The following is a 56636-nucleotide window of genomic DNA, read 5'->3' on the forward strand; positions in this document are numbered from 1 at the left end:
CACGGCTGAACTGCGTCCTGGCGACTTGGTGTTCTTCAACACCATGCGCCACACGTTCTCGCACGTCGGCATCTATATTGGCGACAACAAGTTCGTGCACGCACCGTCCACGGGCAGCAAGATTCGCGTGGACGACATGACCGCCTCGTACTGGGTGACGCGCTACAACGGCGCCCGCCGCATCGAGGGCAATTCCGGTACCGCAATCAAGGACGGCGCCGATAACTTTGTCGAACAGCTCAAGCGCGTTGACCCGAACGCCGCTGGCAAACCGCTGGCAATGTACGGTGGTTGAGTCGCTGCGATTGGCTATCACGCTGTCAAGTCCTGCCATAGGTTGACACAGTGCTCAGTCAGCGAGCGCCCGATGCACCGCATCGGGCGTTTTGTATTTCAAGGCCAGATGAGGCCGTTCGTGGTTGTAGATATGCACGGCCTGCGCCACCATGCGTGCGGCCTGCTCTAGGTCGGCGGGGCGCTTGAGCAGCAACTCCCCTTTGAGGATGCCGTTGACCCGTTCGGCCAGGGCATTCTGGTAGCAGTCGTAGCCGTCGGTCATGGAGCACGTGATGCCGTGCCGCTGATGGATGCGCTGGTACTCGGCTGAACAGTATTGGATGCCCCGATCCGAGTGATGAACCAGAGGCTGTCGCGTATGGCGCGTCTTCAGCGCCATCTTCAACGCCTGGGCGACCGACTCGGCATGCAGGCTGTCATGCACGCGGTAGCCCACGATCTTGCGCGAGTAGGCGTCAGTCACCAGACTCAGGTACGCACAGCGCTGGGCGGTCGGCAGATAGGTAATGTCGGCCACCCAGACCTGCTCCGGCCCGGTGGGGATGACCTGGTTCGGGCCGTCCTTGAGCAGATTGGGATGGCGCCGGAAGCGATGATGACTGTGTGTGGTCTTGTGATACGCCCGCTGCGGCACGACCAGCAGCCGGGCTGCACGCAGGATATCGAACAGGCGATCCCGGCCAACCTGGATGCCTGCCTCGGCCAGGGGCGTGCGCAGCACGTGCTGGAGCTTGCGCGTACCCAAGCGCGGCTGGCGCAGCCGTAAGTGGTTGACCAACGCACAGACCTTGGCCTCACGCGCGCTTTGCCGTGTCTCGCTTTGCTGGCGTTTGTAGTACGCCTGGCGGCTGATGCCAATGTAGCGGCAGGCCCTGCCCACACTCAGCCCTTGGACGAGCTTTTGCGTGAGGACCTGCCCGAAGGCTTTTTTACGACGCGCGCCCCATGCTCTTTCTGGATCACGTCGATCACCGCCTCGAACAGGCGTGCCTTCTCTTGGGCCTCCCGCAACTGCACTTCCAATTCCTTGATGCGCTGCTCTGGCGTGAGCGACTTGCGCTGGCTGCTTTGATTTTCCATCGTGGTTTTGGCCTCCGCTGAGGCGCTCCAGTCCTGTCGTCCGTGCTTGCGCAACCATACCAGCACCGTCGAGCGACCCTGAATGCCATAGCGTCGCTGTGCCTCTTTGTAGGTCAGCTCGCCTTTTTCCACCTGCTCAACCACTGCCAACTTAAAAGCCAGCGTGTAGTCCCTCTGCGTTCGCTTCTTCTGCCCTTCCATCTTGACGCTCACTCCCTGTCGGGGAAAAAGTGTCAACCTTATTCAGGACGGGTCACGCAATAGAAAAAAGACCGCCGCGGCGGTCTTTTTTGTTGCCTGCAGACGGCGTGTCAGTGCGGTGGCAAGGGGGTGCCGACGACGGTCTGCGTCAGATGCAGCTTCTCGCGCAGCAACGGCATGGCGGCCTGGGCAGCCTGCTCGCCCGCGAGAATCGCCTCGTTGCGCGCGGTAAAGTCGCTGCCCTTCACAAACGGCAGCGACGGCGTGATGACCACATCGGCCTGGGCCAGCTCCGTCTTGCTGATGCTCTGACCCATGATGGCTGTCGTCTGCAGCAGCATGCTCGCCTGCCCCGACACAGCCTGGTTGGCAGGGTCTGCCGAGATGTTCACTGCAATCACGAACGTCGCGCCCATCTGCTTGGCGTAGGTAACCGGCACTGGCGCCACCAAGCCGCCGTCCACATATTGGCGGCCGCTGATCGTTACCGGCTGGAACACGCCTGGGATACTGCAGGACGCACGCACCGCCTGACCGGTATTGCCGCGCCGGAACAGGATCGGCTTGCCGCTCGCCAGGTCCGTCGCAACGATGCCGAGTGGAATGCGCATCTGCTCGATCGTCTTCTGCTTGACCAGCCGGTTGATGTATTTCTCCAGCGCCTCGCCCTTGAGCCAGCCGCCGAAGCGCGTTCCGAAGGGCAGCGCCCAGTCGGCGATCATGGCCTCGTCCATCTTGAGGGCCATGCGGTTCATCTCCAGCCCCGACATACCCGATGCGTAGATCGCCGCCACCACGCTGCCCGCGCTCGTGCCGGTGATGAAGTCAATCTGAATGCCCTGGGCTTCCAGCATCTTGATGACGCCGATGTGCGCAAAACCGCGCGCGGCACCGCCGCCCAGCGCCAACCCGATCCGCAGAGGCTGTGAGGCGGGCAGGGCCGTCGGCGGTAGTACAGCCGTGGCGGGGGTGACGGGTGTTTCAGTTTTGCCGGGCGAAAAGCCCGTCACGGTGCAGGCGGAGAGTATCGAGGCGCCGGCGGCACCCAGGAAGAGGCGGCGTTGCATGAGGAGGTTGGGGCGGTTTGATATGCCGCGTAGTTGTGTTCAGTCGTAACGGAGCGCACTGCGGCCGGCCGCCATTGTGCCAAAGTTCGGCGACGGGTCGGCCAGACAGGCGCAGCTCGGTTGCTATAATTTCGGTTTTGATAGAGGCCGCTCAGGATCCGTACTCAGGGTACGACCACGCGGCCTTCTTTGTTCGGCCATTCCTATGACACAGCGCGTCCGCACTCGTTTCGCTCCCAGCCCCACGGGCTTCATCCACCTCGGCAACATCCGCTCGGCACTCTATCCGTGGGCCTTCGCGCGCAAGATGAAGGGAGATTTCATTCTGCGCATCGAAGACACCGACGTGGAGCGCTCCAGCCAGGAAGCCGTCGACGTGATCCTGGAAGCGATGGATTGGCTCGACATGGACATCGACGAAGGTCCGTTCTACCAGATGCAGCGGATGGACCGGTACCGCGCCGTGGTCGCGCAGATGGTGCAGCAGGAACTCGCCTACCCGTGCTACATGAGCACCGAAGAGCTTGACGCCCTGCGCGAAGCGCAACGCGAGCGTGGCGAGAAGCCCCGTTACGACGGCACCTGGCGCCCGATGCCTGGCAAGGTTTTGCCCCCGCCCCCAGCCGGCGTGCAACCTGTGATCCGTTTCAAGAACCCCATCGGCGGAAGCGTCGTGTGGGACGACGCAGTGAAGGGCCGTATCGAAATCTCCAACGATGAACTCGACGACCTCGTGATCGCGCGCCCCGACGGTACGCCTACGTACAATTTCTGCGTGGTCGTCGACGACATGGATATGCAGATCACCCACGTGATCCGCGGCGATGACCACGTCAACAACACCCCCCGCCAGATCAACATCCTGCGCGCGCTTGGTGGTACGCCGCCGGTCTACGCTCACTTGCCGACCGTGCTCAACGAGCAGGGCGAGAAGATGAGCAAGCGCCACGGTGCCATGGCCGTCACCGGCTACCGTGATGCGGGCTATTTGCCCGAAGCCATCGTCAACTACCTCGCCCGCCTGGGCTGGGCGCACGGTGATGCTGAGATCTTCTCGCGCGAACAATTCATCGAATGGTTCGACCTCGAGCACCTCGGCAAGTCGCCGGCCCAATACAACCCCGAAAAGCTCGCCTGGCTGAACAACCACTACATCAAGCAGGCCGATAACGTGCGCCTGGCCGATCTGGTGAAGCCGTTCATTGAAGAGCTGGGTGGCAAGGTCGATGGCGGCCCTGTGCTGGCTGACGTGATTGCGCTCGTGAAGGATCGCGCCAACACGCTCCGTGAAGTCGCGCAGACCGCGCTGCTGTTCTATCGCACGGATATCGCGGTCGAGCCGGAATTGGCTGCGCAGCATCTCACTGACGACGTACGCCCTGGCATTGCCGTGCTGGCAGAGAAGCTTGGCGCGCTGCCGGAGTGGAAGCGCGAGGCCATTGGCGCTGCCTTCAAGGAAGTGTTGGCGGCACAGGGCTGGAAGATGCCGAAGCTGGCAATGCCGGTACGCCTGCTGGTGGCGGGCCAACTGCAAACGCCGTCGATTGATGCTGTGCTGGAACTGTTCGGTCGCGACGTCGTTCTGCGGCGCCTGGGCGCGTGATGAATCCGGCTCAAAAATTTTTGCTTAAGGGTATTGCCAAGCGCTAAACACTTCCCCTATACTTTTGTTTTCGCTGCAACACGAAGCGAAATGCAGTAAGAAGCAAGCTGTAAAAGGCAGTACCTTGGGGCTATAGCTCAGCTGGGAGAGCGCTTGCATGGCATGCAAGAGGTCAGCGGTTCGATCCCGCTTAGCTCCACCAAAATGCCGGAAGATTCGATTCAAAAATAAATTTTGAAAAGAGGCTTCCAAAACGCAAAAAAGTTCGTTATAGTAGCGGACTTCGCAGCGTAAGACAGAAAGCGTTGCAAAACAGTTTCTGTCCCCTTCGTCTAGAGGCCTAGGACATCACCCTTTCACGGTGAGTACAGGGGTTCGAATCCCCTAGGGGACGCCAAAACAAGAGCTTAACCAGAAGCTCATAGCAAGATCAGTCTCTAGCTGATGTTGCGACCGACACGGAGCGGTAGTTCAGTCGGTTAGAATACCGGCCTGTCACGCCGGGGGTCGCGGGTTCGAGTCCCGTCCGCTCCGCCAAATCAAAACCCGCTGCTTGCAGCGGGTTTTTTCTTTTGCGCTTTCTATTCAGTTCTAGTCATTCCAGATTGACGCCGCTTTTAAAGCGGCGGCGAATGGCTTTCTTTAATCGGCGGTACGGCTAACTCGATTGAAATAGCTGACCAGCAACGCGCCGGCCACCATCAAACTGAGCGCGTTGGCCGCCCAGAAGCCGGCTGCGCCACGCAGAGGCGTCGCAAACTCCCCCAGTAGTCCAAATCCGAGCACGTAGCCGCCGCCCAGACCCACGCCCCACAGCGATAAGGCGTAGATGACGGTCGGGATGAGCGCGATCTTGTATGCGCGCAGGATGAATGCAGTCATGACCTGCAGCGCATCGAACATCTGATAGAAGGCGATGAAAGGCAGCAGCGGCACCGCAATCGCCAGGACAGTAGCATCGTGCGTGTAGAGGCTGACCAGCTCGCGACGCAAGAACAGCACGGCCGCGCAGACGATGATCGCGCACATCACCGCCAATTTGATGCCGTTCAGCGAGATGCGTCGGGCCGCAACGCGATCGCGCGCGCCGATCGACTGCGCAGCCAGCGTCGACGTCGCGATCGACAAGGACAGCGGCACCATGTAGGCCACTGCCCCAAGGTTGGCGGCAATCTGATGCCCTGCCAAGACCACCGTACCGAGACGCGCGATGAAGATCGCCATCAACGTGAACGATGTGATCTCGATCAGGTAGGTGAAGCCCATCGGCACACCCAGGCGTACGAGTGCCCACAGCCGGGCGCGATTGGGTGGTGAGTATTGCGTGAAAATCGCAAGCGGCTTGTATGCGGGATTGCGCATCAGGATGGCGGCCGCAGCCACAAACCATAGCCAGCTGATGATCATCGAGGCGAGTGCACAGCCCGGGCCACCCATCGCGGGGACGCCCATGCCGCCGTACAGAAACAGTGCGTTGAGCGGAAATTTGATGGCGAGGCCGGCGAGCTGCAGTACCGTCACCATCACTGGGCGCGACAGCGCGTTGTTCAACGCAGAGTAGATCCGGAAGCCGAGCGCTGCAGGTAATGCGAGTGCTTCATACCGCAAATAGGCGGTGGCTTTTTCCGCGAGTTCGGGCGTGGCGTCTGCCAGTTGCAGTAGTGGGGCGGGGAACCACAGGATCAGCATGCCGATCGCCGCGAGCACCAGCCCGAGCCAGACAGCCTGGCGCACTTCTTCGCCGATCTCGCTGTGCCTTTGCGCGCCATACAGTTGGCCGGCGATGGGCGAGAGCGCTTGCAGCACACCCATCAGGCTGATGTACACCGTCACGTAGATCGACCCGCCGAGTCCGATGGCCGCGAGGTCTGCTGCAGTCGCGCGGCCAGCCATCGCCGTATCGAGTACGCCGAAAGCGATGACCGCCAACTGGCCGATCAGCACCGGCCAAGCCAGTGCGGTAATGCGGCGGACGTCGGCTACAAACATGTGGGTACGACCGAGAGCGTTATTGGCGCAGCTTGCGCCGGCGTGTGGTGGCCGGCGCGGGCGGCGGATGTGTGGCGGTGGCGGCCTCGGTCAGGCGGTACATGCGGAAGTGCTCGTCGCGGTCGGCGGGGCGTCGGCCTTCCCAGATCGGGCGCCACTCGTAGTTGGAGACGCTCGTCGGTGCACCGTAGTCGTACGGGTCGTGACGCAGCAGGATGTCGCAGTTGTCCTCGGCGCTGCCGAAGCGGATGTGGCCGAAGTACGCAAACGAGGCAAGCTGCGCATCGCCCATGCGGATTGGCTGCACGCACGTGTAGGTGCGCGGCAGCGCAAGGGCGGCCGACTGCGCAACATCACGGTACGTCTTGGCGTAGTTGATGGTGGGCAGCCACAGCGTCATCATCAGCACCCACATGAGCGTGGTGCCGGCGGCCGAGATCACCACGGCGCGCCAGATGGCCTTGGGTGCGCGCGATGTGCGCCAGACCACGATGAGCACCCACGCCGCGGTCACGAGCAGCGCGCAGACCAACGCGGTCCAGCTGAACTCAGGCCGGTAGCCCGGCACGATGCGGTACACGTTGCGCGCAAGCTGAGGCGGAAAACCCGTCATCTTGGCGATCCACAGCAGCCATAGCGTGCCACCCAAGATGGTGAAAGCCAGCAGAGCAAACCAGTCGATTGCGCTGATCACGCCACGCTTGAGCGTTGGCAGTGCGAACGTGGCCATCACGGCCATCGGCGGAATCAGCAGCAGGAAGCCGTCGTCGCCCGGGTGAGGCTGCATGAGCAGCAACACAAATTGCGGCAGGAGGACGGCCAATGGCAACGTGATATGCGGAGCGGTACGCATGCCGCCCCAGCTTTTCCACGCCCATGCGGCCAGCGGCCAAACCGGCCAAGCAAACAGCGGCAGGTTGCGTGCGACAAAGCCAAGCGAATGCGCCGTAGGACCGGCGTATTGATGGCGATCGAAGCGCGCCCATTCACGGACGTAGGTCACGGCGTCAGTCGGATTGTTTGCCAGCAAGTACGCTATTGCCGGCCACGAGCAGCCGAGTACGATCGACACGGGCAGTGCTACTGTCAGCAGAGGTCGCAGCGGCAGTACGCGCGTGGCATGCGCGGCGATCAATACGGCCACCGTGATGGCCAATGGCAGGATTGGGCCGCCCGCCAGCGACAGGCAGCCGATGCCGATGCCGTAGACGAGACTGCCGTGCACCGGCTTGTCGAGCGCTCGGATCAAGCCATACACCGCGACCGCCACGAAGCACAGCGCCCCGACCAGCGGTGTCGTTTCGTGACCGCGTTGCGCGAGGCCAACGCAGGCGAGGAAGATCAGCAGTGCACCATCTGCCAGCGTACGGCCATAGTCGCGCGTGTTTGGCTGGCCGCCGAAGACGAACTCAAACGGTTGGACTTCTGGGCGCCGACCCAGCAGATAAGCCCCGTACCAGATGCAAGCACTGGTAACGAAGAAGAAGAGAGCGGTGGCCAGGCGAGACGCGTCCGCCGGGCCGAGCCATTGTCCGAAGAGGTGAATGAACGCGCCGCCGATCCAGAACACCAGCGGCCCAGATTGCACGACGGGGCGCCCGACGATGTTCGGCATCAGCCAGTCCTGCGCACTGCCGGTGGCCAGCGTCCACATCGCGCCGAAGCCTGCGGCGTCTTCGTTCTTCCACGGGTCGCGCGAGAACAGGCCCGACAGGCCGTAGATCACGCAGATGGCAAGCAGCAGCCAGCGCGGCAACTCTCGGGTGGCGGCGGCAGTCAGGCGGATGCGCGAGACGCGGGTGGTGTTCATCGGGTGTCAGACCGGGCGAGCCCAGTCGGGGTTGCACTGGAACGTGCGAATCGTAAAGAGCGGCCGAATCAACGGCCTAAGCATGTGCCGAGAAACAAAAAAGGCAGCCGGAGCTGCCTTTTTCTGACCAGTGAGACGGGTCATCTGGTGAGCCGTCTCCGGCGCCGGTATTACTTGGCAGCCTTGCCGATCTTGCTGCCGAACTTGTTGCGGAACTTTTCCACGCGGCCGGCCGTGTCCAGAACCTTTTGCTGGCCCGTGTAGAACGGGTGCGATTCGGACGAGACTTCGATCTTGGCCAGCGGGTATTCCTTGCCGTCCAGCGTGATCATTTCCTTGGTCTGGATGGTCGAGCGGGTGATGAACTTGAAGTCGCTGGACATGTCCTGGAACACGACTTCGCGGTAATTCGGGTGAATGCCTTCTTTCATGATGGGCCCTGGGGTAGAGGTAGCCAATTCGCGGCGCGCTTCCGGTGCTCACAGGGTAGGAGCCACCGTGCGACCAGCCTTCGAATCACTTGCCGGGTGGAGAAACAAGGATTATGCCAGAGAAACAAAGGCTTGAGCAACGCGCCTGCCGCAAAATCCGTCGTGTCGGGGCATCGAAAAGTGACTCGAAAAGCCTATTTCGATCAAGGTTTGCCGAGGCGCTCGATCGTAAGCACGCCGTGGCCGTCCAGATTCATGGTCTTGGTGTCGCCGACACGCAACGAGGTGTCGACATTGCCCGTCCAGGTGTCGACGCGGGCGGGGGCTTCGGCGTCGGGCGACGGCTGGAACCGATGCAGCGTTACACCGATGGACAGCGTCTGGAATTCGCCCGAAACGACCATCGGGCGCAGGGCGACATCCACGCCGGTCTTGGCCCAGCGGTGACGTAGGAATTGGCACGTGGTGGTGTCGCAGCCCTGCGGGATCGTGTCGTCGGGCAGGCCGGCGGCAAAGCGCGTCTCCCATTCTTTGCGCGGCATCGAACCGCCCACGTCGTACGTATGCGTACGTTCGAGCAAGGCGACGTGCTGCCCCGTCGTGGATGTCTCCGTCGCAAGCGTGACGCGTTTGGTTTCGGATTGCCCATCGAATTGTGCGGCGATGCTGAGGACCACGGGCGCGGTAGGTTGTGCCAACGCTGTGCCGGCAGCCAGGCAGCAACCGAGCAGCGTTGTGCGAAGCGCTTGGCGAATCTTCATGGCAGGGATCCCTCCTGGCGTTGCTCGGAGCCCAGCACGCGCCGTGCCGGATCCTGCAGGTAAAACGCCTGCAGGAGCGCATACAACGATGGCAGCGCCTCAAGCAAGGCCACCGGTTCGACGAAAAACACTTCCGAAGCCACCGCAAAGAACTCGGCCGGATGCTGGGCGCCATAAGGGTCGAGCACCGACAGGATCGGGTCGTCGCCCCAACGGCGCTCCGGAATCTGCTCACAACGATTGACGAACACGTCGTACTCGGCATAGAGGTCATCGGCCCATTGCTCGCGATCAACGTTGGCATGCAGGCGTGATGAAAACGCCGGGATGCCGTCCGACTCGCCGTTGAGCATGTCGAGCTTATGCGCGAACTCATGCACCACCACGTTATACGGCTGCGCACCGGGCGCGGCCAGTGCGCCCCCGAGTTCGATGTCCTGCCACGAGAGGATGACCGGACCGTGCTCCCATGCCTCACCGGCGGCTTCTTCGCGCACGTTGTGCACGACGCCGTCTTCATCCATGACTTCCTTGCGGATGACGAACTCGCCAGGGTAGATGACGACGCCGTGCCATCCGCTGTACCACGTGATGCCCAGCTCCAGGATCGGCACGCTGGCTTGCGCGGCAATGCTGACCACCATGTCGTCGGTGAGCGGCAAATCGTGCGCGGTGGTGAATTCCTTTTCGGCGATGAAGAGCGTGGCCGTTTCACGCAGGCGTGCGAGGTCTGCGTCGGACCAGTCGAGCAGAAAGGGCAGGCTCTCGAGCGCGCGTGACCACAGCGCGTCGGAGATGGCGTAACGGGTCAGGCGCCGCGTGCGTGCGCGGCCGGAGAACCACCGGAGGACGGACGAAAGCATGCTTCCAGTATATCGGCCGTCGCCTGCTGGTCAGCGACGCGCGCTTGCGCCTTTGTCGGTGGGTCAGGCGACGGAGAGGAGCCGCGCGCCGCGCTGATTGGCGACGTACACGGCCTCGGTACGGCTGCGTACTTTCAGGCGCCGATACAGCGTGCTGATATGCGCCTTGGCTGTCGCCTCGGAGATGTTCAGCATGCGGCTGATCGTCTTGACCGGATGCCCGCGCGAGAGCAGCACCAGAATCTCGTACTGCCGGGGCGTAATGCCGAGCAGCTTCGGATCGGTCTGAGGGTCGCCAGCGAGCGCAGGGTTGGGCGCACCGTCCAGGCGCGATTCCGGCAGCAGTGCGCTGGCCGGAATGTATTGGCCACCCACCAGCACAAGTTCCAGCGAAGCCGCGATGACTTCGCCCGGCGAATGCTTGAGCGTGTACCCGGACAAGCCCATCTGCATGAGCGTACGGATGATGTCGGGCGATTCGGATTCAGCCAGCACAACCACGTGGCGCGCGTGCGGCCGGTGCATGATCTCGCCGATGGCCGACAACTCATCGAGATGTGGCAGCGGCAGGCCGATGACAAGAAGACCCGCGTCGGCATTGGTTTCGATGGCGTCAAACATCCCTTCGTCTGGCTCGACGACAGTGACGCCGGTGACGCCTTTGAGCGTCCGTAGCAGGTGCGCAATGCCTGTACGCACCAACGGATGGGCTTCGATCAAAACAGTGTTCATCGTTGTTCTCGACCTGTTACCGATCTTGCGAACATCCTTGTCGCCCAGGCGAGATACAGGCCGGAGCAGACCCCCGTTCCGAATCATTTTAGTGGCGGAAGTCAAAAATGACAGCCGCCAACGGCCATGCCTCGGGACTCTCGTTGCTGCGTCCTGGCTACTGTAGCCCAGCGTTTGCCAGGGCGCGCAATTAGACCACTGGAGCGCCTGCGCCCGATCACCGCGATTTTTGATGGCGACAGCTGTTTCAGTCGCGACACAAAATCGCCTGCCATGCCGGGGTTTGGCGGTTCTCCGTGTTGAAAATATCCCGTTAAAACAAGGCGTTAGCCGCCATGGCATGGATGTCGCTCCATCCCCGACGGGGAGGAGTTGGCCATGCCGACAATCGCGCTGCGCTGTGCTCGACGTTTGCCGTTCGGGTGGACGATCGAGAGGACGGGGTTGTGGCTAACCGCGCGGCCATGGTCGTCATGATGCCGGCGCTCGCAGTACGCGGCGATCTCATCGTGCAGCGTGCAATCACGCTGTCGGTCGCCCTTCGAAGCGTTCTCGCCGATACGTTGCCGGCGCGACTCGCATTCGGTCTTGTTCCCACCCACGCATTCGATCCATCCACCGGTTCTGTCGGGTCCGCGCTCACGGACGGCGAACTGAGTACGTCGCATGCGTGGCTTAACAATCCAACGGCGACGGGGCTTGCGCAATCCCCCCGAAAGTGGGGTGCATCGCGGTGTGTGTCAGCTACCGCGCCGGATGATCGGCGCCGCGGCAGTCACTTGGCGCGGGTCGGCCCTGTTGGCGCGGCTCCGCGCGCACCAAATGTGGCGCTTTTGCAACTACGCTGCAGAAGCAGGTACGGCGGTTGTTCAACGGTTTCGTGCTCCGTCCCCCGGCGGGCACTTTTTTCTCATTAGCCATCCTCAACCGGGTTCCCGATGCGAGCCAACCTGACCGCATTTGCCGTGCGGGCGCCGCCGATTCCGTCGCATGCCAGTCGCTGGATTCGGTGCATTGAACCAAGTATTGGATGAATCGGGTGAGGAAAGCGAGAGGCAGGCCGCGGCGCAATTCCTTCGGCTTGCCCAAAAAAAAAGCGCATTCAGGGACGTAGCACCCCCGCTATGCCCCGGCCGAGCGAAATGAAAGCGATGAGCCCTGGCCTAGGCCGGGTGCAGTGGATGCTCTGCTCGAATGCCGTGCTTTTGCATCAGCCGATACAGCGTGACGCGAGACACCGCCAGTTCGCGTGCCGTCATGCCCATATGGAAGCCGTTACGGGCGATGGCCGTGCGGATGGCATCCGACTCCGCACCTTCGCGCGCTTCCTCCAGTGTCTGGCCCGAGACGGATGCATAGCCTTCGAGGTGCAGGTCGGCCGCGGAGATCTTGCGGTTGTCGGTCATCACCAGCGCGCGGCGCACGCGGTTGATGAGTTCGCGCACGTTGCCCGGCCACGGGTAATGCATCATCGCGTGCAGCGCGCAGGGCGTGAACCCGCGAATCCGGTGCGACGCCTCGCTGGCATGCTGGGCCAGGATGTGTTCGGCCAGCAGAACGATGTCGCTGCCGCGCTCTCGAAGGGGCGGCACCGACAGGGTGAGCACGCACAGTCGATGGAACAGATCGGTCCGGAATCCGCCGTGGTGTTGGGCCGCTTCCAGATCCACATGCGTTGCCGAGATGATGCGGATGTCCAGCGGAATCGCCTGGTGCCCGCCAAGCCGCGTAATCGTGCCTTGCTGCAGGAAGCGCAGCAGGCTGACCTGGCTCTCGAGCGGCAGGTCGCCGATTTCATCGAGGAACAGCGTGCCCCCGTTTGCATGCTCGACCCAGCCGATATGACGCTGATGCGCGCCGGTAAAAGCGCCTTTTTCGTAGCCGAACAATTCAGACTGGATCAGGTGCGGCGGAATCGCCCCGCAATTGATGGCGATGAACGGACCGCCTGCGCGAGATGACGCCTCATGAATGGCCTGTGCAGTCAGCTCCTTGCCGGTGCCCGACTCCCCCGCGATGAAGGCCGGCGCGCTATTTTGGGCGACCTTGCGGATAGCGCGAAACAGTGCGTGCATGGCGGGGCACTCACCGAGCATGCGCGCATGATTCGCCTTGGGCGTCGGCGCGGCTTCCTGTGCAAGCGACGCCATGCCCCAGGCGTGACGCAGAGAATACGCGGTCTCGTCCGTGCGCAGCGGCATCTGCACGTAATCTACGCAGTAATCGCGCACGAGCTGGCGTACGCGTTCGTGATGCAGCATGGCCGGCGGCAACGCCGCCACCCAGCCCACATGCGGCACCTGCATGCACCGCTCGAGCAAGTCCAACTCCGCAGCCGAGAACGCGCTGCCGAAATCGACCAGCCCCGCCTTGGGGACGCCGTCACGAATGGCACAGCCCAGCTCACGCATCGACGTTACCCGTCGCACGTGCCAGTCGGCACCCAAAATCGTTTCGTCGATCCCCCCCATCCCCGCACGTGACGCCACTACGACGGTTCGGCACGCAGCAGTACATTCCAGCGACTCTTCTCGCATGGCTTCCCCCGTTCGATTTTTGGTGTGGGTCCTTCTTTGCCGAGGCGGCTCGGCCCGGGCAGGCTTGCAGTATGGTTGCCGGGTTTCTCTTTTGCGATGACGTTTAAGGACGATGGTGGCAAACGCTTGCGCGCCCAGACTGTAATGCAAATGAACTAGCGAATTTCACGACTTTGACAAGAGAACCCCGAGGAAAAACATGTAGTTGACGCAGCAATAAAAAAGCGCACCACGATGGGTGCGCTTTTCGCTATGCAGGCAGGAGACTTAGCCGCCGCGTCGCATCATGTCGAAGAACTCAGCATTGTTTTTCGTCGTCTTGAGTTTGTCGAGCAGGAATTCCATCGCCTCGACCTCATCCATGTCATGGATGAACTTACGCAGAATCCACACCTTCTGCAGGATGTCCGGCTTGATCAGCAGTTCTTCCCGGCGCGTGCCCGACTTGTTCAGGTTGATGGCGGGGTAGACGCGCTTTTCGGCCAGCCGGCGTTCCAGGTGCACTTCCATGTTGCCGGTGCCCTTGAATTCTTCATAGATCACGTCATCCATGCGGCTGCCGGTTTCGATCAGCGCCGTACCGATGATGGTGAGCGAACCGCCTTCTTCCAGGTTACGTGCCGCACCGAAGAAACGCTTCGGGCGCTGCAGCGCATTGGCGTCGACACCGCCGGTCAGCACCTTGCCCGAGGTTGGCACCACAGTGTTGTAGGCGCGGGCCAGACGCGTGATCGAGTCCAGCACGATCACCACGTCCTTCTTCAGTTCGACCAGGCGCTTGGCCTTTTCGATGACCATTTCGGCCACTTGCACGTGACGCACGGCGGGCTCATCGAACGTCGATGCCACCACCTCGCCGCGCACGGTGCGCTGCATTTCGGTCACTTCTTCCGGACGCTCGTCGATCAGCAGCACGAACAGCTCGGCTTCCGGATGGTTGGTCGCGATGGCGTGCGCAATATGCTGCAGCATCACGGTCTTGCCCGACTTCGGGCTTGCCACCAGCAGCGCGCGCTGGCCGCGGCCGATCGGGGCAATCATGTCGATGATGCGGCCGGTGATGTTCTCTTCGGCCTTGATGTCGCGTTCGAGCGTGAGCGGCTTGTTCGGATGCAGCGGCGTCAGGTTCTCGAACATGATGCGGTTCTTCACCGCTTCAGGAGGCTGCGTATTGACCTTGTCCACCTTCACCAGCGCGAAGTAGCGCTCGCCATCCTTGGGCGTGCGGACTTCACCTTCGATGGTGTCACCGGTGTGCAGATTGAACCGGCGGATCTGCGACGGGCTGATGTAGATGTCGTCGGTGCTGGCCAGATACGAAGTCTCGGGCGAGCGCAGAAAACCGAAGCCATCGGGCAGCACTTCAAGGGTGCCGTCCCCGAAAATCGTTTCTCCCTGTTTCGCCTTCTTTTTCAGGATGGCAAACATCAATTCCTGTTTGCGCATGCGCTGCGCGTTATCGATCTCCAGCTGCCCCGCCATTTCCAGCAATTGGGACACGTGCAAGGATTTCAGTTCTGTCAGATGCATAGACGAAAGATGAGGGAAGGGCCCGAACGGGCGGCGAAACGAGAAACGGGGGAGGGGGGAAGGGTCGAGCGAACGCTCGGGGAAACAGATTGGCTGCAATCTTAGCACAACGCTGGCGGGCTTCCAGGCGGAAGTGCGCCAGCGTGTGTGTGGGGCAACGCGAAAGGTCGCCTATAGCCGAAAAACGGCTTACAGGTGGCTGTCCAGGAATGCAGTCAGTTGCGACTTGGACAGCGCGCCCACCTTTTGCGCGGCCACAGCGCCGTTCTTGAACAGAATCAGCGTCGGGATGCCGCGAATACCGAACTTGGCCGGCACGCCCTGGTTCTCATCGACGTTGATCTTGGCGATTTGCACCTTCTCGCCGTAGTCCTTGGAAACTTCGTCCAGGATCGGGGCGATCATTTTGCAAGGACCGCACCATTCGGCCCAGAAATCGACCAGCACGGGTTTGTCGGACTTGAGCACGTCTGCCTCGAAGGACGCGTCGCTCACATACTTGATCTGTTCGCTCATGGCGGGAACCTCTGTTTTTTCGTAAAAGCTGGCGACGTGCGCCGAACCCATACATTACACGATTACACGGACCGGCGTGCATTGAGACCACTGTCGGCGCGGATGCTGCTGATATAGTACCGACGCCTCTATTTTCAACCGATTCGACTGTTGATTGTGGCTATCTCGCCGATAGCCGCAGGTCTTCGCTTCCCGGTATATCGCCATATTCCCTCGCATGCAGACGCTTGCCTTCGCGCCTGGCCCAGCATTCCTTTCGCGTGCCGCCGACGCTGCATGGCGCTTTCTGGATGCGCATGCGCAATCCCCCGGTACCGCGACGATCGTCGTGCCGACAGCCGCGCAGATTCCTGGGGTGCGCGGCGCTCTGCATGCCAGTGCGCAAGCAGCCGGCACGCCGCGTTTGCTGCCGCGCATTCTGACCCTGGGGCATTGGCTGCTCGATTTGCCACCGGAAGCAGGTTCGCCTGCCGGGCGCACGCCGCTGTCGCGATTACTGGCAGTGCAGCAGGCGCTCAAGACGCAGGCTTGGCTGCGTGAAGCGCTGGGCGCGCAGGACGATGCCGCCCTGTGGGGCGTAGCGCAGGTGCTCGTGACGGTGTCGGACGAGTTGTCGCAACGTTGGCTGACGCTCGATGCCGCACACAGTGGCGCAGATGGGCGGGCTGATGAGCTGGAGTCGGCGTTGGCGGAAGCGTTGGAACGCACTTACGCACAATTGTCCGAACGCTTTCTCGGCACCGAATCGCGCATTGTGCTGACGTTCTGGCGGTTGCTTTCAGGCGCAGCGGACCCGATTCCAATGCGGCTGCGTGCCATGCAGCGTCTGCTTGACGAATTGCGTGGCCCCATCGTGTGGATGAGCCCGACGGACCCCGAGGCGGTCGATTTGGATTTCCTGCAGCGCGCCGCCGAGCGGGTGCCCGTGTTGAGCATCGGCTACGACTGGAATGCGCCTGAAAGCGGCGCGTCTGCGGCGCCTTCCACACACGCGGATTTCCGCAATCTGCTGCTGCACGCCTGGCCCGAATGCGCCACGCCAGCCCAGGCGGCGGACGATGCTGCCGCCGCGCAATTGCCGGCGCCAATCCTGCGCATTGCAGGCGCTGCACGTTTTGAAGACGAGGCAGCCTTCGCCGCGCATACGCTGGTCGATTGGCTGAATGCCGGGCGCCGCTCGTTGGCGCTGGTGGCACAGGATCGCATCGTCGCGCGGCGCGTTCGCGCGTTGCTGGCGCGCGTGAACGTGCCGGTGCGCGATGAGACCGGCTGGAAGCTTTCCACGACGCGCGCCGCTGCGGCACTTATGCGCTGGGTCGACGTGGTGCAGGGCGACGGCGATACCGCGGCGTTGCTCGATCTCATCAAGAGCCCGTTCTGTTTGCGCGATGCCGATGCCGGCACGGCCACGCCTGCCTGGGTAGCAGAACTGGAGCGCCGGGTGCGCCGGCATAACGTTTCAGGTGGATGGGGGCGATTGCGCCGGCTGGTTACCGATCGCCCGGCGAGTGATGCCGAGGGCGAAGCAAAGGTCAGCCGCCTTGCCGATCGTCTGGGCGTGCTGGCCGACGAAGCGGCGCTGTGGCGCCGGGCCGGCAGCGCCACGCTCGACGCGTGGGTAACGCTGTTGGCAGGCACGCTCGATCGTCTGCATATGCGCACCGGGTTGCAGAACGACGATGCGGGCCGCCAACTGCTGGACTGGATTGACCGGCTCCGTACGTCCATACATGGCAGCACCGATGCGGGCGCGCGTTTCTCCCTGACGGAATGGCGCGCGTTGCTCTCGATGCTGCTCGAATCTGCGGTCTTCAGTGAGCCTTCACCGCCAGCGGACCGGCGTGTTGTCATCCTGCCGCTGAATGGCGCGCGCATGCGGCGTTTTGATGGCGTGGTGGTGGTGGGTTGTGACGATGCGCAATTGCCGTCTGCGCAGCCCGAATGGCTGTTCTTTTCTAACGACGTGCGGCGCGAACTCGGTTTGCCCGACCGCGCACAGCGCTTTGCGCAGCAGGCTCGTGACTTGGCCGAGGTGCTCCTCAATCAGCCCGAGGTGGTGTTGACCTGGCAACGCCACGGCGGACGTGGCGAGCCGCATCGCCTTTCCGGCTGGCTTGAACGCTTGCAACGGCGTTTGGCGGTGAGCGGCGTGCGTATCGATACGTCAGTCACGTTGCCCAGTTTGCAGACCACGAGCCAGCCCACCGACATGCCCGCGCCCGCAGCGCCGACGCTGGTGCCGTCCACGCTGAGCGCGGCCGCATACAACAGTCTGCGGCGCTGTCCATACCAGTTCTTCGTCGGTCGCATGCTGCGGCTGGGCGAGCTGGAAGAAGTTTCCGATGAACTGGAGAAACGCGACATCGGCGAGATCCTGCACGCGATCCTGCATCGTTTTCACCGCCAGTTGCTGGAAACGCCGATGCACGATCCGGCCGATCGTCTGAGTCTGCTGCAGACCATTACCGACGAACAGTTCGGCCCGCTGTTGGCCGAGGACGGCAACGCGTTGCGCTTCTATCGGCGCTGGCTCGGTGTGATGCCGTCGTACCTGGCGTGGCAGGCCGCTCGCGAGGCGGATGGCTGGCGCTTTGAGGCAGGTGAAGTCGATGTCGATACGTCCATCACATTGCCCGACGAGCGCGCGCTGCGCTTACGCGGCCGGATCGACCGCATTGATGTGCACGACGAACACGGCGTGGCGGTGCTCGATTACAAGACGCAGTCGCAAATGGCGCTGGTGCGTCGCGCCAAGACGCCGTTTGAGGATTGCCAGCTTCCGTTTTACGGCGTCCTCGATGCGCGTGCAGATTCGGGCGGGTGGGTTTCGCTCGACGGCGAGGCCCGCGGCGACAAGCGCGACGTTGCATTGCCCGATTTCACGCAAGTCGTCGATTGGTTGATCGAGCAGATGCAAAAGGACATGACGGCCCTCGCTGCCGGTGCGCCCCTGCCGGCGTTCGGTGATGAATCGGCGTGCCGCTACTGCGCGGCGCGCGGCCTATGCCGCAAGGGGTATTGGACCGAAGGCGCACCGCGCGAGCCGGAGGGCGCGGCATGAGCGATCACGCTTACGAACGCGACGGTGCTGCCGTCTCGCCCGAGGCCTTCTCGCGCGCTGCGTGCGACCCGCAGCGCTCCGTCGTGGTGGAAGCGTGCGCGGGCAGCGGCAAGACGTGGCTGCTGGTCACGCGCATGTTGCGTTTGCTGCTGGCCGGTGCGGCGCCGTCGGACATTCTCGCCATCACGTTTACGCGCAAGGCCGCCGAAGAGATGCGCCAGCGCTTGCTCGACATCCTCGCCCAACTTGCCGGCGCCGACGACGAGAGCGTCGTTCGCGAGCTGATCGCGCGTACGGTGGACGAGCGCGATGCGCCGGCGCTGATTGAAACGGCGCGTGGGCTGTATGCGCGCGTGCTGGAATCGCCATCGCGCATGGCGATTGATACGTTCCATGGCTGGTTTGGGTCGTTGCTGCGCGGCGCGCCGCTGTCGTCTGGCGTCCAGCAGGGGGCCTCGCTGCGCGAAGATGCAGGGCGGCTGCGGCGAGAAGCCTGGGCGCCTTTCTGGCGCGGCTTGCTCGCCGAAGATCACGCTGACTTGCGCGCCGCGTATGAGTCGCTTGCCGATTTGGTCGGCGATTTCCAGGCCGGACGCCTGCTCGATGCAATGTTCCACCAGCGCAGCGACTGGTGGGCGTACAAGACGCAGGCCGGCGGGCGTCCGCTGGATGCGTTGGACCAATTGCTTGGCGACGATGCGACCGTCGATCCTCTGATCGAAGCGCTGCAGGATGCGGCATTGCTGGCCGATATGCTGCGCGTGTCCGGCTGGCTAGGGCAGGGCGGTGCGGCCGAAGGCAAGCGCGCGGTGGCCATCGAATCGGCGGTCACTGCTGCGCGCGGCATGGATGTGTCGGACGAGGCTGCTCGCGCGCAAGCGTTTGAAGCGCTGTTCGCCGCGTTCCACACGCAGGCCGGCAAAGCACGCGCTTGCAAGCCGACCAAGGCGCTCATCAAAGCCATCGGCGACGAGCACGCGCAAACGCTGGTGACCTTGCATACCACGCTTTGCGAAACTCTGACGGCGTTTCAGGCGCGTCGCCAGGAGGCCTGCGTGCGCGCCGTCAACGCTGCATTGTTTGCGCTGGGCGATGCACTCATCGACCGCTATCAGGCGTACAAGCGCCAGGCGCGCGCGATGGATTTCACCGATCTCGAATGGGAAGCGGCGCGCCTGATGCAGCAAGACGATACGGCCGCTTACCTGCAGGTGCGGCTCGACGCGCGCTACAAGCATCTGCTGCTCGACGAGTTTCAGGATACGAATCCGATGCAGTGGCGCATCCTGCAAGGCTGGCTGGCCGGTTATGCCGGCACTGGCACGCAGCCAAGCGTGTTCCTCGTGGGCGATCCGAAGCAATCGATCTACCGGTTCCGGCGCGCCGATGCCCGGCTGTTCGACGCTGCGCGCGAAATGCTGGTTGCAGAATTCAATGCGACCGTGCTGCGTACCAATCGCACGCGTCGCAACGCGCCGGCCGTGCTGGAGTGGGTCAATGCCGTGTTCCTGCAAGCGCGGGCGCGCGGCGACTATCCCATCTACGCCGAGCAAAGCACTGCCGTGGACGCACCCATGGGGCAGGCGCTGCTGTTGCCGCTGGTGCCGGTGTCCGAAGCCGAACAGGCTGACGAAGCCGCGCCTCGCGATACCCTCACCGAGCCGCGCGAAGAAGCCGGCGATTCGCAGCGCTATGCCGAGGGCCGCCAAGTGGCGGCTTGCCTGCGCGCATTGCACGCCAATGAGCGCATTCGCGAAGGCGGCATCGAGCGCGCCGTGCGGTGGAGCGATTTCCAACTGCTTGTCCGCCGCAAACGCTATCTCGCCGATTACGAACGTGCGCTGCGCGATGCCGGCGTGCCGTATCTGAGCCCGCGCCGCGGCGGTCTGCTGGCTACGCTTGAAGCGCTTGATCTATGCGCGCTGCTCGATTTCCTGATGACGCCGCAGGCAGATTTGTCGCTTGCGCATGTGCTGCGCAGCCCCGTTTTCGCCGCCTCGGACGAGCACCTCATCGCACTGGCGCAGTTTGGCGAAGGCGCGGCCGCATTGACATGGTGGGAGCGCCTGACCGCGCTGGCCGGCCAGGCGGATGCGTCGGACACCTTGCGCTACGCGCATCGCATGCTGTCGCGCTGGCTGGCGGTGGCGCGCACGCTGCCTGTGCACGATCTGCTCGATCACATCGTCTACACCGGCGAACTCAAGCGCCGCTATGCCGAGCGCGCACCGGCCGCGAACCGCGATCAGGTGCTCGCCAACCTGGATGCGTTCTTGAAGCTCGCGCTCGATCTGGACGGTGGCCGGTATCCGAGCCTGCCGAAGTTCATGGCTGAACTCCGCGCCATCCGCCAGGGCGACGAGGATGAAAGCCCAGACGAAGGCATGCAGGGCGACACAGAGGCGCCGGATGCTATTGATGCCGAAGTCGCCAACGAGGGTCTTGATGCCGTGCAGATCCTGACCGTGCATGCCTCCAAGGGGCTGGAAGCGCCGTTCGTCGTGCTGCTCGACAGCCACCACAGCGACGCGCGCGTCGATACGGCTGGGATCCTGATCGACTGGCCGCCCGGAGCGCAGGCGCCAGCGCATTTTTCCGCCTTCGGCAAGACGTCCGAGCGTGGCCTCGCGCGCGAGCCTCTCTTCAAGCAAGAAAATGCGCTTGCCGAGCGCGAAAACTGGAACCTGCTCTACGTGGCGATGACGCGTGCGCGGCAAGCACTGATCGTTTCCGGCGTGGCGAACAAGCGCGATGCCACGGCAGCCCAATCTCTGGATGAAGGCGATGCGCCCGAGGTGGACGGCACGGCCAGCTGGTACACACTGCTGGCCTCGGCAGGCGTGGCGTCACCCGCTGCAATGCTGGATGACGTAGCCGATTCGGTCTCGAGTGCGGCGGGGCACGAGCTTGTCTCGTATCACGATTTTCGCGCGCCGCTGACTGTAACGGTGCGTGTGGGGGCGGCCGGCGCGCCTGCCGAAGGGGCGGCCGATATCGTCTTCGACCAAGGCGCGGTCGCTCAGGGCGAATTGCTGCATGCGGTGCTCGAGCGCTTGACACGCCGGGGCTTGCCTAAACAAGCGCCCGACGGCGAGACGATCGCGCGCTGGTTCGGCGCGACCGGCGTCACGCAAGCCGATGCCACACGCGCCGCCGACGCTGTGCGCCGGATGCTCTCTGCCGAGGCGCTGGCGCATGTCTTCGACCCTGCGCGCTTCGACGCCGCTCATAACGAGATCGAACTTTTCGGTCGCGACGGTGCGCTGTTGCGCATCGATCGCCTGATCGAACGTGGCAACGAGGTCCTCGTGGTCGACTACAAGCTGCGCTTGCTGCCGGTCGAACGTGCCGCCTATGCCGATCAGCTGCGCGGCTATGTGGCCGCCGTCACGCCGATGTATCCAGGGCGCACCGTGCGCGCGGGCGTGGCGACTGCGCAGGGGGAATGGATCGATCTGGAAGCATTGCCCAAGCCGGTGCAGGCGTCACACGACGACAGCCAGGGCGCGCTGTTCTGACGCGGGCAGCATACACAAGAGGGGAAGGAAGATGCGGAAGAGAGAAGAGAAGGGGGACGAGCCTGACCCTCGGCACTGGCGGAAAACGGCTGTGGCTGCTTCGTTCCCGACCTGACCAGGTTGACCGCGCCACCATGCGAGGAGGCCCGTCCGATCGCCATTGTAACCGACTCGCACGTCCCCACCTGAATATCCTTGCAATTCGCTCGGCGCGCATGGCGGTTGACGCCTCCAAAACCGCGTCGGAAATCCACCTCGCTTTGCTACAATCCGCCGCATGAGTTATCAAGTGCTCGCCCGCAAGTGGCGCCCTCGCGATTTCACCACGCTGGTCGGTCAGGAACACGTGGTGAAAGCGCTCACGCATGCGCTCGAACAGCAGCGCCTGCACCACGCATACCTGTTCACGGGTACGCGCGGTGTCGGCAAGACGACGCTGTCGCGCATCCTTGCCAAATCGCTCAATTGCGTCGGCGCGGATGGGCAGGGCGGCATCTCCGCACAGCCGTGCGGCGTGTGCCGCGCCTGTACCGAGATCGATGCCGGGCGCTTTGTCGATTACATCGAGATGGATGCCGCCTCCAACCGCGGCGTCGACGAGATGGCGCAACTGCTGGACCGCGCGATCTACGCACCCACAAGCGGCCGCTTCAAGGTCTACATGATCGACGAAGTGCACATGCTGACCAACCACGCCTTCAACGCGATGCTGAAGACGCTGGAAGAGCCGCCCGAGCACGTCAAGTTCATTCTGGCGACCACCGATCCGCAGAAAATTCCGGTGACGGTGCTGTCGCGCTGCCTGCAGTTCAACCTCAAGCAGATGCCGCCGGGGCACATCGTGTCTCACCTCGATCGCATCCTTGGCGAAGAGGGCATCGCTCACGAGCCGAACGCGCTGCGTCTGCTCGCGGCCGCGGCTCAGGGTTCGATGCGCGATGCGCTGTCGCTGACTGACCAGGCCATCGCGTATAGCGCCGGCGAGGTCAGCGAAGCAGCCGTCCGCGGCATGCTCGGCGCGATTGATCAAAGCTACCTCGTGCGTCTGCTCGATGCGCTGGCCGACGAGAATGGCGCCGCGCTTGTCGAGATTGCCGACGAGATGGCCGGGCGTAGTCTGAGCTTCTCGGGCGCGCTGCAGGATTTGGCTTCGCTGCTGCAGAAGATTGCGCTGGCGCAGGTTGTGCCCGCTGCTGTGCAGGACGACTGGCCCGAGGCCGACGACGTACGCCGGCTTGCCGAGCGATTCGACGCGCAGTCGGTGCAGTTGTTCTATCAGTTTGCCAATCTGGGCCGCAACGAACTGGCGCTTGCACCGGATGAATACGCGGGCTTCACGATGACAGTGCTGCGTATGTTGGCGTTCCAGCCGGGACATTCCAGTGGGGACGCCGCGCCGCCTTCGGGCGGTGGCGGCGGCAAGCGCGCGATGCCGCTGGCTGCATCGCCAGCCGCATCGACGCGTCCGGCGGTTACGGCGACGGCGCCTGTGGCGGCGCCGGTTGCTCGGGTTGCGCCGGTGGCCGTGCGTCCGGAGCCGGTGGTCGAGGCGCCGCGAGCGACTGATCAGGCGACTCCGCCAGCGCCCGCGCCCGTTGCGGCGGTTTCAGATACGCAGGCTGCGGCCCCCGCACGTCGCTCGCCGGCAATGGAAGCGTTGGCCGCTGCGCGTCAGGCGTCAAGCCGTGGCCGTGGTGGCGCCTCTGCGCCCGCCGCTACACCGGTTGCCGCTCCCGTCGCTCGTCCTGCTGCTCCCATTGCGGGCCCACGTCCGAATACGGCTGCGGCTACTGCTGCCGTGGTGTCACCGCCGCAGCGCGGTGAACAACCGGCTGCAGTCGCTGTGCCCGCCGATGACGGCCCGCCACCCTGGGACGAAATGCCGGGCGAGTTTGCTTCGCCGTCACTTGAGGAGATGGACGCCGCCTTTGCCGGCTGGGATGCCGCTTCGGGCGTGCGTCCCGGTGCGCCTGAACCGGCAACAGGTCCAGCACCGATCGAGGCCCCCGCAGCCGCACCCGCGCCGGTCAAGACGATTGCCCCCGAGCCGGTAGCCGTTGCTACGCCGCCTGATCTGAGCACCAGCGGTCTTGCCACGTTCGACGGCAATTGGCCGGCGCTGGCAGCGAGCCTGCCGATCCGCGGTCTGGCTCAGCAACTGGCTTACCAGAGCGAGTTGGCGGCTGTGGAAGGTGCCACGATGCGATTGCGTGTACCGTTGCCTCCGCTGACTGATGCGAACGTCGTCGAGCGTCTGGAAGCCGCACTGACGGAACACTTCGGCACGCCCGTTCGTGTGGCGTGCGATATCGGACCTGCACGCGCCACCGCGGCGGCCGTCGATGCCGAGCAGCGCGCCGAGCGCCAGCGCAATGCCGAAGATGCCATCGCCACCAACCCCTTTGTGCAGGCGCTGGTTCGGGACTTTGCCGCGCAGGTCGTGCCTGGGTCGATCCAACCGCACGCGCACTGAACCGCATTCCAAGACTGAACATTGAACACCGGCGCGCGCATCTGAGTGGCGCGCCTTGCATGACCCATTTCAAGGAGCAACGACCATGATGAAAGGCCAGATCGCCGGGCTGATGAAGCAGGCCCAGCAGATGCAGGAGAACATGAAGAAGGCGCAGGAGCAGCTCGCCCTGATCGAGGTGGAAGGCGTGTCCGGCGCGGGCCTCGTGAAAGTGGTGATGACCTGCAAGAACGACGTGAAGCGTGTGTCGATCGACCCGAGCCTGCTGGCCGAAGGCGAAGACAAGGATCTGCTCGAAGACCTGATCGCCGCAGCGTTCAACGATGCCGTGCGCAAGGCCGAGGCCACCACGCAAGAGAAGATGGGCTCGCTCACTTCCGGCCTGGGCGGTATGGCGAGCATGTTGCCGCCTGGCTTCAAGCTGCCGTTCTAAGCGACGCTCATCTGGATCGCGCTATGGTGCTGGAATCCGCGCTGCTGCACGTCAGGCCCGGCCAGGAAGCTGCCTTCGAGGCCGCCTTCGGCGAGGCTCGCCACATCATTGGTGCGATGCGTGGCTTCGTTTCGCTGTCGCTGTCACGGTGCATGGAAAAGGCGAGCGATTATCTGCTGCTGGTGCAGTGGCGGACGCTGGAAGATCACACCATCGGCTTTCGGCAATCGCCCGAATACCAGCGCTGGCGCGCGTTGTTGCATCACTTTTATGATCCGATGCCCGAAGTGCTGCACCATACGACGATTCTGGAGCATGCATGATGCGTAACGCCCCGGGTACGCCGTCGGCGCTGCAGATGCTGGTTGACGCCTTGCGCGTGCTGCCGGGCGTCGGCCCCAAGTCTGCCCAGCGGATGGCGTATCACCTCATGCAGCATGACCGCGAAGGCGCCGCGCAACTGGCGCAGGCGCTGTCGGAGGCGACGGAATCGATCCAGCACTGCAGCCGCTGCAATACCTTTACCGAGCAGGATATTTGCGAGACCTGCCTTGACACGCGCCGTGACGCTTCGGTCCTGTGCGTGGTGGAAACGCCGGCTGATCAGATGATGATCGAGCAGACGCTGACCTATCGCGGCCAATACTTCGTGCTGATGGGGCGGCTCTCGCCGCTGGACAACATCGGCCCGAAAGAGATTCACCTTGAACGCTTGCTGGCCCGTGCGACCGATCCTGCGCTGGGCGGGCCGTGCACCGAGGTCATCCTCGCCACCAACTTCACCAGCGAAGGGGAGGCGACAGCCCATTACATTGGCGAGATGTTGAAGGCGCGCGGCATCAAGGCGACGCGTCTTGCGCGTGGCGTGCCGGTAGGCGGTGAGCTGGAATACGTGGACGCGGGTACCATCGCTCGCGCCGTGCTGGACCGGCGCCAACTCTGATCTTCGGCAGTTGCTTAAAATTCGGCGTGAACGCGTGCCCCGACGATCGACACCGGGCCGCGATCCCGGTTGTACGCCGGATGGACCACATACTGGTAGTTCAGCCCCAGCGTGAGGTGTTTGATGGCCGCCCAGTTGTAGTACAGCTCGGCGATGCGTTCGGTGCCGTAGTTGAGCGCGCCATCACCAATCAATACGCCCATGCCGCCGGCCGCGAAATATTGGCGCGCCGCGCGCGACAGGCCGTTCACCACCACGGCGGCACCGAACGTGTCGTTCGGACGCCCCCAACGGTTGCCCTTCAGCGAGAACCCGGCCGACACTGACTGGTTGATGTCGGTGAATTCGTATGTTTCCTTGCTGCCGTCGTTCATGCTGGCCCGTGCGAAGACGCCCAGGTCGGAGGTGATTTCCTGCTCCAGGTTCAAGGCAACACCGGGGCGCCAGGCGAGGCGCCGCACGAGGCCCGTGTCCGGCGTGTTGCCCGTCTGTTGGGCGAGGTTGACCGCATCGCCATAACCACCCATCCGGCCTCGCGTTGCAAAGGCGAGCAGCTTGACCTTGCCCGGGCGGCCGAACCAATCATGGCGCGCTTCAAATTCGCCCACCCACTGGTACTGCTTCCACGTGGTGTCGATCGTGACACTGTTGGGTACCACCGAAAGCGCGAAGAGTCCGCCGCGCAGCGACCACCACGATTGCGTCCATTCCACCGCCAGACCATGCGTGTAGCCCCAGGCGTCAGCTGCATAGTCGAATGCGCCGGCATCGATCACCGCCCAGTTCAGGAAATCGCCCCGCGGGTCGTGCGCGTACGTGTTCGTGTCGAATATGTCTGCCACCGAGAACTTGCCGACGGTGATGGTGACGTTGTCTGCCGAGCGGCTGCCGGCAAGCTGGTTGGGAGCTGACTCTACTGCCTGCTGCTCGCCGCCGAGATTAATGACCTGCCGCAGGAACAAGCGCGGCAGCTTGCGGTAGGGGGCATTGTTGCCGATCTTGTAGGCCTCCCCGCTTGAGAAGCCGGCCAGGCCGACCGTATTGCTTAGTCCGAAACCTTGGTCGATTTCCGGGTTCGCGTACAGCTCGGCGCCCTTCCACAGGCGCAGGCCGAGGTAGAGCGTGACGTCGACCGTCTCCTTGGTGTTGTTGTCAGGCGTGAGGCTATTGGTGCCGCTGTACGGCGAGCGGAACGACGGATGCCATTGCGTCACGTTGGTGAACTGTCCATGCACGTTCCATCGCTCCGGCTCCGGGATGTCCGCGGCAGGCGTTTCCGCGCCAGCCGCCAGCGCAGCGCTTTGCAGACTCAATACGAGCATGAAGGCCGCCGTGGCTTGTTGCACGGCTCCCATCAGAGTGAATGGACGGCGAGGGATGACGTGAAGAGTCAGCGAGGGCATGAGGCACGACAAATGGGGCAACCGCTAAAATTCCGGGCTGGCGCAGCCGGAATGAGGCAAAAACCCGGCCATGCTAAGCGCTATGTCATGACTTGCCGATGAAAATTGTAACGATTCGCATTAACCTGTCGCGTTTCTCCAACTCCGCCGAATTATCTGCATCATGAATCTTGCCCGCTTCGATCTCGTCACCCTTGGCCTCTTTGTGGCGGTGGCTCGGCTGGGCAGCATCTCGGCCGGGGCGCGCCAATCGCACCTGGCTGTGGCGGCGGCCAGCAAGCGGATTTCCGATCTGGAAGCGGCCGTGGGCGCGCCGTTGCTGTATCGCCATGCCGCGGGTGTAGAACTGACCGAAGCCGGGCAGGCGTGCTTCCGCCACGCTGTCGGCATCTTGCAGGACGTCGAACGTATGGCCGGTGCGCTGTCCGACTTTGCCGCCGGCACGCGCGGGCTGGTGCGCGTGTGGGCCAATACTTCGTCGATTACGCAATTCCTGGCTGACGACCTGGCCGCCTTCATGCTGGCCAATCCGGCCATCCGCATCGCGCTGGAAGAGCAGGACAGCGGCGATATCGTTGCCGCGCTGCGCGAGAACCGCGCGGACCTCGGCATCTTTGCGGCCGGTACACCGTGCGAGGGGCTGCAATCGTTCGACTATCGCGAGGACGATCTCGCCTTGGTCACGCCGCGCGGGCATCCATTGGCCGGGCGCAAGCAGGTTCACTTCGCCGACGCCGTGGATTTCGACTTCGTCAGCCTGCCGCCGGGCACGTCGCTCGCCGCGCAACTGGTCGACGAGAGCTTGCGTCTGGGCAAGCCGTTGCGCCTGCGCATCCAGGTGCGCAGCTTTGAAGCCGTTTGCCGGATGGTGGCCTCCGGCCTGGGCGTGGGCGTGTTGCCGCGCATCGCCGCACAAAGCCATGTATCGAGCCTGCCGGGCGCCGGTCTGGCGCTCGTGGCGCTCCAAGACGGATGGGCGCATCGCCGCCTGCTGGTGGGCGTGCGTGACCCCGATGCGCTGACCAGCTCCGCGCGCCTGTTGATGACGCATCTGCTTGGCAACCCCGCCGCACTCTGAATTCAACGTTCTCCCACCCCATACGACCATGCCGACACAGGTTTTGCAGGACATCCGCGTGCTCGAACTCGGGCAACTGATTGCCGGGCCGTTTGCCGCCAAGACGCTCGCCGACTTTGGCGCGCAGGTCATCAAGATCGAGCCGCCGGGGCAGGGCGATCCGCTGCGCAAATGGCGGATGCTGCACGGGGGCACATCAGTTTGGTGGGAGGCGCAGTCGCGCAACAAGCAGTCGGTCTGTGTCGACCTGCGTGTCCCTGAAGGGCAGGAAGTCGCACGCAAGCTGGCTGCCGAAGCCGATGTGCTGATCGAAAACTTCCGGCCCGGCACGATGGAAAAGTGGGGGCTCTCGTACGAGGCGCTGTCGGCGGTGAATCCGAAGCTGATCATGTTGCGCGTGTCAGGCTATGGCCAGACGGGGCCCAAACGCGATGAGCCCGGCTTTGCGGCTATTGCAGAAGCCATGGCCGGCCTGCGCTATTTGACCGGTGAGCCAGGGCGGCCGCCTGCCCGCGCAGGGCTGTCGCTTGGCGACACGATCGCCGGCCTGCATGGCGCGCTGGGCGTGTTGCTGGCCTTGTACGAACGCGATGCGCGCGGCGGCAAGGGGCAGGTGATCGACGTGGCGCTCTATGAATCCGTGTTCAACCTGACGGAGAGCCTACTGCCGGAGTATTCGGTGTTTGGCGCGATCCGCCAGCCGGCGGGCGGGGCGCTGCCGGGTATCGCACCGTCGAACGCCTATCGCTGCGCTGGTGGCGAATACGTGCTGATTGCCGCCAACGGCGACAACATCTTCCGCCGCCTGATGCAACACATGGGCCGGCAAGATCTGGCTGACGATCCCGGCCTGGCCCGCAACGACGGCCGCGCGGCGCGTGCCGAGGAAATCGACGCTGCCGTCAATGCTTGGACAAGCACGCTCCCCATCGCCGATGTTCTGGCTGCGCTGCATGCGGCCGAAGTGCCCTGCGGTCCGATCTACACCGTCGCAGACATTGCTGCCGACCCGCACTACCGCGCACGCGGCGTGATCGAAACGGTGCGCGCGCAGTCGGGCATCGAGGTGGAAATGCCGGGCGTGGTGCCCAAGCTTTCCGCCACGCCGGGCGCCGTGCAGGCGAGCGCGCCGCGCCTGGGCCAGCACACGCGCGACGTCCTGCGCGGCCACGGCCTGACCGATGCGCAGATCGATGCGCTGGTTTCGCAAGGCATCATTGCCGAAGCCAAAAGCTAGACAGCTAGGACGATCCCGCATGTTGTGTTGCAAATCGTTGCGGTAATATCGCCGCCGAGGCAGTGAACGCACAGAACAGGAGACAGGCATGGGGACACAAGTCATTGGGCGCTGGGCAAAGTGGATGGGCGCTGCACTGTGTGCGACGAGCCTGCTGGCTGCCAGTCCAGCCGTTCTGGCGCAGGGCAAACCTGAAAAGAGCAAGGTCACCATCGCGGTGGGCGGCAAGGCGTTGTTCTACTACCTGCCGCTGACGATTGCCGAGCGCCTGGGCTACTTCAAGGACGAAGGCCTGGACGTTGAAATCGTCGACTTTGCCGGCGGCGCAAAAGCGCTGCAGGCCGTGGTTGGCGGCAGCGCCGACGTGGTGAGCGGCGCGTACGAGCACACGCTGGTGCTGCAGGCCAAGGGGCAGATGTACCAGGAGTTCGTGCTGCAAGGGCGGGCCCCACAGATCGTGCTGGCGGTCAACAACAAGACGCTGCCCAACTACAAGTCGATTGCCGATTTGAAAGGCAAGAAGATCGGCGTGACGGCTCCCGGTTCGTCGACCAACATCATGGTCAACTACGTGCTGGCGCGCGCCGGCATCAAGCCGAACGAAGTGTCGATCATTGGCGTGGGCCCGAGCAGCGGAGCGATTGCCGCCGTGCGTGCTGGGCAGATCGATGCCCTGGCCAACCTGGACCCGGTGATGTCGATGCTCACGCAAAAGAACGAAGTGCGCGTCGTGTCCGATACCCGCACCCTGGCCGAAACCAAGGCGGTGTTCGGCGGCAACATGCCGGCCGGCTGCCTGTACGCGTCTACCGCGTTCATCCAGAAGAATCCCAACACGACGCAGGCGATGACCAACGCCATGGTGCGTGCGCTCAAGTGGCTGCAAAAGGCGGGCCCGTCGGACATCGTCAAGACGGTGCCCGAAGCCTATCTTTTGAGCGACCGTGCGCTGTATCTGGCGGCGTGGGAGAAGGTGCGTGAGGCCATCTCGCCGGATGGCACGATGCCGGCCGACGGCCCGGCTACGGCGCTGCGCACGCTGTCGGAGTTCGATGCGGAAGTGAGGGGCAAGCAGATCAAGCTCGACCAGACCTTGACCAATACCTTCGTGCAGAAGGCCAACGCCAAGTACAAGTAAGTCCCACAGGCTTTCAGCAACGCGCCCGGTTCCGCCCGGGCGCATTGCTTTTGGACCGCAGACCATGTCCCATCCCGCGCTTTCGTTCGATCAGATCACCTGCACGTTCATCTCGCCCGACACGCCGGGCCAGCGTTACACCGCTGTGCAGAACACCTCGCTGGAGGTGCATGCCGGCGAGTTCGTTTCGGTGGTGGGGCCGACGGGTTGCGGCAAATCCACGTTGCTGAATCTAGCGGCCGGCCTGTTGCAGCCGTCTTCCGGGCAGGTGCGGGTGTTTGGCGAGCCGCTGGTCGGTATCAACCGTCGCGCCGGCTACATGTTCCAGGCCGAGGCGCTGATGCCATGGCGCAGCGCGCTCGACAACGTGATGGCCGGGCTGGAGTTTCAAGGCATGCCGGACAAGGAGGCGCGTGATTTGGCGATGTCGTGGCTTGCGCGCGTGGGTTTGGCCGGCTTTGAAGACCGCTACCCGCATCAACTCTCCGGCGGCATGCGCAAGCGTGTAAGCCTGGCGCAAACGCTGGTGCTCGACCCCGACATCATCCTCATGGACGAGCCGTTTTCTGCGCTCGATATTCAGACGCGCCAGTTGATGGAAAACGAGGTGCTCGATCTCTGGGCCGCCAAGCGTAAGGCGGTGCTGTTTATCACGCACGATCTGGACGAAGCGATTGCCATGAGCGACCGCGTGGTCGTTCTGGCTGCCGGCCCCGGCACGCACCCGATCGGCGAATTCACCATCGACCTTCCGCGCCCGCGCGATGTGGCAGAGATTCGCGATCAGGCCGGCTTTGTCGACCTGCACTCGCGCATCTGGGATGTCCTGCGCGAAGAAGTGCTCAAGGGCTATGCGCAGCACCGCCGCGTGGCTTGACCTGAATCTGATCGATTGCATCCATGGCTAACCGTCCGCTTTCTCCATTTGCGCTGCGCACCTGGCAGCTTGGCCTACTGGTCGTCACGTTGGGCGTGTGGCACTTCGCCACGCGCTCGCAGGAAGTTGCGTTCTTCTTCGGGGAACCGCTCATCGTTGCCCAGCGCGTCTGGGCGTGGTTCGTCACCGAAGGCGATATCTATCAGCACCTTGGCGTGACGCTGGCCGAGACAGTGCTGGCATTTGCCATCGGCACGGCCACCGGCCTGGGCGCAGGCCTGTGGCTGGCGCTGAGCCCGGCGGCCTCGGCGGTGCTTGATCCATACATCAAGGCTGCCAACTCGATGCCGCGCGTGATCTTGGCGCCGATCTTTGGCGTGTGGTTCGGACTGGGTATCTGGTCAAAGGTCGCGCTGGCAGTGACGCTGGTGTTCTTCATCGTCTTCTTCAACGTCTATCAGGGCGTGAAGGAAGTGAGCCCGGTCGTGCTGGCCAATGCGCGCATGCTGGGCGCATCGCAGCGGCAGCTGCTGCGCTTCGTCTATCTGCCGAGCGCGACGAGCTGGGTGTTCTCATCGCTGCATACGTCCGTGGGCCTGGCCTTCGTCGGGGCGGTGGTGGGCGAGTACCTCGGCTCCGCGCGCGGTGTCGGTTACCTGATCCTCCAGGCAGAGGGCACGTTCGACATCAACACCGTCTTTGCGGGCATCGTCGTGCTGACGGTATTTGCGCTCGTGCTGGACTGGCTCGTAGGCTTGATGGAAAAACGCCTGATGCGCTGGCAACCGAAGAGCGGCGAAACCGAAAAGCTCTGAGCGCGCGAGCCAACGATGCGAACGTCACATCGACCCTGCCTAGAGCAGGGTCATGCAGCTAGACGGTCGGTCTACTACAATGCGATCCACCATGAGTAAGCACCCCGAACCCGCCACCGCTGAAGGCGCCGAAGCCCGGCACGACACCCGCGACCGCATCCTGGACGCTGGTGCCGAGCTGATCCTCGGGAGCGGTTTTTCGGCCGTCGGGTTGGCGGAAATCCTGGGCCGTGCGCAGGTACCCAAGGGCTCGTTTTATTACTACTTCGGGTCGAAGGAAGATTTTGGCGTCGCCATGCTGGAGCGCTATTTCCAGGACTACGACGCGGGCGTTGTCAGCCTGTTCAACGACACGCGCATCACCGCCCGTGAGCGGCTGCTGCGCTATTTCTTGGCCTGGATCGATCTGCATGAGCGCAGCGCGTGCGAAGTCACGTGCCTGGCGGTCAAGCTTTCAGGCGAGGTATCGGATTTGTCGGAGCCGATGCGCAAGGTGTTGTCGACAGGGATGACGCGCATGGTCGAGCGCATTGCCACCGCGATCGAGGCCGGTGTCGCCGACGGCTCGTTGGCGCCGGTGCAGGACGCGCACGAACTGGCCGAAGGCCTGTACGCCATGTGGATGGGTGGTGCACTGCTGGCCAAGGCGCACCGCACGGTCGACGCGTTCAAGAGCTGTGTCGCGCAAACGGAAGTGCTGCTGGCCAAGCCCAAACACTGATTCCATTCTGAAACCAATTGCCTGCGAGGCACGTTCCTCGCTTTTTCTTTGATTCCGGTTCTAGATGACCGGTCGAATAGTCCCTCTTCCAGGAGCTGATATGACTCAACAACTGCTGTCCCCGGTTCAGACCGGCCGTACGACCCTCGCCAATCGTGTCGTCATGGCACCCCTTACACGCTCGCGCGCCGGCCAGCCAGGTGACGTGCCGACCGAACTGAACGTGACTTACTACGCGCAGCGTGCAACCGCTGGTCTGATCGTCACGGAAGCGACGCAAATTTCCCGCCAGGGCCAGGGCTACGCCTGGACGCCGGGCATGTACACCGATGCACAGGAAGCCGGCTGGAAGACCGTGGTGGATGCTGTGCACGCCAAGGGCGGCCGCATCTCGCAACAGCTTTGGCACGTGGGCCGCATTTCCAACACGCTGCTGCAGGAAAACGGCCAGGCTCCCGTCGCGCCGTCAGCCATTGTCGCCAAGGGCGCGCAGAGCTTTGTTGTGCAGCCCGACGGCACGCCCGCCAATGTGCCGACCAGCGAGCCGCGCGCTCTCGCCACGGAAGAAATCCCCGGTGTGATCGCGCAATACCGCCAGGCGGTGCTCCGTGCGCGCCGCGCCGGTTTCGATTTCGTTGAAATCCATGCCGCCAACGGTTACCTGCTGCACCAATTCCTGTCGACCAACAGCAACCAGCGCACCGACCAATACGGCGGCTCGCTGGAAAACCGCGCCCGCCTGATCCTCGAAGTGGTCGACACCGCCATCGCCGAGATTGGCGCAGACCGCGTCGGCATCCGCCTGTCGCCGCACTTCGTGGCTCACGACATTGCCGACGAGCAAACAGAAGAAAGCGCGCTGTACCTCGCTCGCGAGTTGACCAAGCGCGGTATCGCCTACCTGCACATCGCCGAACCGGATTGGGCAGGCGGCCCCGAACTGAGCAACGATTTCCGCCGCCAACTGCGCGACGCCTTCAAGGGCACGCTTATCGTGTGCGGCCAATACACGGCGGAAGAGGGGGAGCAGATGATCGCTTCCGGTCTGGCTGATGCCGTGGCGTTCGGCCGACCGTTCATCGCCAACCCTGACCTGGTGGCGCGCTTCCGTGCCGGCGCATCGCTGAACAAGCCAGATCGCGAAACGTTCTACGGTGGCCAGGAAAAGGGCTATACCGACTATCCGACGCTCGAAGAAGCGGCCTGATAACCCGTTGTACCAAAGAGAAAGCCGCGCAGGTTGATCGCCTGCGCGGCTTTTTTTGTCTGGCGCCTAAGTCTTTAAGGCTGGATCACCACCTTGCCCGTCACCTTGCGCGCCGCCATGTCCAGCAGCGCCTGCGTCGTCTGCTCCAGCGGATAGCGCGCAGAGATGTGCGGACGAATCTTGCCCTCCTGCATCCAGCCGAGCATCTGCATCATGTTCGCCAAATTCGCCTTCGGCTCGCGGCGTGCGAATTCGCCCCAGAACACGCCAACCAGCGATGCGCCTTTCAGCAGTGCCAGGTTTAGCGGCATCTTGGGGATCTCGCCATTGGCAAAGCCGACTACGAGGTAGCGGCCACGCCAGGCAATTGAACGGAACGCCGGTTCCGCATAGATGCCGCCGACCGGGTCATAGATCACGTCCGGGCCCTTGCCGTCGGTCAATTCCTTGATGCGCTCGCGCAGGTCTTCGGTCGAATAGTTGATGAGCGCATCAGCGCCGTGGTCCTTGCAGACCGCCAGCTTCTCGTCGCTCGATGCTGCGGCGATCACGCGTGCGCCGATCGCCTTGCCGATCTCGATGGCCGCCAGCCCGACGCCGCCCGCAGCGCCCAGCACCAGCATCGTCTCACCAGCCTTCAGTTGCCCGCGATCGACCACCGCGTGGTGCGACGTACCATACGTGAGCGTGAATGCCGCAGCGGTGTCGAACGCCATGCCCGGCGGCATCGGCATCACCACCTTGGCCGATGCCTTCACCTGTGAAGCAAACGCGCCCTGGCCAAGAAAGGCGATCACGTGGTCGCCGGCCTTGAGGTGCGACACGCCTTCGCCTACTGCATTGACCACGCCCGCGACTTCCGAGCCGGGCGTGAACGGCAGTTCCGGCTTGAACTGGTACTTATTCTGGATGATCAGCACGTCAGGAAAATTCACCCCCGCAGCCTTCACGTCGATCACGACTTCGCCCGCACCCGGCGAGAGATCCGGCAATGTTTCGATCACCAGCGATTCGGGCGGGCCCCAGGTCTTGCAGACGACGGCTTTCATCATGTGTCTCCTCAACAGTCTTGCGTTGGATTGTTCGCCATCTCGCATGCATTGCACGCGATCTCGTCTGGCAGTGTAACCGAATAAAAGCACGATCGTTCGATTTGACCGGCTGCGATGAAGCGTCCAGCCTGTCGATGCATATTTTGTAAGCGTGTAGAACGTGTGCCCAAGCACGATTCGCGAACGTTGCTCGGTTACAATCCGCGCCATGCATATTCTCATTGCCAACGACGACGGATACCTCGCCCCCGGGCTTGCAGCGCTGCACCGCGCGCTGAGCCCCCTCGGCCGCGTGACGGTGGTCGCACCAGAACAGAACCACAGCGGCGCGTCCAACTCGCTGACGCTGCAGCGTCCGCTTTCGGTGTTCGAGGCGACCGAAGGTGCCCAGAAGGGTTTTCGCTTCGTCAACGGCACGCCGACGGATTGCGTGCACATCGCGCTCACCGGCATGATCGAAGAGAAGCCCGATCTGGTCGTCTCCGGTATCAACCAGGGCCAGAACATGGGTGAAGACGTGCTGTATTCCGGCACGGTCGCCGCCGCCATCGAAGGTTACCTGTTCGGTATTCCGTCGATTGCGTTCTCGCAGGCCGACAAGGGCTGGACGCACCTCGACGCCGCCGAGCGCGTTGCCCGCGAGGTGGTCGAGCGCTATCTGTCCGATCCGCTGGACGGGCCGGTCCTGCTGAACGTCAACATCCCGAATCTGCCGTACGCCGAGCTGGCAGGTTGGCGTGCGACGCGTCTGGGCAAGCGGCATCAGTCGCAGCCGGTGATCCGCCAAGCCAATCCACGCGGCGAGCCGATCTTCTGGGTCGGTGCCGCCGGCGATGCAAAAGACGCCAGCGAGGGCACCGATTTTCACGCCGTTGCGCACGGCTTCGTCTCGCTGACGCCGCTGCAGCTCGATCTGACCGATACAGCCCAACTGCGCACGGTGCGCCGCTGGCAGACACCATGATCGGCCGGGTGGCTCATGTCTGAACGCCCGCGCGACCGGCGCTTCCCGTTGACGCTCGATGCAGTGGTCGAGCGTAAGCCGGCGGAGCCCCAGCGTAAAACGCGAATCTCGTCCGGGGTAAGCGCAGTCTCACGCCCCACGCCGGTGCGTGCGGCATCCGTGGAGCGCGCGTCGCCCGCTGCCGCCCCCGCACCTGCGCCGCAACGCGTGGCGGGGGTCGACGCTGCGGTCGGCGCCGTCGCTGCGAGCGCCGTGCAGGCACGCACGGCGGCAGCGCATGCGGCGGCGGGCGGCATGGCGTCGGACCGCGCGCGTCAGACATTGGTTGGCCGGGTGCAAGCAGGTGGCGTGAGTGACAAGCGCGTGCTGGCAGCAATCGGCACTGTGCCACGCCATCTATTTGTCGATGCCGGCCTGGCGTCGCAGGCGTATGAGGATTCCGCATTGCCGATCGGCCATCAGCAAACGATCTCGAAGCCGTCAGTGGTCGGGCGGATGATCGAGTTGTTGCTAAGTGGACGGTCGGGCCGCACCGGCATGCCGCTGGTACGTGTGCTGGAAATTGGCACTGGCTGCGGCTACCAGGCAGCCGTTCTGGCGCAACTGGCGGACGAGGTGTACTCCATCGAGCGCGTTCGCCCGCTGCACGAAAAAGCCAAAGCGAACTTGCGGCCACTCCGCGTGCCAAACATCCGTCTGCACTATGGCGACGGCATGCTTGGGCTGCCGAAGGCCGCGCCGTTCGACGCCATCATCCTGGCGGCGGCGGGGCTGGAGGTGCCGCAGGCGCTGCTCGACCAGCTGACCGTCGGCGGCCGGCTGATCGCCCCCGTTGCCACCGACCGCAACAGCGGTCCGGCGCAGCAGCTCGTTCTCATTGAGCGCCGCAGCCGCTTCGAGTTTCACAGTACCGCGCTTGAAGGCGTTTTCTTTGTCCCGTTAAAATCAGGAACTGTTTAGCATGTTCATTTCCCGGAGCTCCATGAACCGTCCAAGCCCCGCACGCGCAGGCCGGCTCGCCGTGGCGATGGTGTCGGCCGCACTATTGGCGGCTTGCGCATCCTCCGGCAATCAGGCCCCCGTTCTCGACCGCACCTCGCGTGCAGGCAGCGCTGGGACCGTATCGCAAGAGCCGCCGCCCCCCGGCTACTATCGCGTCAAGCGTGGCGATACCTTGTACAGCATCGCATTGCGTAACGGCCAGGCGCCGCGAGACCTTGTGGCCTGGAACAACATCGCCAACCCGAACCAGATCGAAGTCGATCAACTGCTACGCGTTGTTCCGCCGAACGCCGATGTCAGCAGCAGCGGGGCCGTCGTCACGCCGGTTCGCCCGCCTAACACAACTACGCAGCCGGTCGACTCCACGCCTGCCACCGCGCCGTCCGCAGCGGCGTCCAGCGCTCCTGCCGGGGCAAGCGACAGCGCAATTTCCCTGGCTTGGCCGGCACGCGGCTCGCTCATCAACCGTTTCGATGACAAGAGCAACAAGGGCATCGACATTGGCGGCAAACGTGGCGACGCGGTGGTCGCTGCTGACGACGGAAAAGTGATCCACGTTGGACCCTTGCGTGGGTACGGGAATCTTGTCATCATCAAACACAACGACACGTTCCTGACCGCCTACGGCAACAACGACAAGGTTCTGGTCACCGAGCAATCCACGGTCAAGAAAGGGCAGAAGATCGCCGAAATGGGCAGTACCGATGCGGATCGCGTGAAGCTTCATTTTGAAGTGCGCCGCAACGGTAAGCCAGTCGATCCGATGCGCTACTTGCCGCCTCAATAGAGGAATGCATGCCGCGCCAGAAAGCCGCCACGCCCGTCACCCCAGCCGATGACAACATCGACGCTGCTGTAGAGGGCCAGCGCACCCCAAACGGGCGCGCTGGGCGGCGTGCGCGCGGTGCGGCGCAGCCTCCTGCTGAAGAGATCGAAGTCGTCGATGCGCTTGTCGACGACCTCCCTGTTGCCGATTCCGCCGATCTCAACGACACGTCCGACAGTGCCGACGAGCCGGACGAAGAAGAGGAGGAGGGCGAAGAGGCCGAGGAGGCCCCACCCGAGGAAGATTTCCGCAAGGTGCTGCAGGCCGAGCTGGCCGCCGACACTGTTCAGCACTATCTCAATCGCATCAGCATCAAGCCGCTCCTGACGCCAGCAGAAGAACTGCATTTTTCGACGCTGGCCAAGGCCGGCGAATTCGCAGCGCGCCAGGTCATGATCGAGCGCAACCTTCGCCTGGTCGTGAGTATCGCCAAGGGTTATTTGAACCGCGGTGTGCCGCTGCTCGATCTGATCGAGGAGGGCAACCTGGGTCTAATGCACGCGATCGAAAAATTCGATCCGGAACGCGGGTTCCGCTTCTCGACGTATGCAACGTGGTGGATCCGCCAAAGCATCGAGCGCGCGATCATGAATCAGGCGCGCACCGTCCGTTTGCCGGTGCATGTGATTCGCGAGCTCAATCAGGTGCTGCGCGCCAAGCGCCATCTGGAAAAGAGCGGCGTGGATGGCCGAGACGCAAGCCTTGAAGACATCGCCCACCTGCTTGGCAAGACCACGGAGGAAGTGCAGGACGTGCTCTCGCTCAACGAGCACACGACTTCGCTGGATACGCCGTTCGATCTTGATCCGGGCACGAGCCTGCTCGACTTCCTATCGGACGAGCATGGCGCATCGCCGGATCAGGAAGTGGCCCATCGCGAGCTGTCGCAGTTGATGAAGTCGTGGCTCGCACGCTTGTCCGACAAGCATCGCTATGTGGTCGAGCGCCGCTTTGGCCTCAACTACATCGAACCAGCGACGCTGGAAGAACTGGCCGCCGAGATGGGTTTGACGCGCGAACGCGTGCGGCAGATCCAGCAGGAAGCCCTGGTCAAGCTAAAGCGCCATTTCGCCTCTCAGGGCGTACGCAAGGACGCGGTGCTGTAAGGCGCCACTGTCCCTTCTTTCGTTCCCCTTTTTCAGTCGTTCTGCAGCTCCAGCAGCATCGGTTGATGATCTGATGCCTGTGTAGCGCTGTTGATTTCCAGGCGCAGCACACGCGGTTTCAGTGGCTCGCTAATCAGCATGAAATCGCACGCGTAGGCTGGTTCAGTCCAGTCAGCGCGGTCGTAGACACCGAAGGTCGGCGGCTGCGGCGTTGCGCCGTGCGCAATCTCCCACGCATCATGCAAAGCGGGTTCGCGAGCGAATGGCGCGGTGGCCAAGCGCTTGGGCATGGAATCCGCCTTGCAGTTGAAATCACCGCAGATGATGGTTGCCTTGGTCTGCGCGAGCGGCCGGAAAGGGCCCGCTTCGGGTTCTGCGCCAAGCCTGGCTGGTTGATTCGCTCGCGCGCAACCTTCCGTGTGGATGGCTCGCAGCGCATCGATTTGCGCCACACGTTGCAGCTCCGAGTAGTACTCCAGATGCGTGGTGACGATGCGCAAGGCACCAAACGCCGCCTGCACGATCGCCTCAATGGCCATGCGCGGCATGTACGGTGTGGTATCCGGCGGACAGGGCAATGCATGGCGCTGGATGTAATGCACGGGCAGGCGGGTGGCAATGGCGTTGCCGAAGCGCTGCACATGCGCGCCGTTGTGGCGCTCCAGCGCGAAGCCGCCGATGACGGTGTACTCGCTGCCAAGCGCGTCGGCGAGCTCGCTCCATTGGTCCGCGCCCGGTTGCCCCGGCAGATCGCTGAAGCCGGAGGTGACTTCCTGCAGGCACAGCACATCGAATTCGGCCATCTCCCGCGCTTGCTTGAGTTGGCGCGCGAGGCTGACGTGCCCGTCGGCGCCACGGCCCCACTGGATATTCCACGTCAGGATGACGGTGCCCATGCTGGTCCTCCGGTGTCTTACAATGCCGCCCTTGCCCTCATTTTGCCCAGGCTCGCTCGTGTCTCAAGCTGCACCCAACGTCACGCCTTCCTCTTCTGCTCCAGCAACGGTCGCGCCGAATACGCCGCCGGCCAAGCCTCGTGGCCGCCGCAAGCCAGAATTGCCCGTGGCCGGTCCGCTCGACATCGTCTCGCTGGATGGCGAAGCGCGCGGCATCGGCCGTTTGACCAACGAGGACGGCACGCCGGGGAAGGTTGTGTTCGTGGAAGGCGCGTTGCCGGGGGAGCGGGTCATGTACCGCAGTCACCGCGTAAAGCCGTCGTACGAGCAGGCGAGTGTCGTCAACATTCTGCGCCAGTCTGCTTCACGCGTGACGCCGCAGTGCAAGTTCTTTGGCGTGTGCGGTGGCTGCTCGATGCAGCATCTGGATTCGCGCGCACAGGTTGCGATCAAGCAGCGCGTGCTGGAAGACGACCTGTGGCATCTCGCCAAGCTGCGTCCGGACGTGGTGTTCCGGCCAATTGCCGGCCCGGATTGGGGCTACCGCTATCGCGCGCGTTTGACCGTGCGCCATGTTGCCGCCAAAGGCGGCGTACTGGTGGGTTTTCACGAGCGCAAGAGCAGCTATGTGGCGGACATGACGTCGTGCGAGGTGTTGCCGCCGCACGTGTCCGCGCTGCTGGTTCCGTTGCGCGAATTGGTGGGCCGCCTGTCGATCGTACAACGTATGCCGCAGATCGAACTGGCGGTCGGCCAGGATGTAACCGCGCTGGTGTTGCGCAACCTAGAGCCGATTACCGCTGAGGATGAGGCGGAGCTGCGTGCTTTCGCCGATCATCACAACATCCAGTTCTGGCTGCAGCCGAAGGGCCCGGATACGGTCTATCCGTTCTATCCGCTCGATCGCACGCTGACGTACACGTTGCCCGAGTTCGGCATCACCATGCCGTTCAAGCCGACGGATTTCACGCAGGTCAATCACCAGATCAACCGGGTGCTGATGTCGCGCGCGCTGAAACTGCTCGACGCGCAGCCGGGCGATCGGCTGCTCGACCTGTTCTGCGGTATCGGCAATTTCACGCTGCCGATGGCAACGCGTGCGCGCGAAGTCATGGGCATTGAAGGCAGCGAGGCGTTGACCACGCGTGCGCTCGCCAACGCGCAGCACAACGGCTTGGACGCGAAGACGAAGTTCGCTTGTCGCAACCTGTTTGAAGTGACTGCTGACGATATCGCCGCGTTGGGCAAGTTTGATCGCTGGCTGGTCGATCCGCCGCGCGAAGGCGCACTGGCTGTGTCGAAGGCGCTGGCCGAGCTGTCGCAGCGCGGCGGTGAGGAGGCGGATTTGCTGCCGAAGCGCATCGTCTATGTGTCGTGCAATCCTGCGACGTTGGCGCGCGACGCGGGCTTGCTGGTGCACGAGGCAGGCTACCGACTGGCGGGTGCGGGCGTGGTGAACATGTTCCCGCACACGTCGCATGTCGAGTCGATGGCGGTGTTCGAGCGCGACTGATCTGAGCGATTCCGCGTCTCACGGACAAAGAAAAACCGGCGCACCAGGCGCCGGTTTTTTTTTCGCTGCGCTGTTGCCAGCGTGCTGTGCGTGCTTAGTTACGATTCCCGCCGAAGATGCCCAGGATCGCCAGCAGGTTCGTGAAGATGTTGTAGACGTCGAGGTAGATCGCCAGGGTGGCGGTCACGTAGTTGGTCTCGCCGCCGTTCACGATGCGCTGTACGTCGAACAGGATGTAGGCAGAGAAGATCGCGATGGCCAGCACCGAGATCGTCAGCATCATCGCCGGCAATTGCAGCCAGATATTGGCCACCGAGCCAACGATCAGCACCAGCACGCCCATGAACAGCCACTTACCCAGGCCCGAGAAATCGCGCTTGCTGACCGTGGCGACCGTCGCCATCACACCGAAGATGATCGCCGTGCCGCCGAACGCCGTCATGATGAGCGACGCACCGTTCGAGAAGCCCAGAATCATGCCGATCAGCCGCGACAGCATCAGCCCCATGAAGAACGTGAAGCCGAGCAGCAGCGCCACGCCCAGGCCGCTGTTCTTGAAGCGCTCAATGGCGTAGAAGAAGCCAAAGGCCACTGCCATGAAGATGACGAAACCCATCAGCGGGTTACGCCCCATCAGGTTGAATTCGGTGGCGACGCCAATCCACGCGCCGAGGATGGTGGGGATCATGGAAAGCGCGAGCAGCCAATAGGTATTGCGCAGCACACGGTTGCGGACGGCCAACGCGCCGGCGGTGCCGGAAGCGCCAAAACCGTACGTGTTGAGTTGGTTGTCCATGCGAACTCCTTGGGTGAATGACATTGCAGACAATGTGACGACACAGCGAATGTGGCATCCAAAGTTGGCTTTTGCAAGCCGCATCGTCCTTTGCTTGGAGGGCCAGCATGCCACGCGGTTCCGGCGGCGGGAGGGCAATCGGGACGGAAAATGCCCTTCGGACGTGACTTTTCGTGCTCTCGATAAGGGGATGCTAAGCCGTGTTCATCGGGCTGGAAGGCTGCTCGGCGGGAAGTGACTGTGCCGCCTCCCGCCGCGGCCACCGCGCGTCACATCCGGTTGCACCGCTTGACATCCAATCCGGTTGCCTCCCGTGTTAGAATCTAACGTTTATCTTTCACGTAACACCTTCATTTTTTGGAGTTTTTGATGGCGCTCGAACGCACTTTGTCGATTATCAAACCGGATGCCGTGGCCAAGAATGTCATCGGCCAGATCTACGCCCGCTTCGAAGGTGCCGGCCTGAAGATCGTCGCAGCCAAGATGATCCACCTGTCGCGCGCTGAAGCCGAACAGTTCTACGCTGTGCACAAGGAGCGCCCGTTCTTCAAGGACCTGGTGGACTTCATGATCTCGGGCCCGGTGATGGTGCAGGCGCTGGAAGGCGAAAACGCAATCGCCAAGAACCGTGACCTGATGGGCGCAACCGATCCGAAGAAGGCTGAGAAGGGCACGATCCGCGCCGACTTCGCTGACAGCATCGACGCCAACGCCGTGCATGGTTCGGACGCAGCTGAAACGGCTGCCGTGGAAGTAGCCTTCTTCTTCCCGGGCCTGAACATTTACAGCCGCTAAGCGTCAACACTAGACTGGGATTGTGGTTTCGGGTTGCAAGTCATGAGCGATGTGGTGAATCTCCTCGATTTCGACGCACAGGGCCTTCTCGCGTACTGCGAGAGCCTGGGTGAGAAGTCGTTTCGCGCCAAGCAGTTGCAGCGCTGGATTCATCAGTCGGGCGCGTCCGATTTTGGCGAGATGACCGATCTCGCCAAGTCGCTGCGCGAAAAGCTTGCGACCCGCGCCAACATCCAGGCGCCGGCGGTCATTACCGATCACCTTTCGTCGGATGGCACGCGCAAGTGGCTGGTCGACGTGGGGCAGGGCAATGCCGTCGAGACGGTCTACATCCCCGAAGAGACGCGCGGCACGTTGTGCGTATCGTCTCAGGCGGGGTGTGCCGTCAACTGCCGGTTCTGTTCGACCGGCAAGCAGGGTTTCTCGCGCAATCTGAGCACTGGCGAGATCATCGGTCAGCTCTGGATGGCGGAATTCGCCATGCGCAAACAGCTCGGCCGTGGTCCGAAAGACGACCGCGTCATCACCAATGTGGTCATGATGGGCATGGGCGAGCCGCTGCTGAATTACGACGCCGTCGTGCCCGCTCTCGCGCTGATGCTGGACGACAACGCGTATGGCCTTTCACGCCGTCGCGTAACGGTATCCACCTCCGGCGTCGTGCCGATGATGGACCGTCTTGCGCGCGATGTGCCTGTGGCACTTGCCGTGTCGCTGCATGCATCCAATGATGCGCTGCGTGACGTGCTCGTGCCGCTCAACAAGAAGTACCCGCTGGCCGAACTGATGGCTGCTTGCTGCCGCTATCTCGAGTTCGCGCCGCGCGATTTCATCACCTTTGAATACTGCATGCTGGATGGTGTCAATGACACCGTCGAGCATGCCCGTGAACTGCTGCGCGTCGTGGCCGACGTGCCGTGCAAGTTCAACCTGATCCCCTTCAACCCGTTTCCGGAATCGGGCTTGAAGCGCTCGAACAATGAGCAGATCCGCCGCTTCTCGCAAGTGCTGCTGGATGCCGGCATCGTCACCACCATCCGCAAGACGCGGGGCGATGACATCGATGCGGCTTGCGGTCAGCTCGCCGGCGAGGTCAAAGATCGCACACGCCTGGCCGAGCGCGGGAAGTTCGGCAAGATCGTCGAGATCCCGGTGGTCGGGGCCGACTCCACTCACCGCATGGGTACCGCATGAAGCGTTGGTCGACTGCTGTCAGTCTGGTCTTTATGCTGGCAGCCGCCGGGTGCGCATTGTCGCCGCCGGTCCAGACTCAGACACGAGAAGTGACAACCGTCCCCGAACAAAAGGCCGACGTCGGTCGTCGGGCGGCGATCCGATTGCAACTCGCGACGCAATACCTGGAAGCCGGCCAGAGTGCGACAGCGCTTGAGGAAATCAAGAATGCCATCGCGATCGATCCGAGCGTCCCGAACGCGTATCACATTCGCGCGCTGGCTTACATGAACCTGGGCCAACGCGAGCAGGCGGATGAGAGTTTTCGCAGCGCTCTGGCGGCAACGCCGCAAGATGGAGACCTGCTGAACAACTACGGCTGGTTCCTGTGCTCGCAAGGCGGCAAGCCGGATCAAGGCATGGCGATGCTGCGCCAGGCCATTGAGGCGCCGGCCGCCGGCAGCCCCGCCAAACCGTGGACGAACCTGGGCGTTTGCCAGATGCGTCAGGGCGATCTGGAGGGCGCGCAGAAGAGCCTGACGCGCGCTACCTACATCGACGCAAACAATTCGCTGACCAACCTGACATTGGCGCAGCTGTACTACAAGCGCCGCGAATATTCGCGTGCCATGCCGTTTATCGAGCGTGTGAATGGCCGCGGCAATCCGACGGCAGAAAGCCTATGGCTGGGCGCGCGCATCGCACGGCGCCTCGGCGACACTTCGCAGCAGAACGCATGGAGCGCGCAATTGCAGCGCCGCTTCCCCAATGCGCCCGAAGAGGCGGCATTCGAACGAGGAGCCTGGGATGACTGACCGCGACGTGGCAAGCGCTGCCGATTTTTCTCATGGCGCGGCGCCTGTCTCGAATCCGCCTGCCGCCCCTTCGTCGGAGCGCGACGATGCGCTGCGCGAGATTGCCGAACGCCTGCGTGCCGGCCGTGAGCGTCAACGGCTGACTGTCGACGATCTGGCCACGCGCCTGAAGGTGGCGCCGGGCAAGTTGTTGGCGGTGGAATCGGCGGATGTCAGTGCGTTGCCTGACATGACGTTTACCAAGGGCCTCATCCGCGCCTATGCGCGCGCCCTGCAGGTCGATGTCGATGACCAGCTTGCGCGTTTGAACGCGCGTGCGCCGGTCACCAACATCGGCTTGCGTCCCGAGGGCGGGCTGGGTGAATCGTTTTCGGACAAGCCGAGTTTCGCCAAGCGTCGCGGCGGCAATGGCCGCTGGCTGATTGGTGCGCTGGTTGCGGTGATTGTGGCGGCCGGTGCGCTGGCCGGTATGGACCGTCTGAAGCAATGGTTCGCCACGCAAACGGCAGCTACGCAGAACACCGAATCCACCGCGAAGGAGGCGCCGGCTGCGGAGCAAACCGCGCCCGCGCAAGTGGCTCCAGCAACTGAGCAGGCTCCGTCCGAGACGCCGGCCGCTTCGATGCCGACACCGCTGACGCCTGTTAGACCGGCCGCTCCGGCCTCGGGTGTGGTGACTGCGCCGTTGGCGCCGCCGCCTACGCTGCCGCGTTCAGACAACGGTGCCGTTCCGGCGCCCGCCGTAGCGGCTGCGGGTGGCAAGCCGGCTGTCATCAACGTCGAGGGTCCGGCCGCTGCTCTGCCGACAGAAGCTGCCAAGCCGGCTGAATCGGGCGGCGGTTCGGTCTCGGTGCGCTTCTCCGGTTCGTCCTGGTACGAGATCAAGGACAAGACCGGCAAGACGCTCGCCAGCGGCATTTCGAAGGAAGGCGACGCGCGTGATCTGACCGGCACGCCACCGTTCAAGGTCGTCTTCGGCAATGCAGAAGCCGTTGAATCGCTGGCCGTGGGTGGCGCGACCGTCGATCTGCAGAAGTACGCCCGCAATCGCGTGGCACGGGCCACGTTGCCCTGAACCGTCTTGTAATTGGCGCGGTGCCTGTAGGCAGTGCGCCCTGTCTGATCATGGAAATCTCCACACCTCTCGATTGCGCTCCAGCCTTGGTGGGCCCGCTGCCGCGCCGGAACTCGCGCGCCGCGCAAATCCGCTGGGGTGATCGTGTTGTGCACGTCGGTGGCGACGCGCCGGTCTGCGTGCAATCGATGACGAATACCGACACGTCGGACGCCATCGGTACCGCAATCCAGGTAAAGGAACTGGCGCGAGCCGGCTCTGAGTTGGTGCGCATCACAGTGGATACCCCGGCTGCTGCGGCCGCGGTGCCGGCCATCCGAGAGCAGCTCGACCGCATGGGTGTGGATGTGCCGCTGGTCGGCGATTTCCATTACAACGGCCACAAGCTGCTGCAGGACTATCCGGAGTGCGCGCAGGCGCTATCCAAGTACCGGATCAACCCGGGCAACGTCGGGCAAGGTGCCAAGCGCGACACGCAGTTTGCGCAGATGATCGAGATCGCCTGCCGCTACGACAAGCCAGTGCGTATCGGGGTGAACTGGGGCAGCCTCGACCAAGATCTGCTTGCGCGCATCATGGACGAGAACGCGCAACGTGCAACCCCCTGGGATGCCCGCGCCGTGATGGTCGAGGCGCTGATCACCTCCGCGATCCAGTCCGCGCAGAAGGCTGAAGAACTGGGCTTGCCAGGCAGCCAGATCATCCTGTCGTGCAAGGTGTCGGCGGTGCAGGATCTGATTGCTGTGTACCGCGAGCTGGCGCGTCGCTGCAATTACGCGCTGCACCTGGGCCTGACCGAGGCCGGCATGGGGAGCAAGGGTATCGTCGCTTCCACGGCGGCGTTGTCAGTGCTGCTGCAGGAAGGCATCGGCGACACGATCCGCATTTCGCTCACGCCGGAACCGGGTGCGCCGCGCGAGAAGGAAGTCATCGTCGCGCAAGAGATTCTGCAGACCATGGGCCTGCGCAATTTCACGCCCATGGTGATCGCGTGCCCGGGTTGTGGGCGCACGACCAGCACGGTGTTCCAGGAACTCGCGGCGCGCATCCAGTCGTATTTGCGCGAGCAGATGCCGGTGTGGAAGGAGCAGTACCCCGGCGTCGAAGAGATGAATGTGGCCGTGATGGGCTGCATCGTCAACGGCCCCGGAGAGAGCAAGCACGCCAATATCGGCATTTCGCTGCCAGGCACGGGCGAGTCGCCGGCGGCGCCGGTTTTCGTTGACGGCGTGAAGGTGAAAACGTTGCGCGGCGAGCGCATCACAGAAGAATTCCAGGCGATCGTTGACGAGTACGTGCGGACGCATTACGGCGCACAGACTCCGGCGGCGGTCTAAATCGACATCAGGCTTCGGAAACCAAAGCCGAAGCACGAAACGACCGGCCGGCCTTGCATGAAGGTAGATGCGAGAAGCCGGCTTTCAACGTGACATCATGAGCGATACACAAAAACAACGCGTGCAGAAGATCGCTGGCGTCAAAGGCATGAACGACTTGCTGCCTGCTGACGCCCCGCTGTGGGAGCACTTTGATAACGCCGTGCGCAGCATGCTGCGCGCCTATGGCTACCAGCAGATTCGCACGCCGATCGTAGAGCAGACGCAATTGTTTGTGCGTGGCATCGGCGAGGTGACGGACATCGTCGAGAAAGAGATGTACACCTTCACCGATGCGTTGAACGGCGAACAACTGACCATGCGCCCCGAAGGCACCGCTGCCGCTGTGCGCGCCGTGATCGAGCACAACCTGCTGTACGACGGCCCGAAGCGCCTGTGGTACACCGGCCCGATGTTCCGTCACGAGCGTCCGCAGCGCGGTCGCTATCGCCAGTTCCATCAGGTGGGCGTAGAAGCGCTGGGCTTTGCGGGCCCGGACATCGACGCAGAAGTCATCCTGATGTGCCAGCGGCTGTGGGACGACCTCGGCCTGGTCGGCCTTAAGCTGGAGCTGAACTCGCTCGGTCAGGCGGAAGAGCGCGCTGCACACCGCGCCGATCTCATCAAATATCTGGAAGGCTTCCAGGACATTCTGGATGAGGACGGCAAGCGCCGCCTGTACAGCAATCCGCTGCGCGTGCTCGACACTAAGAACCCGGCGCTGCAGGACATGGCCGCAGGCGCGCCCAAGCTGATCGACTACCTGGGCGACGAATCGCGCGCGCACTTTGAGGGCGTGCAAAAGCTCCTCAAGGCGAACAACATTCCGTTCACCATCAATCCGCGTCTGGTGCGGGGGCTGGACTACTACAACCTCACCGTCTTCGAGTGGACGACGGACAAGCTGGGCGCGCAGGGCACCGTGGCCGGTGGCGGCCGCTATGACCCGCTGATCGAGCAGATCGGTGGCAAGCCAGCCCCCGCATGCGGTTGGGCGATGGGTGTCGAGCGCATCATTGAACTGCTGCGTGAAGAAAAGCTCGAGCCAGAAGCACAAGGCTGTGACGTCTATATCGTCCACCAGGGAGACGAGGCACAGGTGCAGGCGCTGATCGCGGCAGAGCGCCTGCGCGATGCCGGCCTCGACGTCATCCTGCACGCCTCGCCGGAAGGCCGCAACGGTAGCTTCAAGTCGCAGTTCAAGCGCGCTGACGCAAGTGGCGCCTCCTATGCGGTTATCATTGGCGACGATGAAGTCACCCAAGGCGTCGCCCAGATCAAGCCGCTGCGGGGCGATCCGACCGCGGATGCCCAGCAGACCGTGCCGTCTGACCAACTGGTCGACCGCCTGATCGACGCCCTGGTGGCCAATAACGACTAACAGCGGGCAGCTGACCTCGGCAGCGAACAACCGCGATTCACTCCCAATATTCAAGCTCTGCAAAGCATGGCCTACGATCTCGAAGAACAGGAACAAATTGAGAGCCTCAAGCACTGGTGGCGTGATAACGGCAACGTAGTCACATGGGTCGCCATCGTGGTGCTGCTGGCTGTGGCCGGTTGGTTTGGCTGGAAGAACTGGCAGCGCAAGCAGGCCGGCGAAGCGTCCGTGCTGTACGAGCAGGTACAGAAGGCCGTTGATGGCAAGGATGCTGAGAAGATCAAGCGCGCCGCCACTGACATGGAAGACAAGTTCGGCGGCACGGCTTACGCGCAGATGACCGCGCTGGCCGCAGCCAAGGCGCTGTACGAAGCCAACGATGTGGCCAGCGCCAAGGCGCAGCTGCAATGGACGGTTGATCATGCGCGCGACGACGAATACAAGGCGCTCGCCAAGCTGCGCCTGGCTGGCCTTCTGCTCGATGAGAAAGCCTACGATCAGGGCATCGCGCTAGTCTCCGGCGACGTTGCGCCGGCGTTCGCCGGGCTCTACGCCGATCGTCGCGGCGATCTGCTGGCCGCGCAGAACAAGAACGAAGACGCCCGCGCTGCCTACAAGCTGGCGTTGGAAAAGTTCGGTCCGGCTGACGCTTCGGCGCGCCAGATCGTGCAGTTCAAGCTGGATGCCCTGGGCGGCGCCTGATTGGCGCACCCTCGTGCAGTTCAACGCATAACAAAAGGATCCCGATTTCATGATTCACGCACTTGAGCAGGGTGGTGTCGCGCGCGGTATTGCACAGGCGGCGCGCGTGGCAGTGCTGGCACTGGCAGCGACGGCTGTCCTTGGCGGTTGCTCGCTGTTCAGCAGCAAGACCAAGCATGAGCCGGCCAAGCTGATGGAAGTTCAGCAAGTGCTGGCAGTGCGTCAGGTGTGGAGCGTCAGCGTCGGCAAGAGCGGCCGCTACGTGATGCAGCCGGCGGTGGCGGGCAACAACGTCTACGTGTCGGCCGCCGGCGGTACTGTGACCGCCCTGGATGGCGCGACCGGCCGCACGGTCTGGCAAGGCAAGGCGGACGTGGACCTGACCACTGGCCCCGGCAGCGACGGCACCCTGACCGCGGTGGCGGGTGAGAAGGGCGCGGTCATCGCTTTCGACGAAAAGGGCGCGCAGAAGTGGAAAGTCGCCGTCAACGGTGAAGTCCTGACGGCGCCGCTGGTTGGGCAGGGATTGGTGATCGTCCGCACGACGGATGGTCGCGTCCTGGGTCTGGACCCCAGCAACGGCGAACGCAAGTGGATCTATCAGCGTTCTCCCTCGGCGCTGAACCTGCGCAGCAGCCTGCCGATGGTTTTTGCCGGCGATAACGTCATCCTCGGTTTTGCGGGTGGCAAGCTGGGTGCGCTTTCGGCCAGCAACGGCGCGCTGCGCTGGGAAGCTGCCGTGTCGTATCCGCGTGGCGTATCGGAAATCGAGCGGCTGAACGATGTGACCGGTGCGCCGTCGGTCAACGGTTCGCAAGTCTGTGCAGCCAGTTTCCAAGGTCGCGTGGCGTGTTTTGATATGAGCACTGGCGCCCCGCGCTGGGGTCGTGATTTCTCGTCGCCGACCGGCGTGACGCAAGATGATGGCGGGTTGTTCGCCGCTGACGAGAAGTCGGTTGTCTACGGCTTTAACGCACAAAACGGTGCCGACCTCTGGAAAAACGACGCTCTGCTATGGCGCGACCTCGGTACGCCGCTGGCGTTTGGCCGTGCGGTCATCGTGGGCGATTCCGAAGGTTGGCTGCATTTCCTGTCGCGCGATGATGGCAAGTTCGTCGCGCGCGTGAAAACCGACGGCAGCGCCATTGGCGCAGCACCTGTGGTGGTCGGCCAGACACTCGTCGTCCAAACCCGCGGCGGCGGTGTCTACGGCTATCTGCCGAAGTAACATTCGCGGCCGCGGCCGGGTGGTTTGCGGCGGCACACACATCACATCGGGGCGGCTGAGCCGCCTCGAACTTGCGCCCGCGTACTCCGCGGGCGTCTTGCATCTGTGTCACCAGGCATTCAGCCGTGCAGATGCCAACCGCAGTTGCAACAATCAGAACTTGCCATGGCGCTATTCGCGTGCGGCACACAAGCATGAAACCAGTCATTGCCCTTGTAGGGCGGCCGAATGTCGGCAAATCGACCCTCTTCAACCGTCTGACGCGCTCGCGTGACGCGTTGGTTGCGGATATTCCGGGCCTGACGCGCGATCGCCACTACGGCGAAGGCCGAGTCGGCGACCGTCCGTTCATCGCCATCGATACCGGCGGCTTCGAACCCGTTGCCAAGGAAGGCATCGTGGCTGAGATGGCCAAGCAGACGCGCCAGGCCGTGGTTGAAGCCGATGTCGTGATCTTCATCGTCGATGGCCGCCTGGGACTGGCGCCGCAGGATCGCGTGATCGCCGATTACCTGCGCAAAACCGGGCGCCGCATCCTGCTCGCCGTCAACAAGGCCGAGGGCATGCGCTACACCGCCGTCGCCAGCGATTTCTACGAGCTTGGTCTGGGCGATCCGGCTGCCATTTCGGCCGCGCACGGCGACGGAGTCAATGATTTGGTGGCGGAGGCGCTCGACCTGGCATTTGCCGAGCGCCCCGAGCTTGCCGAGGCAGCCGACGCGCACGACCACGGTACCCGTATCGCCATCGTTGGCCGTCCGAACGTAGGCAAGTCGACGCTTGTCAATGCGCTGATCGGCGAAGAGCGCGTGATCGCGTTCGACATGCCGGGCACGACGCGCGATGCCATCTACGTGGACTTCGAGCGTAACGGCAAACCTTACACGCTTATCGATACGGCGGGCTTGCGCAAGCGTGGCAAGGTGTTCGAGGCGATTGAGAAGTTCTCGGTGGTGAAGACGCTGCAATCCATTGCAGATGCCAACGTGGTCGTGCTGATCCTCGATGCGCAGCAGGATATTTCCGATCAGGACGCGCATATCGCCGGCTTCATCGTCGAATCCGGCCGCGCGCTGGTAATCGGTGTGAACAAGTGGGATGGCCTGACCGGGCATGCCCGCGATCGCATCAAGCACGATATGGAGCGCAAGCTTCAGTTCCTGTCGTTCGCCAACGTGCATTACATTTCCGCCAAGGAGCGCACTGGCATTGGCGCGCTGATGAAGTCCGTGGACGCCGCCTATGCTGCCGCCATGGTCAAGCTGCCCACGCCGAAGCTCACGCGCGTGCTGATGGAGGCGGTCGAGTACCAGCAGCCGCGACGCGCAGGCGTTTCACGCCCCAAGCTGCGCTACGCGCACCAGGGAGGTTCCAACCCGCCGATCGTGGTGATTCACGGCAATGCGCTGTCGAATATTCCCGAGACCTATCGCCGCTACTTGGAGGGGCGTTTCCGCGAGGCCTTCCAACTGAAGGGCACACCGCTGCGGATCGAATTTCGTACGAACAAAAACCCGTACTCCCAATCGAACGACTGAGCGCCGCGCGGGCGGTGCTCGACGGCGGGAGCGTGTGACGCGGGGCAGTCGAACGGAGGATGACCAAAAAGGCCGAGCCATTTCATATGGCGGGGTCATCGGTTTTCCGTTTGCTTTCCCTGATTTCTAAGGCTAAATTCTCGAGACATGGCGCTTGGTGTCTGTTAATTCAGGCGCCATTGGCGTCATTTGGACGCGTCTGGCCGACTCTTTTGACGAACTTTTTTTGCGTCGACTGCTTGAACCCGGGCTTCCGAGCCCCCATAACCCATCACTAAACCTATAAATCTGGAGTGTGCCATGAGCAACAAAGGGCAATTGCTACAAGACCCGTTTCTGAATGCGCTGCGTAAGGAGCATGTGCCGGTGTCGATCTACCTCGTCAACGGTATCAAGCTGCAAGGCAACATCGAGTCGTTCGACCAGTACGTCGTGCTCCTGCGTAATACAGTGACGCAGATGGTGTACAAGCACGCAATCTCCACCGTGGTGCCGGCCCGTGCCGTGAATTTCCGCGTGGACGAAGCGCCTGACGCCTGATTCTGCCTCGCTCCCGCCGCCATCCGCGCGGCGGGACGCATCCACCCCGTTTCTCCCTTCTCTATTCCCCCGTTTGGCATCCCATCCCACCTCCAGCTCGGAGCCGACGCGCGCTATTTTGGTCGCCGTCGATTTCGGCAAACACGATTTTCAGGAAAGTTTGAGCGAACTGGCGCTGCTGGCCTCCACGGCCGGATCTGAACCGGTGCGCGCGGTCACGGGAAAGCGTTCCAGGCCCGACGCTGCATTGTTCATCGGCGCTGGCAAGGCGGAAGAGGTGAAGATCGCCGCAGACGAGGAGGATGCGGAGATCGTCATCTTCAACCACGCGTTGAGTCCCGCCCAGCAGCGTAACCTCGAGCGCTTTTTCGGGCGCCACGTGGTGGACCGGACCGGCCTCATCCTCGACATCTTCAGCCAGCGCGCGCAGAGCCATGTCGGCAAGGTGCAGGTCGAGCTGGCACGCGTGCGGTACCAGGCTGCCCGGCTGGTCCGGGCATGGAGTCACTTGGAGCGTCAGAAGGGCGGCGTCGGCCTGCGCGGCGGCCCGGGTGAACGTCAGCTCGAGCTGGATCGCCGGATGCTCGATGAGCGCGCCAAGCGTCTGTCGTCCGAGTTGGACAAACTCCAACGTCAGCATGACACGCAGCGCCGTTCGCGCAGCCGCAACGACGCTTTTTCTGTCTCGCTGGTCGGTTATACCAACGCCGGCAAATCGACACTATTCAATGCGCTGACCAAGGCACGCGCGTACGCTGCCAATCAGCTGTTCGCCACGCTGGACACCACCTCGCGCCGGCTGTATCTCGAAGGTTTGGGCAATGTGGTGCTGTCGGATACGGTGGGTTTTATCCGCGATTTGCCCACGCAGCTGGTGGCGGCATTCCGGGCCACGTTGGAAGAAACCGTGCACGCCGACGTGCTGCTTCATGTGGTGGATGCCGCGAGCACCGTCAAGCACGAGCAGATGGAGCAGGTCGATCGCGTGCTGGATGAAATCGACGCCAGCGGCATCCCGCAAATTTTGGTGATGAACAAGATCGACGCGGCGGAGGAGCTGCGTGTCGCTGGTCCGCGTATCGAGCGCGACGAAACTGGGGCCGTGCGGCGCGTGTTCGTCTCTGCCATCGAGGGCACTGGGCTTGATCTCTTGCGCGAGGCGCTGGTCGAGACCGCAATCCGCCTGCGTGAGCACCCCGCGTCGCATGGCGGCGATTTCGATCCGCGCTTCGACACCCGCCGTGATTCGCCGCCGGCCCACCGTGACGAACTGTCGCAAAGCTTGCCGAGCAGCGGTTCTTCCGCCAAAGGTGACGAAGAGGGCTGATAGAATGGCCAGCTACTTCTCCATAGTCAGACAATCAGGACAAGCCCGACCGCTCATGCCCGAGATTTCGACCCAGTCTTCTTCCATGGCCTCGCCGCGTCCGGCGCGAGGTTTGTGGCACCGCTTGCGTGTGCTGCTTTCGCTGAACGATCCGCGCTGGGGTCGCGGCGACAACAACGCCGAGCGCGAAGACAAAGACGAGCCGAAGCGCCAAAGCAAGCCGCCCCAGGATGGCCCGCCCGACCTTGACGAGTTGTGGCGCGACTTTAATCGCCGCCTGAACAACCTGTTCGGCCGCAAGGACAGCGGTAACGGTAGCGACGGCCCCACGCCGCTGCGTCCGGGTAACGGCCGCGGTGGCTCTGGCTTGGGTGTCGGCGTCCTGCTAGCAGTGCTCGTGGGCCTGTGGCTGGCCAGCGGTTTCTTTATCGTGCAGGAAGGCCAGACGGGCGTGATCCTGCAGTTCGGCCGTTTCAAGTACCTTGCAACGCCGGGTATCAACTGGCGTCTGCCGTATCCGGTCGAATCGCACGAAATCGTGAACCTGTCAGGTGTGCGCACGCTTGAAATCGGTCGGACGACCCAGATCAAGGACACGAACCTGAAAGATTCCTCGATGCTCACGCAGGACGAGAATATCGTCGACGTGCGCTTCTCGGTCCAGTACAACATTGCCAATCCCGTCGACTACCTGTTCTACAACCGTACGGACCGTGGCGGCGATGAAGAACTGGTGACGCAGGCGGCCGAGACGTCGGTGCGCGAGATCGTCGGTCGCAACAAGATGGATGCGGTGCTGTACGAAGGTCGTGATGCTGTGGGTCGTAATCTCGCGGAATCGATTCAACGCATCTTGTCGGCGTACAAGACCGGGATTCGAATCCTCAGCGTGAACGTGCAGAGCGTGCAGCCGCCGGAGCAGGTGCAGGCCGCGTTCGATGATGTGACCAAGGCGGGCCAGGACCGCGAGCGAGCCATCTCCGAGGGGCAGGCTTATGCCAACGACGTGGTGCCGCGTGCCAAAGGTACGGCAGCCCGTCTGGGTGAAGAGGCGCAAGGCTACAAGGCACGCGTCATCGCTCGTGCAGAAGGTGACGCGGCCCGCTTTGCCTCGGTGCAGCGCGAGTACGCAAAGGCGCCGCAGGTTACGCGCGACCGCATTTATCTGGAAACCATGCAAGACATTTACGCCAATTCGACGAAAGTCTTGGTCGACCAGAGCAATGGCAGCCTCTTGTATTTGCCGCTGGACAAGCTGATCGCGCAAACGCAGGGCGACACCTCCCGCCCGGCAGCGGCGCCTGGCGCCTCAGCGCAGGACAGCGGTTCTGCGCAGGGCGTACCGACTCCCTCCAATCCGTCACCGGCCAATGACGCAGACTCGCGCTCGCGCGAAGCACTGCGCAACCGTGACCGCGATTCGCGCTAACAGGAGGGCATTATGAATCGTCTGATTTCTGCCTTCGTGGCGCTGGTCATTGCCCTGGCGGTGTTCTCGTCGGTGGTGTTCGTGGTGGATCAGCGGCAGTATGCCGTGGTGTTCGCCTTTGGTGAGATCAAGCAGGTTATCAAGGAGCCCGGGCTGCACTTCAAGCTCCCGCCACCTCTGCAGAATGTGGTGTTCATGGATAAGCGACTGCAGACCATCGATGTGGCCGGCGCCGATCGCTTCATTACGGCAGAGAAAAAGAACCTGCTGGTCGACTGGTTCGTGAAGTGGCGCGTGTCCGATCCGCGTCTGTTCTACGTGAGCTTCAAGGGCGATAGCCGCCTTGCGCAGGACAGCATGACGCAGAAGATCAACTCCATCGCCCGGGATGAGTTTGCGCGCCGCACGGTTTCCGACGTGGTATCGACGGATCGCGAAGCCGTGATGCAGAGCATCCTCAAGGGCGTACAGGAGTACGGCAAGTCGGTCGGCATGGACATCATCGACGTGCGCCTGAAGCGGGTGGATCTGCTGGCCAGCGTGACCGAATCGGTCTACCGTCGCATGGAAGCCGAGCGCAAGCGCGTGGCCAACGAGCTGCGTTCGACCGGGGCCGCAGAGGGTGAAAAAATCCGCGCCGATGCCGATCGTCAGCGCGAAGTTGTTCTGGCTGATGCCTACCGCGATGCGCAGAAGATCAAGGGTGAGGGCGATGCCCGCGCCGCTGACATTTATGCCGAAGCGTTCGGCCGCGATCCGCAGTTCGCTGCATTCTGGCGCT

At 63.2% G+C, this 56636-nt stretch carries 48 protein-coding genes, 3 tRNA genes, 1 other RNA gene and 1 pseudogene (2 of these 53 only partly in view); 36 read left to right on the forward strand and 17 right to left on the reverse strand.

The genetic code is table 11. The annotated features are described in order from the left end of the window. On the forward strand, nucleotides 1-295 hold the final stretch of the coding sequence (locus RP6297_RS05105) for a C40 family peptidase (protein WP_009238440.1). Its footprint begins 353 nt before the window's first position; the window shows 295 of its 648 coding nt (coding positions 354-648); its start codon lies beyond the left edge, outside the window; it ends in the stop codon at nucleotides 293-295. A 17-nt stretch (nucleotides 296-312) separates the two neighbouring features. Here the strand turns inward: RP6297_RS05105 and RP6297_RS05110 are convergent. Both RP6297_RS05110 and RP6297_RS05115 read right to left on the reverse strand, forming a co-directional pair. Then, a pseudogene (locus RP6297_RS05110) lies at nucleotides 313-1578 on the reverse strand (IS3 family transposase). A 110-nt stretch (nucleotides 1579-1688) separates the two neighbouring features. Further along, nucleotides 1689-2645 (reverse strand): patatin-like phospholipase family protein, encoded by a 957-nt coding sequence (locus tag RP6297_RS05115; RefSeq protein WP_009238439.1) that lies wholly within the window; start codon nucleotides 2643-2645, stop codon nucleotides 1689-1691. Nucleotides 2646-2850: 205 nt separating this feature from the next. On the opposite strand from RP6297_RS05115, the gene gltX reads away from it, so the two are divergent. From gltX to RP6297_RS05135, 4 genes are all read left to right on the forward strand, one after another. After that, a complete protein-coding gene (gltX, locus tag RP6297_RS05120) occupies nucleotides 2851-4248 on the forward strand; it encodes a glutamate--tRNA ligase (RefSeq protein ID WP_009238438.1) in 1398 nt (465 codons plus the stop codon). Nucleotides 4249-4374: 126 nt separating this feature from the next. After that, a tRNA-Ala gene (locus RP6297_RS05125) sits at nucleotides 4375-4450 on the forward strand. A gap of 119 nt (nucleotides 4451-4569) precedes the next feature. After that, a tRNA-Glu gene (locus tag RP6297_RS05130) sits at nucleotides 4570-4645 on the forward strand. 63 nt (nucleotides 4646-4708) lie between these two features. Next, a tRNA-Asp gene (locus RP6297_RS05135) sits at nucleotides 4709-4785 on the forward strand. Between the two features lie 105 nt (nucleotides 4786-4890). On the opposite strand, the gene RP6297_RS05140 is transcribed toward RP6297_RS05135, so the two are convergent. The 10 genes from RP6297_RS05140 to trxA form a co-directional block, all read right to left on the reverse strand. After that, a complete protein-coding gene (locus RP6297_RS05140; protein ID WP_009238437.1) occupies nucleotides 4891-6237 on the reverse strand; it encodes an MATE family efflux transporter in 1347 nt (448 codons plus the stop codon). A 19-nt stretch (nucleotides 6238-6256) separates the two neighbouring features. Continuing rightward, on the reverse strand, nucleotides 6257-8047 hold the full coding sequence (locus RP6297_RS05145; protein WP_009238436.1) for an ArnT family glycosyltransferase: 1791 nt from the start codon (nucleotides 8045-8047) through the stop codon (nucleotides 6257-6259). A gap of 170 nt (nucleotides 8048-8217) precedes the next feature. After that, on the reverse strand, nucleotides 8218-8478 hold the full coding sequence (locus RP6297_RS05150; protein WP_004626237.1) for a type B 50S ribosomal protein L31: 261 nt from the start codon (nucleotides 8476-8478) through the stop codon (nucleotides 8218-8220). Nucleotides 8479-8681: 203 nt separating this feature from the next. Beyond that, nucleotides 8682-9239 (reverse strand): hypothetical protein, encoded by a 558-nt coding sequence (locus RP6297_RS05155; protein ID WP_009238435.1) that lies wholly within the window; start codon nucleotides 9237-9239, stop codon nucleotides 8682-8684. Further along, the gene (locus RP6297_RS05160) at nucleotides 9236-10102 is read right to left on the reverse strand and encodes a M90 family metallopeptidase (protein WP_009238434.1); all 867 of its coding nucleotides are present in this window, start codon (nucleotides 10100-10102) and stop codon (nucleotides 9236-9238) included. The genes RP6297_RS05155 and RP6297_RS05160 overlap by 4 nt, the downstream gene beginning before the upstream one ends. Nucleotides 10103-10165: 63 nt before the next feature. Beyond that, entirely contained in the window at nucleotides 10166-10834 is a 669-nt protein-coding gene (locus RP6297_RS05165; RefSeq protein WP_009238433.1) for a LuxR C-terminal-related transcriptional regulator, read from the reverse strand. A 326-nt stretch (nucleotides 10835-11160) separates the two neighbouring features. Continuing rightward, nucleotides 11161-11502 carry a hypothetical protein gene (locus RP6297_RS05170; protein ID WP_155647584.1) on the reverse strand — a complete coding sequence of 114 codons (342 nt, stop codon included), beginning with the start codon at nucleotides 11500-11502 and terminating at the stop codon, nucleotides 11161-11163. A gap of 495 nt (nucleotides 11503-11997) precedes the next feature. Beyond that, nucleotides 11998-13371 carry a sigma-54 dependent transcriptional regulator gene (locus tag RP6297_RS05175; protein WP_009238431.1) on the reverse strand — a complete coding sequence of 458 codons (1374 nt, stop codon included), beginning with the start codon at nucleotides 13369-13371 and terminating at the stop codon, nucleotides 11998-12000. 267 nt (nucleotides 13372-13638) lie between these two features. Beyond that, entirely contained in the window at nucleotides 13639-14901 is a 1263-nt protein-coding gene (rho, locus tag RP6297_RS05180) for a transcription termination factor Rho (protein ID WP_004626250.1), read from the reverse strand. Between the two features lie 189 nt (nucleotides 14902-15090). Next, nucleotides 15091-15417 carry a thioredoxin TrxA gene (trxA, locus tag RP6297_RS05185; protein ID WP_004626253.1) on the reverse strand — a complete coding sequence of 109 codons (327 nt, stop codon included), beginning with the start codon at nucleotides 15415-15417 and terminating at the stop codon, nucleotides 15091-15093. 217 nt (nucleotides 15418-15634) lie between these two features. Between trxA and RP6297_RS05190 the strand changes: the two genes are divergently transcribed. Beyond that, on the forward strand, nucleotides 15635-18478 hold the full coding sequence (locus RP6297_RS05190) for a PD-(D/E)XK nuclease family protein (protein WP_009238430.1): 2844 nt from the start codon (nucleotides 15635-15637) through the stop codon (nucleotides 18476-18478). Further along, nucleotides 18475-21996, forward strand: a complete 3522-nt coding sequence (locus tag RP6297_RS05195; protein WP_009238429.1) for a UvrD-helicase domain-containing protein — start codon at nucleotides 18475-18477, stop codon at nucleotides 21994-21996. Before RP6297_RS05190 ends, RP6297_RS05195 begins: the two co-directional genes overlap by 4 nt. Nucleotides 21997-22048: 52 nt before the next feature. Here RP6297_RS05195 and ffs read toward each other — a convergent pair. Continuing rightward, nucleotides 22049-22147: signal recognition particle sRNA small type (ffs, locus tag RP6297_RS05200), an RNA gene on the reverse strand. A 126-nt stretch (nucleotides 22148-22273) separates the two neighbouring features. Here ffs and RP6297_RS05205 point away from each other — a divergent pair. The 4 genes from RP6297_RS05205 (at nucleotide 22274) to recR (ending at nucleotide 25845) form a co-directional block, all read left to right on the forward strand. Continuing rightward, the gene (locus tag RP6297_RS05205; RefSeq protein WP_009238428.1) at nucleotides 22274-24469 is read left to right on the forward strand and encodes a DNA polymerase III subunit gamma/tau; all 2196 of its coding nucleotides are present in this window, start codon (nucleotides 22274-22276) and stop codon (nucleotides 24467-24469) included. Nucleotides 24470-24554: 85 nt separating this feature from the next. After that, nucleotides 24555-24902: a YbaB/EbfC family nucleoid-associated protein gene (locus tag RP6297_RS05210; RefSeq protein WP_009238427.1), complete on the forward strand. Its 348-nt coding sequence runs from the start codon at nucleotides 24555-24557 to the stop codon at nucleotides 24900-24902. 23 nt (nucleotides 24903-24925) lie between these two features. After that, on the forward strand, nucleotides 24926-25225 hold the full coding sequence (locus tag RP6297_RS05215) for an antibiotic biosynthesis monooxygenase family protein (RefSeq protein WP_009238426.1): 300 nt from the start codon (nucleotides 24926-24928) through the stop codon (nucleotides 25223-25225). Continuing rightward, on the forward strand, nucleotides 25225-25845 hold the full coding sequence (recR, locus tag RP6297_RS05220) for a recombination mediator RecR (RefSeq protein ID WP_037028691.1): 621 nt from the start codon (nucleotides 25225-25227) through the stop codon (nucleotides 25843-25845). Before RP6297_RS05215 ends, recR begins: the two co-directional genes overlap by 1 nt. A 14-nt stretch (nucleotides 25846-25859) precedes the next feature. Here the strand turns inward: recR and RP6297_RS05225 are convergent, their stop codons facing one another. Next, nucleotides 25860-27200 carry a carbohydrate porin gene (locus RP6297_RS05225; protein ID WP_009238424.1) on the reverse strand — a complete coding sequence of 447 codons (1341 nt, stop codon included), beginning with the start codon at nucleotides 27198-27200 and terminating at the stop codon, nucleotides 25860-25862. A gap of 211 nt (nucleotides 27201-27411) precedes the next feature. On the opposite strand from RP6297_RS05225, the gene RP6297_RS05230 reads away from it, so the two are divergent. The 7 genes from RP6297_RS05230 (at nucleotide 27412) to RP6297_RS05260 (ending at nucleotide 34321) form a co-directional block, all read left to right on the forward strand. Continuing rightward, the gene (locus tag RP6297_RS05230) at nucleotides 27412-28326 is read left to right on the forward strand and encodes a LysR substrate-binding domain-containing protein (protein WP_009238423.1); all 915 of its coding nucleotides are present in this window, start codon (nucleotides 27412-27414) and stop codon (nucleotides 28324-28326) included. Between the two features lie 28 nt (nucleotides 28327-28354). Beyond that, the gene (locus RP6297_RS05235; protein ID WP_009238422.1) at nucleotides 28355-29563 is read left to right on the forward strand and encodes a CaiB/BaiF CoA transferase family protein; all 1209 of its coding nucleotides are present in this window, start codon (nucleotides 28355-28357) and stop codon (nucleotides 29561-29563) included. An 88-nt stretch (nucleotides 29564-29651) separates the two neighbouring features. Then, nucleotides 29652-30701, forward strand: a complete 1050-nt coding sequence (locus RP6297_RS05240; protein ID WP_037027390.1) for an ABC transporter substrate-binding protein — start codon at nucleotides 29652-29654, stop codon at nucleotides 30699-30701. Between the two features lie 64 nt (nucleotides 30702-30765). After that, nucleotides 30766-31578, forward strand: a complete 813-nt coding sequence (locus RP6297_RS05245; protein WP_009238420.1) for an ABC transporter ATP-binding protein — start codon at nucleotides 30766-30768, stop codon at nucleotides 31576-31578. 23 nt (nucleotides 31579-31601) lie between these two features. Next, on the forward strand, nucleotides 31602-32393 hold the full coding sequence (locus RP6297_RS05250; RefSeq protein ID WP_009238419.1) for an ABC transporter permease: 792 nt from the start codon (nucleotides 31602-31604) through the stop codon (nucleotides 32391-32393). 91 nt (nucleotides 32394-32484) lie between these two features. Continuing rightward, nucleotides 32485-33114: a TetR/AcrR family transcriptional regulator gene (locus RP6297_RS05255; RefSeq protein WP_009238418.1), complete on the forward strand. Its 630-nt coding sequence runs from the start codon at nucleotides 32485-32487 to the stop codon at nucleotides 33112-33114. 100 nt (nucleotides 33115-33214) lie between these two features. Further along, nucleotides 33215-34321 (forward strand): alkene reductase, encoded by a 1107-nt coding sequence (locus RP6297_RS05260; protein WP_009238417.1) that lies wholly within the window; start codon nucleotides 33215-33217, stop codon nucleotides 34319-34321. Nucleotides 34322-34395: 74 nt separating this feature from the next. Here RP6297_RS05260 and RP6297_RS05265 read toward each other — a convergent pair whose 3' ends face one another. Further along, on the reverse strand, nucleotides 34396-35370 hold the full coding sequence (locus tag RP6297_RS05265; protein WP_009238416.1) for an NADPH:quinone oxidoreductase family protein: 975 nt from the start codon (nucleotides 35368-35370) through the stop codon (nucleotides 34396-34398). Nucleotides 35371-35581: 211 nt separating this feature from the next. Between RP6297_RS05265 and surE the strand changes: the two genes are divergently transcribed. The 4 genes from surE to rpoS are packed head-to-tail and all read left to right on the forward strand — an operon-like array spanning nucleotide 35582 to nucleotide 39271. Beyond that, nucleotides 35582-36337, forward strand: coding sequence for a 5'/3'-nucleotidase SurE (gene surE / locus RP6297_RS05270; protein ID WP_009238415.1), 756 nt, complete (start codon nucleotides 35582-35584; stop codon nucleotides 36335-36337). Nucleotides 36338-36352: 15 nt separating this feature from the next. Continuing rightward, nucleotides 36353-37297 carry a protein-L-isoaspartate(D-aspartate) O-methyltransferase gene (locus RP6297_RS05275; RefSeq protein ID WP_009238414.1) on the forward strand — a complete coding sequence of 315 codons (945 nt, stop codon included), beginning with the start codon at nucleotides 36353-36355 and terminating at the stop codon, nucleotides 37295-37297. 1 nt (nucleotide 37298) lies between these two features. Further along, nucleotides 37299-38126 carry a peptidoglycan DD-metalloendopeptidase family protein gene (locus RP6297_RS05280; protein ID WP_009238413.1) on the forward strand — a complete coding sequence of 276 codons (828 nt, stop codon included), beginning with the start codon at nucleotides 37299-37301 and terminating at the stop codon, nucleotides 38124-38126. Between the two features lie 8 nt (nucleotides 38127-38134). Continuing rightward, on the forward strand, nucleotides 38135-39271 hold the full coding sequence (gene rpoS, locus RP6297_RS05285; protein WP_009238412.1) for an RNA polymerase sigma factor RpoS: 1137 nt from the start codon (nucleotides 38135-38137) through the stop codon (nucleotides 39269-39271). A gap of 32 nt (nucleotides 39272-39303) precedes the next feature. Here the strand turns inward: rpoS and RP6297_RS05290 are convergent, their stop codons facing one another. Continuing rightward, nucleotides 39304-40167: an endonuclease/exonuclease/phosphatase family protein gene (locus RP6297_RS05290; RefSeq protein WP_009238411.1), complete on the reverse strand. Its 864-nt coding sequence runs from the start codon at nucleotides 40165-40167 to the stop codon at nucleotides 39304-39306. 160 nt (nucleotides 40168-40327) lie between these two features. On the opposite strand from RP6297_RS05290, the gene rlmD reads away from it, so the two are divergent. Further along, on the forward strand, nucleotides 40328-41680 hold the full coding sequence (gene rlmD / locus RP6297_RS05295; protein ID WP_037027398.1) for a 23S rRNA (uracil(1939)-C(5))-methyltransferase RlmD: 1353 nt from the start codon (nucleotides 40328-40330) through the stop codon (nucleotides 41678-41680). Nucleotides 41681-41774: 94 nt separating this feature from the next. On the opposite strand, the gene RP6297_RS05300 is transcribed toward rlmD, so the two are convergent. Beyond that, nucleotides 41775-42476 carry a Bax inhibitor-1/YccA family protein gene (locus RP6297_RS05300; RefSeq protein WP_009238409.1) on the reverse strand — a complete coding sequence of 234 codons (702 nt, stop codon included), beginning with the start codon at nucleotides 42474-42476 and terminating at the stop codon, nucleotides 41775-41777. Between the two features lie 369 nt (nucleotides 42477-42845). On the opposite strand from RP6297_RS05300, the gene ndk reads away from it, so the two are divergent. The 13 genes from ndk to hflC all read left to right on the forward strand — a co-directional run. Continuing rightward, nucleotides 42846-43271 (forward strand): nucleoside-diphosphate kinase, encoded by a 426-nt coding sequence (ndk, locus tag RP6297_RS05305; protein ID WP_004626298.1) that lies wholly within the window; start codon nucleotides 42846-42848, stop codon nucleotides 43269-43271. Between the two features lie 42 nt (nucleotides 43272-43313). Next, nucleotides 43314-44465: a 23S rRNA (adenine(2503)-C(2))-methyltransferase RlmN gene (gene rlmN, locus RP6297_RS05310; RefSeq protein ID WP_009238408.1), complete on the forward strand. Its 1152-nt coding sequence runs from the start codon at nucleotides 43314-43316 to the stop codon at nucleotides 44463-44465. Continuing rightward, entirely contained in the window at nucleotides 44462-45259 is a 798-nt protein-coding gene (gene pilW / locus RP6297_RS05315; protein WP_009238407.1) for a type IV pilus biogenesis/stability protein PilW, read from the forward strand. Before rlmN ends, pilW begins: the two co-directional genes overlap by 4 nt. Continuing rightward, complete coding sequence (locus RP6297_RS05320; protein WP_009238406.1) at nucleotides 45252-46334, forward strand: RodZ domain-containing protein; 1083 nt, start codon at nucleotides 45252-45254, stop codon at nucleotides 46332-46334. The genes pilW and RP6297_RS05320 overlap by 8 nt, the downstream gene beginning before the upstream one ends. Before the next feature lie 50 nt (nucleotides 46335-46384). After that, a complete protein-coding gene (gene ispG / locus RP6297_RS05325) occupies nucleotides 46385-47671 on the forward strand; it encodes a flavodoxin-dependent (E)-4-hydroxy-3-methylbut-2-enyl-diphosphate synthase (protein ID WP_009238405.1) in 1287 nt (428 codons plus the stop codon). A 97-nt stretch (nucleotides 47672-47768) separates the two neighbouring features. Continuing rightward, nucleotides 47769-49091, forward strand: a complete 1323-nt coding sequence (hisS, locus tag RP6297_RS05330; RefSeq protein ID WP_009238404.1) for a histidine--tRNA ligase — start codon at nucleotides 47769-47771, stop codon at nucleotides 49089-49091. A 66-nt stretch (nucleotides 49092-49157) separates the two neighbouring features. Then, on the forward strand, nucleotides 49158-49793 hold the full coding sequence (locus RP6297_RS05335) for a YfgM family protein (RefSeq protein WP_004626309.1): 636 nt from the start codon (nucleotides 49158-49160) through the stop codon (nucleotides 49791-49793). A 49-nt stretch (nucleotides 49794-49842) separates the two neighbouring features. Then, on the forward strand, nucleotides 49843-51021 hold the full coding sequence (gene bamB / locus RP6297_RS05340) for an outer membrane protein assembly factor BamB (protein ID WP_009238403.1): 1179 nt from the start codon (nucleotides 49843-49845) through the stop codon (nucleotides 51019-51021). 194 nt (nucleotides 51022-51215) lie between these two features. After that, entirely contained in the window at nucleotides 51216-52559 is a 1344-nt protein-coding gene (gene der, locus RP6297_RS05345; protein WP_009238402.1) for a ribosome biogenesis GTPase Der, read from the forward strand. Between the two features lie 300 nt (nucleotides 52560-52859). Continuing rightward, the gene (gene hfq, locus RP6297_RS05350; RefSeq protein WP_004626316.1) at nucleotides 52860-53099 is read left to right on the forward strand and encodes an RNA chaperone Hfq; all 240 of its coding nucleotides are present in this window, start codon (nucleotides 52860-52862) and stop codon (nucleotides 53097-53099) included. Nucleotides 53100-53172: 73 nt separating this feature from the next. Beyond that, nucleotides 53173-54426, forward strand: coding sequence for a GTPase HflX (gene hflX / locus RP6297_RS05355; protein ID WP_037027402.1), 1254 nt, complete (start codon nucleotides 53173-53175; stop codon nucleotides 54424-54426). A gap of 55 nt (nucleotides 54427-54481) precedes the next feature. Further along, nucleotides 54482-55855: an FtsH protease activity modulator HflK gene (hflK, locus tag RP6297_RS05360; protein WP_037027405.1), complete on the forward strand. Its 1374-nt coding sequence runs from the start codon at nucleotides 54482-54484 to the stop codon at nucleotides 55853-55855. Nucleotides 55856-55867: 12 nt separating this feature from the next. Then, nucleotides 55868-56636: the 5' portion of a protease modulator HflC gene (hflC, locus tag RP6297_RS05365; RefSeq protein ID WP_009238399.1), read on the forward strand. 146 nt of this gene lie beyond the right edge of the window; only the first 769 of its 915 coding nucleotides appear in the window; it begins with the start codon at nucleotides 55868-55870; the stop codon falls past the right edge of the window.

Origin of the sequence: Ralstonia pickettii, from assembly GCF_016466415.2 — a bacterium.
Taxonomy (GTDB): domain Bacteria; phylum Pseudomonadota; class Gammaproteobacteria; order Burkholderiales; family Burkholderiaceae; genus Ralstonia; species Ralstonia pickettii.

What these genes read in the sequence shown, in the direction of transcription:
- RP6297_RS05115 (WP_009238439.1), bottom strand. Translation starts at nt 2,645, where the DNA reads ATGCAACGCCGCCTCTTCCTGGGTGCCGCCGGCGCCTCGATACTCTCC.
- gltX (WP_009238438.1), top strand. Translation starts at nt 2,851, where the DNA reads ATGACACAGCGCGTCCGCACTCGTTTCGCTCCCAGCCCCACGGGCTTC.
- RP6297_RS05140 (WP_009238437.1), bottom strand. Translation starts at nt 6,237, where the DNA reads ATGTTTGTAGCCGACGTCCGCCGCATTACCGCACTGGCTTGGCCGGTG.
- RP6297_RS05145 (WP_009238436.1), bottom strand. Translation starts at nt 8,047, where the DNA reads ATGAACACCACCCGCGTCTCGCGCATCCGCCTGACTGCCGCCGCCACC.
- RP6297_RS05150 (WP_004626237.1), bottom strand. Translation starts at nt 8,478, where the DNA reads ATGAAAGAAGGCATTCACCCGAATTACCGCGAAGTCGTGTTCCAGGAC.
- RP6297_RS05155 (WP_009238435.1), bottom strand. Translation starts at nt 9,239, where the DNA reads ATGAAGATTCGCCAAGCGCTTCGCACAACGCTGCTCGGTTGCTGCCTG.
- RP6297_RS05160 (WP_009238434.1), bottom strand. Translation starts at nt 10,102, where the DNA reads ATGCTTTCGTCCGTCCTCCGGTGGTTCTCCGGCCGCGCACGCACGCGG.
- RP6297_RS05165 (WP_009238433.1), bottom strand. Translation starts at nt 10,834, where the DNA reads ATGAACACTGTTTTGATCGAAGCCCATCCGTTGGTGCGTACAGGCATT.
- RP6297_RS05170 (WP_155647584.1), bottom strand. Translation starts at nt 11,502, where the DNA reads ATGCGACGTACTCAGTTCGCCGTCCGTGAGCGCGGACCCGACAGAACC.
- RP6297_RS05175 (WP_009238431.1), bottom strand. Translation starts at nt 13,371, where the DNA reads ATGCGAGAAGAGTCGCTGGAATGTACTGCTGCGTGCCGAACCGTCGTA.
- rho (WP_004626250.1), bottom strand. Translation starts at nt 14,901, where the DNA reads ATGCATCTGACAGAACTGAAATCCTTGCACGTGTCCCAATTGCTGGAA.
- trxA (WP_004626253.1), bottom strand. Translation starts at nt 15,417, where the DNA reads ATGAGCGAACAGATCAAGTATGTGAGCGACGCGTCCTTCGAGGCAGAC.
- RP6297_RS05190 (WP_009238430.1), top strand. Translation starts at nt 15,635, where the DNA reads ATGCAGACGCTTGCCTTCGCGCCTGGCCCAGCATTCCTTTCGCGTGCC.
- RP6297_RS05195 (WP_009238429.1), top strand. Translation starts at nt 18,475, where the DNA reads ATGAGCGATCACGCTTACGAACGCGACGGTGCTGCCGTCTCGCCCGAG.
- RP6297_RS05205 (WP_009238428.1), top strand. Translation starts at nt 22,274, where the DNA reads ATGAGTTATCAAGTGCTCGCCCGCAAGTGGCGCCCTCGCGATTTCACC.
- RP6297_RS05210 (WP_009238427.1), top strand. Translation starts at nt 24,555, where the DNA reads ATGATGAAAGGCCAGATCGCCGGGCTGATGAAGCAGGCCCAGCAGATG.
- RP6297_RS05215 (WP_009238426.1), top strand. Translation starts at nt 24,926, where the DNA reads ATGGTGCTGGAATCCGCGCTGCTGCACGTCAGGCCCGGCCAGGAAGCT.
- recR (WP_037028691.1), top strand. Translation starts at nt 25,225, where the DNA reads ATGCGTAACGCCCCGGGTACGCCGTCGGCGCTGCAGATGCTGGTTGAC.
- RP6297_RS05225 (WP_009238424.1), bottom strand. Translation starts at nt 27,200, where the DNA reads ATGGGAGCCGTGCAACAAGCCACGGCGGCCTTCATGCTCGTATTGAGT.
- RP6297_RS05230 (WP_009238423.1), top strand. Translation starts at nt 27,412, where the DNA reads ATGAATCTTGCCCGCTTCGATCTCGTCACCCTTGGCCTCTTTGTGGCG.
- RP6297_RS05235 (WP_009238422.1), top strand. Translation starts at nt 28,355, where the DNA reads ATGCCGACACAGGTTTTGCAGGACATCCGCGTGCTCGAACTCGGGCAA.
- RP6297_RS05240 (WP_037027390.1), top strand. Translation starts at nt 29,652, where the DNA reads ATGGGGACACAAGTCATTGGGCGCTGGGCAAAGTGGATGGGCGCTGCA.
- RP6297_RS05245 (WP_009238420.1), top strand. Translation starts at nt 30,766, where the DNA reads ATGTCCCATCCCGCGCTTTCGTTCGATCAGATCACCTGCACGTTCATC.
- RP6297_RS05250 (WP_009238419.1), top strand. Translation starts at nt 31,602, where the DNA reads ATGGCTAACCGTCCGCTTTCTCCATTTGCGCTGCGCACCTGGCAGCTT.
- RP6297_RS05255 (WP_009238418.1), top strand. Translation starts at nt 32,485, where the DNA reads ATGAGTAAGCACCCCGAACCCGCCACCGCTGAAGGCGCCGAAGCCCGG.
- RP6297_RS05260 (WP_009238417.1), top strand. Translation starts at nt 33,215, where the DNA reads ATGACTCAACAACTGCTGTCCCCGGTTCAGACCGGCCGTACGACCCTC.
- RP6297_RS05265 (WP_009238416.1), bottom strand. Translation starts at nt 35,370, where the DNA reads ATGAAAGCCGTCGTCTGCAAGACCTGGGGCCCGCCCGAATCGCTGGTG.
- surE (WP_009238415.1), top strand. Translation starts at nt 35,582, where the DNA reads ATGCATATTCTCATTGCCAACGACGACGGATACCTCGCCCCCGGGCTT.
- RP6297_RS05275 (WP_009238414.1), top strand. Translation starts at nt 36,353, where the DNA reads ATGTCTGAACGCCCGCGCGACCGGCGCTTCCCGTTGACGCTCGATGCA.
- RP6297_RS05280 (WP_009238413.1), top strand. Translation starts at nt 37,299, where the DNA reads ATGTTCATTTCCCGGAGCTCCATGAACCGTCCAAGCCCCGCACGCGCA.
- rpoS (WP_009238412.1), top strand. Translation starts at nt 38,135, where the DNA reads ATGCCGCGCCAGAAAGCCGCCACGCCCGTCACCCCAGCCGATGACAAC.
- RP6297_RS05290 (WP_009238411.1), bottom strand. Translation starts at nt 40,167, where the DNA reads ATGGGCACCGTCATCCTGACGTGGAATATCCAGTGGGGCCGTGGCGCC.
- RP6297_RS05300 (WP_009238409.1), bottom strand. Translation starts at nt 42,476, where the DNA reads ATGGACAACCAACTCAACACGTACGGTTTTGGCGCTTCCGGCACCGCC.
- ndk (WP_004626298.1), top strand. Translation starts at nt 42,846, where the DNA reads ATGGCGCTCGAACGCACTTTGTCGATTATCAAACCGGATGCCGTGGCC.
- rlmN (WP_009238408.1), top strand. Translation starts at nt 43,314, where the DNA reads ATGAGCGATGTGGTGAATCTCCTCGATTTCGACGCACAGGGCCTTCTC.
- pilW (WP_009238407.1), top strand. Translation starts at nt 44,462, where the DNA reads ATGAAGCGTTGGTCGACTGCTGTCAGTCTGGTCTTTATGCTGGCAGCC.
- RP6297_RS05320 (WP_009238406.1), top strand. Translation starts at nt 45,252, where the DNA reads ATGACTGACCGCGACGTGGCAAGCGCTGCCGATTTTTCTCATGGCGCG.
- ispG (WP_009238405.1), top strand. Translation starts at nt 46,385, where the DNA reads ATGGAAATCTCCACACCTCTCGATTGCGCTCCAGCCTTGGTGGGCCCG.
- hisS (WP_009238404.1), top strand. Translation starts at nt 47,769, where the DNA reads ATGAGCGATACACAAAAACAACGCGTGCAGAAGATCGCTGGCGTCAAA.
- RP6297_RS05335 (WP_004626309.1), top strand. Translation starts at nt 49,158, where the DNA reads ATGGCCTACGATCTCGAAGAACAGGAACAAATTGAGAGCCTCAAGCAC.
- bamB (WP_009238403.1), top strand. Translation starts at nt 49,843, where the DNA reads ATGATTCACGCACTTGAGCAGGGTGGTGTCGCGCGCGGTATTGCACAG.
- der (WP_009238402.1), top strand. Translation starts at nt 51,216, where the DNA reads ATGAAACCAGTCATTGCCCTTGTAGGGCGGCCGAATGTCGGCAAATCG.
- hfq (WP_004626316.1), top strand. Translation starts at nt 52,860, where the DNA reads ATGAGCAACAAAGGGCAATTGCTACAAGACCCGTTTCTGAATGCGCTG.
- hflK (WP_037027405.1), top strand. Translation starts at nt 54,482, where the DNA reads ATGCCCGAGATTTCGACCCAGTCTTCTTCCATGGCCTCGCCGCGTCCG.